This window comes from Noviherbaspirillum sp. ST9 (assembly GCF_048799745.1).
GTDB lineage: Bacteria > Pseudomonadota > Gammaproteobacteria > Burkholderiales > Burkholderiaceae_D > Noviherbaspirillum.
In genome coordinates, this window is record NZ_JBLWFR010000003.1 from 451,308 (window position 1) to 508,978 (window position 57,671).

Below are 57,671 nucleotides of genomic sequence, written 5' to 3' on the forward strand. Positions count from 1 at the left end.
GCAATTTCAATCCCAATGTCGCCATGGCCGGCAAGATCACCGTGGTCGAAGTCGAGAAGCTGGTCGAGACCGGCGAAATCGATCCGGACCAGGTCCACTTGCCGGGCATCTTCGTGCATCGCATTATCGTCAATGCGACCCCGGAGAAGCGTATCGAACAACGCACCACGCGTGCAAAGTAAGGCGGAGAACGAACATGGCATGGAATCGTGATGAAATGGCTGCACGCGCAGCAAAGGAACTGCAGGATGGCTTCTACGTGAACCTGGGTATCGGCCTGCCGACCCTGGTCGCGAACTATGTGCCCCAGGATATCGAAGTGTGGCTGCAATCCGAAAACGGCCTGCTCGGCATTGGCCCGTTCCCGACTGAGGATGAAGTCGATGCGGACCTGATCAACGCCGGCAAGCAGACGGTCACTGCGCAAAAGGGCTCTTCGTTCTTCAGCTCTGCGGATTCGTTCGCCATGATCCGCGGCGGCAAGATCAACATCGCCATTCTCGGCGCGATGCAGGTCAGCGAGAAGGGCGACCTGGCCAACTGGATGATCCCCGGCAAAATGGTCAAGGGCATGGGTGGCGCGATGGATCTCGTCGCAGGCGTCGGGCGCGTCGTCGTGCTGATGGAGCACGTTGCGAAGGCAAAGGATGGTACGACCTCGCACAAGATTCTGAAGAAGTGCGATCTGCCGCTTACTGGCGTTGGCGTCGTCAATCGCATCATCACCGACCTCGGCGTAATAGATGTAACTCCGAGCGGCCTGAAGCTGATCGAATTGGCACCCGGCGTGACCAAGGAAGAAGTGCTCGAAAAGACGGGCGCAGAGCTGGATGTGAGCGCAGTACACTGACCGCGTTTGCAAGGCAAATGAAAACGGCGCCCACAGGCGCCGTTTTTTTTCGTTCAGGCATTTAGTCCGATGCCTGGTGCAAGTACGGTTACTGGGCGACCCAGCCGCCGTCCATGTTCCATGCCACGCCGCGCACTTGGCTGGCAGCGTCGCTTGAGAAGAAGACGGCCAAGTCACCAAGCTGTTCTGGCGTGACAAACTCGCCCGACGGCTGCTTTTCAGAGAGCAGGCTTTTCTTCGCATCATCGTTTGACAGGCCTTGCTGCGACGCGCGCGCGTCTACCTGCTTCTGCACCAGCGGTGTCAATACCCAGCCAGGGCAGATCGCATTGCAGGTGACGCCGGTATGGGCAGTTTCCAGTGCCGTGACCTTGGTAAAACCGACGATGCCGTGCTTGGCCGCAACGTAAGCAGACTTCTGCGCAGAGCCGACCAGCCCGTGAACGGAGGCAACGTTAATGATGCGCCCCCAATTCTTTGCCTTCATCGAAGGAAGGGCGAGACGCGTGGTATGGAAGGCAGAGGTCAGGTTGATCGCAATGATGGCGTCCCAGCGTTCGGCCGGGAAATCCTCGATGTTGGCTACATGCTGGATGCCGGCATTGTTCACCAGGATATCAACGCCGCCGAACTTATCCGCAGCGAACTTCATCATCGCCTCGATCTCCGCCGGCTTAGACATGTCGGCATTGTGGTACGCAGTCTGTACGCCGAATTCGTCGCGCACCTTGGCTTGCAGCGCTTCAATTTCCTTGATGTCGCCAAAGCCGTTGAACACGATGTTCGCGCCTTGCGCCGCGAAGGCCCTTGCAATACCCAGGCCGATGCCGGAGGTGGAGCCTGTAACGAGTGCGGTTTTCCCTTGATGCATATTGCCTTGCATGATGTCCTCTGCGATGAAATTTGGATTTGCGACGAACCTGCCTAGGATTTTAAGCGGAACGAACAGTAAAATGTGAGAATGGCAATCGGATAACCTGATTCGCGACAAAATCCCGACAAAATGACTCAACATCGGATCAAGACGGTGCAGTGCCTGTCCCCTGCGGGATTGCACAGGATGGCCTACAAGGAATGGGGCGATCCGGCAAATTCACGCGTGCTGGTATGCGTGCACGGCGTGACGCGGGTGTCGGATGATTTTGACAACATGGCAAGTGCATTGAGCGATCAGTACCGGGTGGTGTGCCCGGATGTGGTGGGGCGCGGCCGTTCCGACTGGCTGCGGGATCCGCAGCATTACCAGGTGCCTCAGTATGTGAGCGACATGGTGACACTGCTTGCCCGCCTGGACGCGGAAACGGTGCACTGGTTCGGCACATCGATGGGGGGACTCATCGGAATGGGGCTGGCCTCGATGAAGGACAGCCCGGTGAAAAAGCTGGTGCTCAACGACGTCGGGCCGGCGTTGAATCCTTCCGCACTTGCACGCATCGGCGACTACGTTGGCAAGGATGTGCGCTTTACCACCTTTGACGAGGCAGCACGCTATATCAAGGACATCTCCTTGCCGTTCGGCCCGCACAGCGATGACGAGTGGCGCAAGCTGGCTGCAGACGTGCTGAAGCAGGACAAGGACGGCAAATGGATCCTGCACTATGATCCGGGCCTCGCAGTGCCGCTAAGGGCGACCACGCCGGAACTGTTGCAGCGTGCGGAGGCAATGCTCTGGATGGCGTATGACGCCATTGCCTGTCCCACGCTGCTGGTGCGCGGGGCCGAATCGGATTTGCTGAAACCGGAAGTGGCGCAAGCCATGACGTCCCGGGGACCAAAACCGAAGCTCGTCGACATTCCCGGCGTCGGACATGCGCCGACATTCTTTCACGCGGACCAGATCGCGCATGTCAGGAACTTCCTGCTCGGATAAACAAGGAACACGAACAAAATGGAAATCAAGCGCCTCCACGTCGGCAAGACGCTTTCTGAAGTGGCCATTCACAATGGCACGGTATACCTCGCCGGCCAGATCGCCGAGGACTTGACGCAGAACATCGAGGGCCAGACGCGTGAAGTCCTCGGACACATCGATCGCCTGCTCGCAGAAGCCGGCAGCGACAAGTCGTGCATCCTCATGTGCCAGATCTACATCGCGGACATGAAGGATTTCCCCGGCATGAACGCGGTCTGGAATGAGTGGGTTGCTGACGGCAATTCGCCGCCCCGCGCGACCGTCGAAGCGAAACTCGCCAAGCCGGAGTGGCTGGTGGAAATGGTCGTCACCGCAGCACAGAAGTAATCGTTTATGGTTTCAATCGTTGCAACGCCAAGCGAAGTAGATGTCCAATTGTGTGCCGGGTTGTCGGCGGATGACTGTGCACGCGTGCGCGACGTCCTGGCGTTCGTCGAGCCGATCTACCGTGGCAAGGTCGTCGCGACCGGGCAGGACACACTCCAGTTCGCACAAGGCGCGGCAACAACCCTGGCACTCCTGAATACGGATGCGGACACCCGCATTGCCGGTCTCCTGTTCGAATTGCCCATCGTCGATCCCAAAGCGGCGGAATCCATCGAAGCACGTTTTGGCCTCGAAATCGCGGACCTCGTCGGTGGCATCCGCCAGTTGATGCGTCTGCATGAGCAAACCTTTGGCTACCAGGACGTCGGGCGCGGGAAGAACGCATCGCAAGAGGCGGCGGACCAGCTCGAGACGTTGCGCAAGATGTTGCTGGCGATGGCGACCGACATGCGCGTGGTCCTGGTTCGCCTGGCGTCGCGCGTGACGACGCTGCGCTATTTCGCCGACGTCAAGCTGGAGACCGAGCGCACGCACCAGTACGCGCGCGAGACGCTTGATCTCTACGCGCCGCTCGCCAACCGACTGGGCGTATGGCAGCTCAAGTGGGAACTGGAAGACCTTGCATTCCGCTTCCTCGAGCCGGCGACCTACAAGCGCATCGCCAAGATGCTGGAAGAAAAGCGCTTGGAGCGGGAGGGCTTTGTGGAGGCGGCGATTGCACGCCTCAAGTCCGAGCTTGCCACAGCGGATGTCAAGGCCGAGGTGAGCGGCCGGCCGAAACACATCTACAGCATCTGGAACAAGATGCGCGGCAAATCGCTCGATTTTTCGGAGCTGTATGACGTGCGCGCCTTTCGTGTCATCGTCGATGACATTCGCGCCTGTTATGCAGTGCTCAGTCTCCTCCACAATATCTGGACACCGGTTCCGGAAGAGTTCGACGATTACATTTCACGGCCCAAGCCGAACGGCTATCAGTCATTGCACACGGTGGTCCTTGCCGAGGACGGCCGGCCGATGGAAGTGCAGATCCGCACGCACGAAATGCACCGATTCGCCGAGTACGGCGTGGCTGCGCACTGGCGATACAAGGAAACCGGCGGCTCCAGTTTCTCTGCACAGAAGTACGACGAAAAGATTGCCTGGCTCAGGCAGCTGCTGGCCTGGAAGAGCGAAGTTGCGGATGCTGTCGTCGGACAGGAGGATATGCAGCGGGAATGGGTGCAGAAGCTCAAATCCGCAGCCCTCGACGATCGGATCTACGTGCTGACGCCGCAGGCGCGGGTGATCGAATTGCCGAATGGTGCGACGCCGATTGATTTCGCCTACCACCTGCACACCAACATCGGACATCGTTGTCGCGGCGCGCGTGTCGACGGCGTGATGGTGCCGCTCAACACGCCGCTGAAGAACGGTCAGACGGTCGAAATCATCACGGCGGGCAGGAGTGCAACGAATGCCGGTCCATCGAGAGATTGGCTCGGTCCGGGATACGTCGCGAGTCCGCGCACGCGTTCCAAGGTGCGCGCCTGGTTCAATGCGATCGAGCAGGAGGAGACGCTCGCCCACGGCCGCAGCATGGTGGAAAAGACACTCCAGCGCGAAGGCAAGACGGCGATCAACCTTGAGGAACTGGCGCACAAGCTCGGCTTTTCGAAGGTGGATGAACTTTTTCTCTCCGTAGGCAAAGAGGAGTTTAGCCTCCGCAACATCGAGCATGCCCTGCATGAAGACGATGCCCAGAAGGGCGCGAAGCTGCCCGAAGACGCTGTCATCACCAACAAGAGCCGGGCGTCGAGCGTCTCGCAGGGCGCGCGCTCCGGCGTGCTTGTAGTTGGAACAGAAGGCCTTCTTACCCAGCTTGCGCGCTGCTGCAAGCCTGCGCCGCCTGACGAAATCGTCGGCTTCATCACGCGTGGTAAGGGCGTGTCTATCCATCGCGCCAACTGCAAAAACCTGGCGCAGATGCGCATAAAGGCGATGGAGCGCGTTATCCAGACAACTTGGGGTGAATCGACCAGGGATACGGTTTATCCGGTGGACATCTTCATCCTTGCCAGCGACCGGCAGGGACTGCTACGCGACATTTCGGAAATCTTCTCGCGCGAGAAAATCAATGTGATTGGCGTGAGTACGCAAAGCGCCAGGGGGGAGGCACGCATGTCCTTCACCGCGGAGATTTCGTCCACCTCCCAGCTGCAGAAAGCACTTGGCGTGATCCGCGAAGTGAACGGCGTCCTTGACGTCCAGCGGCAGTAGGTCAGCGGCCTTCGGCCATCCCTGGCATTTCCGGCTGCAAGGTGACATGGTCGATGCGATGCTTTTCGATCAGCATCGCCTTGATGCTGTTCAACACTGTCGGCCATTCCTGCATGTCGCGGATCACGAGGTGGCCGATCAGGGCGGGGTGGCCTGCAGACATTTCCCATACGTGCAGGTCGTGCACCGAAAGGACACCCTTGATCGCAGCGATATCTTCTCCTACCGCCACGTAGTCGATATCGTGCGGTACGCCTTCCATCAATACATGGTAAGCCTCCCGGAGCACGCCGATCGTCGACTTCAGGATCAGTGCGCACACTGCCAGTGACAGTAGTGGATCGATGGTCAGCCAACCGGTGAAATAAATCACCACGCCGGCGACGATCGCCGCGACGGAGCCAAGCAGGTCGCCGATCACATGCACTAGTGCGGCGCGCGTATTGACGCTCTGCTGGTCGCGTGAAAGCAGCCAGGCAACCATCAGGTTGATGACGAGGCCGATGGCGGCGACCGTGAAGACGGTCTGCCCCTGCACGGGCTCGGGAGCCGCGAAGCGCTGTACTGCTTCGATTCCGATCCAGCCGACGACAGCAAGCATTGCCAGTCCGTTGATGAATGCGGCAAGCGCTTCGGCACGGCCAAACCCGAAGGAGTGGCGCGGTGAGGGTGGGCGCGTTGCGATGTACTGCGCGAGCAGGGCGAGTCCGAGCGCCGTACTGTCTGTCACCATATGTCCTGCGTCCGAAATCAGGGCAAGCGAGTTCGACCAGAAGCCGGCGATGACCTCGATGGCAGCAAAGAACAGCGTGAGCAGCACGGCGCCAGCCAGAACTTTCGGGCTGCGTCCTTCCGCGACATGATGGTGGGACGAATCTCCGGCACGATGGGCGTGAAGGTGGCTCGAAGAGTGGGACTTGCTGTGCATGATGTGAGGAGCGGCCGGCAGCGCAGAGACGAGCGCTGCGTGTTTGTGAAATCTGGTTTCCGAGTGTACAGGATTCGATATCAATAGATAAGCAATGCGGAGCGCCACCCGAGCTCAATCTGGAAGGCCTCATGGTGAGGATGACATCAACTTTCCCGAACAAGGACTAGCGCAATCAAAAAAATGCCGCTATAATTTCGCTTCTTTAGGCTCGTAGCTCAGCTGGTTAGAGCACTACCTTGACATGGTAGGGGTCGTTGGTTCGAGTCCAATCGAGCCTACCAACGAACACAATTTGTAAGAGCGAGAAAGGCAGTCCCGGTTATGACACCGCGAACTACAACCGCAATGGTTTTAGTGCGACGCTAGTCGGGATCTTTTTCGTCATTGCAGTGGGAAAGAAACGCGGCTAGTCCGCGTTTTTTTTCGTCCGCAGTTTTTATCACTTGATCTAGCGTCAGTCACAACATCCGCTGACATGGAGGGCAAAATGGTTTCAGTCCGACTCCCCGATGGTTCCCAACGCCAATTCGATGCGCCGGTGACGGTCGCCCAAGTCGCCGCAAGTATCGGCACCGGCCTTGCAAAGGCCGCGCTGGCCGGCAAGGTGGATGGCAAGTTGGTCGATACATCCTTCCTGATCGAGCGCGATGCAGACTTGGCAATCGTCACCGACAAGGATCCGGACGGCCTTGACGTGATCCGGCACTCGACCGCGCACTTGCTCGCATATGCGGTAAAGGAATTGTTCCCCGATGCCCAGGTCACGATCGGGCCGGTGATCGATAACGGTTTCTACTACGACTTCTCGTACAAGCGCCCTTTCACGCCGGAAGACCTGCAGGCGATCGAAAAGAAAATGGCCGAGCTCGCCAAGAAGGATGAGCCGGTCACCCGCAAGGTGCTGCCGCGCGACGAGGCTGTCGCCTATTTCAAGTCGATCGGTGAGGCCTACAAGGCAGAGATCATCGAGTCCATTCCGCAGAACGAGGACGTCTCGCTGTACTCGGAAGGTAAATTTACCGACCTGTGCCGCGGTCCGCACGTCCCGTCGACCGGCAAGCTGAAGGTGTTCAAGCTGATGAAGCTGGCAGGTGCATACTGGCGCGGCGACTCCAAGAACGAGATGCTGCAGCGTGTGTACGGTACTGCCTGGGCCAAGAAGGAAGACCAGGAGGCTTATCTCCACATGCTGGAAGAGGCCGAGAAGCGCGACCATCGCAAGTTGGCAAAGCTGCTGGACTTGTTCCACTTCCAGGATGAGGCTCCCGGCCTGATTTTCTGGCATCCGAAGGGCTGGACGGTGTGGCAGCAGGTCGAGCAGTACATGCGCCGGGTCTACCAGGAAAACGGCTACCAGGAAGTGAAGGCGCCCCAGATTCTCGACCGCTCGCTATGGGAGAAGACCGGGCACTGGGAAAACTATCGCGAAAACATGTTCGTGACCGAATCGGAAAACCGCAATTACGCGCTGAAGCCGATGAATTGCCCTGGTCATGTGCAAATTTACAATTCCGACTTGCGCAGCTACCGCGACCTGCCTTTGCGTTACGGCGAGTTCGGTCAGTGCCACCGGAACGAGCCTTCGGGAGCGCTGCATGGCATCATGCGCGTACGCGGCTTTACCCAAGATGACGGCCATATCTTCTGCACCGAAAACCAGATTCAGGGCGAAGTGACCGCTTTCCACCAGCAGGCAATGCAGGTGTACAAGGATTTCGGCTTCTCCGAGATCTCGATCAAGATCGCACTTCGTCCCGATAGCCGTATCGGCTCGGACGAGACGTGGGATCGTGCCGAGGACACGCTTCGCTCGGCACTTCGCGCATGCGGTGTGACTTGGGAAGAGTTGCCGGGCGAAGGTGCGTTTTATGGTCCGAAGATCGAATATCACCTGAAGGATTCGCTGGGCCGCCCGTGGCAGGTTGGCACCATGCAGGTCGACTTCTCGATGCCGGGCCGCCTCGGTGCCGAATATGTCGCGGAAGACAACACCCGCAAGGTGCCGGTCATGCTGCACCGGGCGATTGTCGGATCGATGGAGCGTTTTGTCGGCATCTTGATCGAAAATCATGCCGGTGCACTGCCGTTATGGCTTGCGCCGGTTCAGATCGCCGTCCTGAATATCTCGGATGCGCAGGCTGATTACGCTCAAGAAGTTGCACAAAACCTGAAAAAACAAGGGTTTAGGGCGCACCTCGATTTGCGTAATGAGAAAATAACCTATAAAATACGCGAGCATTCGGTTCAGAAGCTGCCTTATATCGTCGTTATCGGCGACAAGGAGCGGGATGCGAAAACAGTGGCCGTGCGTGCGCGGGGCAACGTCGACTTGGGTGTGATGCCGGTCGATGCATTGGTAGAACGACTCAAGAATGAGGTCGACACCAAAGCCTGAAAGGGGAAATCCCGACGCGAGAGCACGGCTTAATTATTTGATTTTTAAAGGAAACTGCAATAGCTACGGACAAGTCGCATCGCATTAACGGCGAGATCAATGCGCCGGAATTGCGCCTCTCTGGGGTAAATAACGAACCGCTTGGTATCGTCAGTCTGGCTGAAGCTTTCCGCTTTGCGGAAGAGGCAAACGTGGATCTGGTGGAAATCGCACCGAACGCGACTCCGCCGGTGGCACGCCTGATGGACTATGGAAAGTTCAAGTATCAGGAGCAGAAGAAAGCCCACGAAGCCAAGCTGAAGCAGAAGGTTATCCAGGTCAAGGAAATCAAGTTCCGCCCGGGTACCGATGATGGTGACTACAACATCAAGCTGCGTAACCTGGTGAAGTTCCTGGAAGAGGGCGACAAGACCAAGATTACGTTGCGTTTCCGCGGTCGTGAAATGGCGCACCAGGACATTGGCATGCGCATGCTGGAGCGACTGAAGGCTGACCTTGAGCCGTATGGCCAGGTCGAGCAGTTTCCGAAGATGGAAGGCCGCCAGATGGTGATGGTGCTGGCGCCCAAGAAGAAGAAATAAAGAATTCGTGCGAGCGGTCCGGTAAAACGGACGGCTGGTGCAAATGGCGATGGACTCGATTCCATTGCATAACAAGTGAAAGCAGGCATCCAAGAGCAACGAAGTGTTGCCACCTGCAATCATGTTAAAAACGGAGCTGTCCGAGAGGACAGATATTGTCATGCCGAAAATGAAGACGAAGAGCAGCGCCAAGAAGCGCTTCCGCGTACGTCCGGGCGGTACCGTCAAGCGCGGTCAAGCCTTCAAGCGTCACATCCTGACCAAGAAAACCACCAAGAACAAACGCCAGCTGCGCGGTGCCGTGGACGTTCATGAGACAAACATGAACTCCATTCGCGCAATGATGCCGTTCGCTTAACCTCACATAAGGAGCTACTATGCCTCGAGTAAAACGTGGGGTTACCGCACGGGCCCGTCACAAGAAAGTCCTCGACCAAGCCAAAGGCTATCGTGGTCGTCGCAGTACCGTTTATCGCATCGCCAAGCAGGCGGTCATGCGCGCAGGCCAGTACGCCTACCGCGACCGCCGCAACAAGAAGCGCGTATTCCGCGCACTGTGGATCACCCGTATCAACGCTGCAACGCGTGAGCATGGCGTGACCTACAGCGTGTTCATGAACGGCCTCAAGAAAGCCAACATCGGTCTCGACCGCAAGGTTCTGGCAGATATGGCTGTGATGGACAAGCCGGCATTTGCCGCGATTGTCAAACAGGTGAAAGCCAACATCGCTGCTTGAGAGTTGTAAAAGCAGGTGCCGCTGCAAGGCGGCATCGCATTGAGCGGGGCAGAGGTGGCACACCTGTGCCCCGTTTCATTTTGAATCGCCGTTTTCCGATTCACGTTTTCCGATCACCTTTTTCGGGCGAAAAAGCCGCATGAATTCCCTAGAACAAATCGTCGTCCAGGCGCAGGCCGATTTTGCTGAAGCGGCAGACGCCGCCGCGCTGGAGAACGCGAAAGCCAGGTACCTTGGCAAGACAGGACAGATTACCGAGCAGATGAAGGGCCTGGGCAAGCTGGCCCCGGAAGAGCGCAAGACGCAGGGCGCCGTCATCAACGCCGCCAAGGAAAAGATCGAGGCCGCGTTGAATGCGCGCCGCGACGCGCTCGCCAATGCGCAGATGCAGGCTCGCCTGAATGCGGAAGCGATCGACGTGACGCTACCTGGACGCGGCCGCGGCAAAGGCGGCATCCACCCGGTGATGCGCAGCTGGGAGCGTGTCGAGGAGATCTTCCGCTCGATCGGCTTCGACGTGGCGGATGGCCCGGAAATCGAAACCGACTGGACCAATTTCACTGCATTGAACAGCCCGGAAAACCATCCGGCGCGCTCGATGCAGGATACGTTCTACATCGAGGGCAACGATACGCAGGGCAAGCCGCTGCTGTTGCGCACACACACGAGCCCGATGCAGGTGCGTTATGCCCGTATGAACAAGCCGCCGATCAAGGTCATCGCTCCCGGGCGTACTTACCGTGTCGATAGCGACGCGACGCACTCGCCGATGTTCCACCAGGTCGAAGGCCTCTGGATCGCCGATAACATCAGCTTCGCCGACCTGAAGGGCGTGTACCTCAATTTCGTGAAGGCCTTCTTCGAGACAGATGATCTGCAGGTGCGTTTCCGTCCGTCCTATTTCCCGTTCACCGAACCGTCGGCCGAGATCGACATCGCGTTTGGCAGCGGCCCCCTCAAGGGACGCTGGCTCGAAGTGTCGGGAGCCGGGCAGGTGCACCCGACCGTGGTGCGCAACATGGGACTCGATCCCGAGCAGTACATCGGCTTTGCGTTCGGCTCCGGCCTTGAGCGCTTGACCATGCTGCGTTACGGGATCAACGATCTCCGCCTGTTCTACGAGGGCGACCTGCGCTTCCTGAAGCAGTTCAACTAATAAACGTCAGGGTGGTGCGCGGATCAGTCCCGCCACCCGACCTCGCCGCGAAAGCGGGGAAAACGAATTCTGAAGGTTCTGACTATGCAATTCTCCGAGAGCTGGCTCCGCACCCTGGTTGATCCGAAAATGACTTCGGATGAGTTGTCGCATCTGCTGACGATGTCCGGTCTGGAAGTGGAAGAGGTCGAGCCGGTCGCGCCGCCGTTCACCAACGTCGTTGTCGCCAAGGTCATCGAAATCGCGAAGCATCCCAACGCCGACCGCCTCAATGTTTGCCAGGTCGATGCCGGTACCGGCACGCTGCTGAACATCGTTTGCGGCGCCCCGAACGTTCGCCCAGGCATGAAAGTGCCATGCGCGATGGCCGGCGCCAAACTGCCGCCGGGCGAGGACGGCAAGCCGTTCGAGATCAAGGTGGGCAAGCTGCGTGGTGTCGAATCGCAGGGCATGCTGTGTTCCGCGCGCGAGCTCAAATTGTCCGAGGACCACGGCGGCCTGCTCGAATTGCCGGATGACGCGCCGGTGGGACAGAACTTCCGCGACTACTACCAGCTGAACGATCTCCGGTTCACGATCAAGCTCACGCCCAACAAGGCAGACTGCTTGTCCGTGCTTGGTGTCGCGCGTGAGGTATCAGCGCTGACGGGCACGCCGTTAAAGGCGCCAACCTACAAGGCGGTGACGGTCAACACGGATGAAAAGTTGCCGGTCAAGGTGTCGGCACCTGACCTGTGCGGCCGCTTCTCGGGGCGTGTCATTCGCGGACTGAATGCGAAAGCGGAGACGCCCGATTGGATGAAGCGCCGGCTGGAGCGCAGCGGACAGCGTCCGATTTCCGCGCTGGTCGACATCTCGAACTATGTAATGCTCGAACTGGGCCGTCCCAGCCACGTGTTCGACCTGAACAAGATCCATGGCAGCCTTGATATCCGCTGGGGCAAGCCCGGTGAATCGCTCAAGCTGCTGAATGGGAACACGATCGAAGTCGACAGCTGGGTCGGCGTGATTGCCGATGACAGGGAGATCGAATCGCTGGCCGGCATTATGGGCGGCGATTCCACGGCTGTTTCGCTGGAGACCACGAACATCTATCTCGAGGCCGCGTTCTGGTGGCCGCAGGCGATACAGGGGCGCGCACGCCGTTATAACTTCTCGACCGACGCGGCCCATCGCTTCGAGCGTGGTGTCGATTACGCGACGACCGTCGATCACATCGAACGCATTACTGCATTGATCGTGGAGATCTGCGGCGGCAAGGATACCGTCGTTGGCCCGGTTGACGACCACGTCGTCAATCTACCGCAACGCAAGCCGGTTTCCGTCCGTGCCGCACGTGCGGTCAAGGTGATCGGCGTGCCCATCAGCGACGAGCAGATCGCGGACATCTTCAAGCGACTTGACCTCGAGTTTACCCAGGAATCCGGCCTGTTCACCGTCACGCCGCCATCCTATCGTTTCGATATCGAGATCGAGGAAGACCTGATCGAGGAAATCGCGCGCGTCTACGGCTTCGAGAACATTCCTGCCTTGCCGCCGGTGGCGCCGAATACGATGCGAATTGCGCCGGAAAATTCGCGTTCCCTGTTTGCTGTGCGTCGCCAACTGGCGGATGCGGACTATCAGGAAGTGGTGAATTTCAGCTTCGTCGAAGAGGGCTGGGAAGCAGATTTCGCTGGCAACGAGAATCCGATCCGTCTTCAGAATCCGATTGCAAGCCAGATGAGCGTCATGCGCTCGTCGCTGGTCGGCAGTCTGGTGGCAAATGTGCGATACAACTTGAATCGCAAGTTGAACCGCGTGCGTCTGTTCGAAGTCGGCGCCGTCTTCCTGCGTAATACGTCGACGCAGGATGGGCCGCTGGCTGTGGCGGGCTACGACCAGCCAAAGCGTGTCGCCGCGATTGCCTATGGTCCCGCCGTGGACGAGCAGTGGGGTGCGCCGTCGCGCAACGTCGACTATTTCGATATCAAGGCGGACCTCGAGGCTCTCTTTGCACCGCAGGCATTGACGTTCGTAAAGGCGGAAAATGCCGCGCTGCATCCCGGGCGCTCGGCCAATATTCTGATCGACGGTCGTGTTATCGGATTCATCGGTGAGCTCCATCCACGGTGGCAGCAGAAATACGATCTTCCGCTTGCACCCGTCGTGTTTGAGGTGGATGCGTCAATGCTGCAGCAACGCGAAATTCCGTCTTACCAGGAGATTTCCAAGTTCCCGGCAGTGACACGGGACATCGCTGTTGTTGTCAAACAGGAGCTTCCGATGCAGGCCCTGATGGATACTTTCCTTGCTGAGCGGCAATCCAATCCTGCCTGTGCTATCATGCAAGCCATTGTTTTATTTGATGAATATCGCGGCAAGGGACTGGAAAATGACGAAAAAAGTCTTGCTTTCCGTTTTACCTTGCAAGATACTCAAAATACCCTGCAAGACGACAAAGTGGACGCTGCAATGACGGCATTCATCGCGTCAGTCGAGAATAAGCATGGCGCCAAGCTGCGCAATTGAACGTTGCACTACGTCGAGCAGTGATAACTACTATGAATGACGTGAACTCAGCCGAACTTCAATCCGTTTTGGCGGCCGACCTTAGTCGGGCTGTGCAGGAGTCGCAGGCACGCACGCAAGCTGAAAAAGACTTGCCGACCCTGACGAAGGCAGAACTGGCTGAACTCCTCTTTGAGCAGGTCGGCCTGAACAAGCGCGAGGCGAAGGACATGGTCGAAACCTTTTTCGACGAAATCCGCAATGCCCTCGAGCGTGGTGAATCGGTGAAGCTTTCAGGCTTCGGCAACTTCCAGTTGCGCGACAAGCCGCAGCGTCCCGGACGCAATCCCAAGACCGGTGAGGAAATCCCGATCACCGCGCGCCGAGTAGTAACCTTCCATGCGAGCCAGAAGCTCAAGAGCATGGTGGAGACGGCCAGAAGCAAACCGCTTGCCCGCGTGGCGTGAGTTGAGCCATGAACGATCGCTCGAGCAAATCCGAGGCTGTCGTATTGCCGCCAATTCCGGCGAAGCGTTATTTCACCATTGGCGAAGTCAGTGAGCTGTGCGGCGTCAAGCCGCACGTGCTGCGCTACTGGGAGCAGGAGTTCACGCAGCTCAAACCGGTCAAGCGCCGAGGCAATCGCCGTTACTACCAGCACCATGAAGTCCTGCTGATACGCCGCATCCGCGAGCTGTTGTACGAACAGGGCTTCACGATCAGTGGGGCGCGCAACAAGCTCGACAGCCGCATGGTGAATGGCAACGGGAATGCCGGTGCGAATGGCGCCGAAGACCTCACTGCGGGGCTGCCGCCTCTGGAAATCAACACGGTGGCGATCCGCAACGAGCTGTCCGAAATCTTGAATCTGCTGAAGCGATAGAACAAATCGCGCTGCATATGAAACCGCCTTCGGGCGGTTTTTTTCATTCATGGTGCGGCGTCAAATATCGCCTGAATCAAACTTGCTTCTCTTTCCACAAATCGGCAGCGGTGAACGTGATTTCGAAAGAGCATCTATAATCGGCCACATTCGGCACCTTGAGTACGCATGCATGTTCGCGTGGCCGGTCTTCACATGGAGATGAAATGAAAACGTCTGTCGCTTCATCCTGGGATGTGGACAGCATCCTGCGGGTAGGCATGCAGTCGTTGCTCGATTTGTTCGACGACTCATGCGAGGGCACACTGGCAGTCGATGACCAGGGGCGCATTGCATGGATCAACGACAAGTATGTTGCCTTCCTCGGACTGAAGGGCGCGGACGATGCGCTTGGCAAGATGGTCGAGGAAGTCATCCCGAACAGCCGCATGCGCGAAGTCGTGCAGAACGGCAAACCGATTCTCCTCGACATCATGATGATTCGCGATCAGCCGCTGGTCGTGATGCGGATTCCGCTCAAGGATGAAGCCGGCAAGATTGTCGGCGCACTCGGCTTTGCGTTGTATGACCGCCTGCAGCGCCTCAAGCCTTTAGTCTCCAAGTTCGCCGAGCTGCAATGGGCACTGGCCAATACCAAGAAGGAACTGGCCCAGCTGCGCCACACCAAGTATTCCATTTCCAGCTTCGTCGGCGTGAGTCCGGTATCGCTGGAGTTGAAGCACCGTGCGCGTCGCGCGGCGCAACTCGATACCACGGTGCTGCTGCTTGGCGAAACAGGCAGCGGCAAGGAGTTGCTCGCACACGGTATCCATGCTGCTTCCGGGCGCGCTGGCAAGCCCTTTGTCGGCATCAATATTGCCGCTGTGCCTGAATCGCTTCTCGAAGCCGAATTCTTCGGTGTTGCGCCGGGTGCCTATACCGGCGCGGATCGAAAGGGACGCGACGGCAAGTTCAAGATTGCCGATGGTGGTACTTTGTTCCTCGACGAAGTAGGGGACATGCCGCTGCAGGTGCAGGCGAAGTTGCTGCGCGTGCTGCAGGAGCAGGAAATCGAGCCGCTCGGTTCGAACACCATCATCAAGGTCGACGTGCGCGTGATCGCTGCAACGAGCCACGATCTCAAACAGCTCGTCGCCGACGGCAAGTTTCGCTCGGACCTGTATTACCGTTTGAACGTACTGCCCATCGTGCTGCCTCCATTGCGTGAACGGTTGGGCGACCTGGATGCGCTGTGCGAGCACCTGCTCGAACAGATTGCGACACGTACCGGCATGCCGCAGCGTGAGCTGACGCCGGACGCGCGTGCGTTTCTTGCGTCCTACAGCTGGCCCGGCAATGTGCGCGAGCTGCGCAATGCCTTGGAGCAGGCAGGGATGCTGACGGACAGCATCAGCCTCACTGCGGAAGATTTTGCGACGATCCTTCCCACTGATGCAGTAATGCATCGTCCTGCGGAGACTTCAGCAGAGAGCAATTTGGCCCAGCCTGTCCGGCCGCTCGCGGAAGCAGTATCCGAACTGGAAAAGAACCTGATCAAGTCCGCATTGGACAGCACCGGCGGCAACAAGGCGCAGGCGGCCCGATTGCTCGCCATTTCGCGTGCGACGCTCTATCAGAAGATCGTCGATTTCGGATTGGTGTCTGATTAGTAGACACCTGTTCAAATTGCATACGCTCCGTAAACCCGTTATTTTTCAACGACATATCCTGATATAACGTAAAAGTGTCTGAAACTCAGACACTTTTATCCCCGCAACTCCCTCCCTTCCCGTTGTTCTTCCTACTACTGTTTTCGATTTTCATATAGAAATCAACTACTTATCGTTGTTGGCATGACAATTGCCATATGTGGCTATCGCTGATGATGGCCGCACGGAATCCGCTGCAGCCTTCGTTGGACAGAATAACGATATGGAGACAACGTGCGGCTTACCAACAAGGTCGCCCTGATCACGGGCGCAAGCAGGGGCATCGGCAAGGCCACAGCACTCAAGTTCGCGAGAGAAGGCGCACGCGTCGTGGTGTGCGACCTGGACGATGCCGTCGCCGAAACGGTCGCGGAGATCCGCATCCAGGGCGGTAGCGCGATCGGCTTCAAGGTGGACGTCACCAAATCCGAAAGCATCGAAGCAATGGTGAGCGGTGCGCTCGCCACCTTTGGCCACATCGACGTGCTGGTCAACAACGCGGGCGTCGTCGCCGACGCACAACTCAAGAAGATGACCGACGAGCAGTTCGACAAGGTCATCGACGTCAATCTCAAGGGTACCTACAACTGCACGAAGGCGGTCGTGGATAACATGATCGAGCGCAAGGCCGGTGTCGTCCTCAACGCGTCGTCGATTGTCGGCATCTATGGCAACTTCGGGCAGACCAATTACGCGGCAAGCAAGTTCGGCGTGATCGGCATGGCAAAGACCTGGGCGCGCGAGCTCGGCAAGCATGGCATTCGCGTCAATGCAGTCTGCCCCGGCTTCATCGAAACCTCCATCCTCAAATCCATGCCCGAGAAGGTCATCCGTTCGCTCGAGGAACGCGTGCCGCTCGGCCGCCTTGGCAAGCCCGACGAGATCGCCAACACCTTTGCCTTCCTCGCCTCCGACGAGGCGAGCTATATCAACGGTGCCGTCATCGAGGTATGCGGAGGAATGACCCTGTAAGGCAGTTCGGCAACAGTTGTGTGGTACCCGGTTCCATAAAAAAGCAGTGAGCCCCCGGCAGAGACAGCCGGAATAACTTCAAGGAGCGAGACAACATGGCAACACGCAGGACGATCGGTTTGACAGCAGTGATGACGGGTGTGCTGGCCGCATGCGGCGGTGGCGGCGACGGAGGTTCCTCCACGGCCCTCGGCGCGGCAAACGTATCCCCGAGCTTCCTCAAGGGGAGCATCTCCAGCAAGACCTATGACGGCAACAGCGACGACCTGCTGACCGCCGGACTAGGGGCCGCCGGCATCGCAAGCGCAACACTTCCGGCGGTCAGCGCCACGCCGACCGCAGCCGAGCTGCGCCGTCTCGCGATTCATCAGAACTACCGCGCGCTGGTCGACACGACGGCCAACGGCGGGTTCGGCACGCTCTACGGCCCGACCGTCGCCATTGCCGGCACCACCGCGTCGGCCACCGGCAAGATCGCAGGCAAGGAATACATCGCCTATGCGGACGACGGCAGCGGCGCACAGAACGTGACGATGATGGTGCAGGTGCCCGACACCTTCAATCCGTCCAAGCCTTGCATCGTCACGGCGACGTCGTCCGGATCTCGCGGTATTTACGGTGCAATCGGCACCTCCGGCGAATGGGGCCTCAAGCGCGGCTGCGCAGTCGCGTACACCGACAAGGGCAGCGGCAACGGCTTCCATGACCTGCAGACCAACAAGGTTGCCCTGATCGACGGCACGACGGCAGATGCCGCTGCTGCAGGCACGCTCGCACTGTTCAAGGCCAACATTACCGATGCAGCGCGCACCGCTTACAACGCGCTCTTCCCGAACCGCGTCGCCTACAAGCACGCGCACTCCCAGCAGAACCCGGACAAGGACTGGGGCAAGAACACGCTGCAGGCAGTCGAGTTCGCGTTCTACGTGTTAAACGACCTGCATGGTTCCGCTGTAGGTAACAGCGCCACCAAGCTGCGTTCCATCGTTCCGTCCAACACCCTCGTGATCGCATCCAGCGTCTCCAACGGCGCAGGCGCAGCGTTGCTGGCCGCCGAGCAGGATACCGAAGGCTTGATCGACGCGGTCGTTGTCGCCGAACCGCAGGTTCAGCCGAAGGCAACGCCGGCCCTGAGCATTCGCCGCGGATCGACGACGGTCTCGACGATCGGCAAGCCGATGATCGATTACATTACCTTTGCCAACGTCTACCAGCCATGCGCGGCGCTCGCTGTCAGCAACAGTGCATTTGCCGCGTCCTTGCCGGTTGCGAACATGGAGGCACGTTGCACTGGCCTGGCGAACAAGAACCTGATAACCGGTACGACGACCGCGGAGCGTGCGGCAGATGCGCTCGCAAAGATGCGGGCGTATGGTTACGAGCCTGACACCGACATCCTGCACCTGACGCACTACCGCTTCGCAGTACCAGCGGTGGCAACAACCTATGCCTATGCATACGGCCGCTTCAGCGTCACCGATAACCTGTGCGGCTTGAGCTTCGCCAACACGGATGCTAGCGGCAACGTAATAGCGCAACCGGCGACGCAGAACCTGCTATTCGGCACAGGCAACGGCATCCCGCCGAGTTCCGGCATCAACATCGTCTACAACGATGCGGTCGGCGGGCCGAAGCTGGATCGCCTCGCGGTGTCGCCGTCGACAGGCCTCGCCGACATGGCGCTCGACTCTGCCTTGTGCCTGCGTTCACTTGCAACGGGTACCGATGCCGTTACCGGCGCTGCATTGACCGGTGACATGCTGGCCAAGTCCCAACGCATGCAGCAAGGCGTGGCAGAAGCCCAGGCGAACGGCAACGTCGGCAGCCGCCCGACCATCATCGTGACCGGTCGCAGCGATACGCTGATGCAGGTTAACCAGGCTGCCCGCGCCTACTTCGGCAAGATGAACGTGAACAATGCCGCAGCCAACGCACGTTATATCGAAGTCACCAATGCCAATCACTTCGATGCCTTCCTCGGGTCCATCCCGGGCTACGACACGGCGCTGGTGCCGCTGCACTATTACCTCAACCAGGCGCTTGACCTGATGTGGTCCCACCTGAACAACAGCACGGCTCTGCCGGGCAGCCAGGTGGTTCGCACCACACCGCGTGGCGGCGTGGCAGGCGCAGCACCGGCGATCACTGCGGCCAACGTGCCGGCGATTGCCGCGACGCCGGCAGCGGGCAATGCCATTACGTTCGCCAACAACACTTTGACGGTGGCGGACTGATCGAACCCCAGCCGCGCGCGACAACCGACGAACCCCGGTCGCGCGCGGTGGAGGGGTAGTGCCGGATAGACGCATTACCGCACTTGCGCGCAAGCGCAGGTGCACCAAGCAAAGCAGCATCACTGGAGAAATTGGATGACAAGCGAAGTCATACTTGAAACGCGAAACCTGACCAAAGGTTTCAAGGGATTCATCGCGGTGAACGACGTCAACTTCAAGGTCAAGCGTGGTTCGATCCATGCGCTGATCGGCCCCAACGGGGCAGGGAAGACGACGTTCTTCAACCTGCTGACGAAATTCCTGACGCCGACGTCGGGCTCGATCCTGTACAACGGCAACGACATCACCGCACTGAAGCCGGAACAGATCGCGCATCGCGGCGTGATTCGCTCGTTCCAGATTTCCGCGGTGTTCCCGCACCTGACCGTGCTGGAGAACGTGCGCATCGGCCTGCAGCGCGCGCTCGGCACGTCTTTCCATTTCTGGAAGAGCGAGCAGACGCTGAATTCGCTGAACCGCCGTGCCATCGAGCTGTTGGCGGAAGTGGACCTGGAAAGCTTTGCCAACACGATGACGGTGGACCTGCCGTACGGTCGGAAGCGCGCACTCGAAATCGCCACGACGCTGGCGATGGACCCAGAGCTGATGCTGCTCGACGAGCCGACCCAGGGCATGGGCCACGAAGACGTGCATCGCGTCACCGAACTGATCAAGAAGGTCTCCGCGGGCCGCACTATCCTCATGGTGGAACACAACATGAGCGTGGTCTCCGGCATCTGCGACAAGATTTCGGTCCTGCAGCGCGGGTCGCTGCTGGCGGAAGGAACCTACGAAGAAGTCTCGAGAAACCCGCAGGTGATGGAAGCCTACATGGGCACCACCTCCGGCGAACTGGAAGGAGCGCATTGATGGCAACACCGGCACTTGAAATCAGGAACCTCAAGGCCTGGTACGGCGAGTCGCACATCCTGCACGACGTCAACCTGGAAGTGAAACCGGGCGAAGTCGTCACGCTGCTGGGCCGTAACGGCGCCGGCCGCACGACGACCCTGCGCGCGATCATGGGCTTGACCGGCACGCGCAGCGGATCGATCAAGGTCAACGGCACCGAGTCGATCGGCATGACCACCCACAAGGTGGCGCACCTCGGCATCGGTTACTGCCCGGAAGAGCGCGGCATCTTCTCGTCGCTGTCGACCGAAGAAAACCTCATGCTGCCGCCCCTGGTGTCGAAATCCAACAAGGGCATGTCGGTCGAGGAAATCTACGAGATGTTCCCCAACCTTGCCGAACGCAAGTCCAGCCAGGGCACGCGCCTGTCCGGCGGCGAACAGCAGATGCTGGCCGTCGCGCGCATCCTGCGCACCGGCGCCAAGCTGCTGCTGCTCGATGAAATTTCCGAAGGCCTCGCGCCCGTCATCGTGCAGGCACTGGCCCGCATGATCACGATGCTCAAGGCCAAGGGCTACACCATCGTGATGGTGGAACAGAATTTCCGCTTCGCCGCACCGCTGGCGGATCGGTTTTACGTGATGGAGCATGGTCAGATCGTCGAGACCTTTGCTGCATCCGAGCTGGAGTCGAAGATGCCTGTTCTGAACGAACTGCTGGGTGTCTGAGAGAGAACGAAGTAACACTACCTAAAACAGAGGAGCAAAGATGGAAATCAAAGCAAAAGTGATGACTCTCGCCGTCGCAGCAGCGTTCGCCGGCATCGCCGGTACGGCCCAGGCCCAGATCTCGGGTGACGTCATCAAGATCGGCCTGATCACTGACATGTCCGGCGTGTACGCCGACGTCGACGGCCCGGCAGGCGCTGAAGCCGTCAAGATGGCGATCGCCGACCTCGGCGGCGCGATCAACGGCAAGAAGGTCGAGTTCCTCGTCGCCGACCACCAGAACAAGGCCGACATCGCTGCATCCAAGGCACGCGAATGGTTCGACCAGCAGGGCGTCGACATGCTGATCGGCGGCACCAACTCCGGCGCCAACCTGGCCATGGCCAAGGTCGCTGCGGAAAAGAAGAAGGTGTTCTTCTCGGTCGGTGCAGGCACCGCCCGCCTGACCAATGAAGACTGCACCCCGTACACCGTGCACTACGCCTACGACACCATCGCGCTGGCACGCGGCACCGGCGGCGCCATCGTGAAGCAGGGCGGCAAGGACTGGTACTTCCTGACCGCTGACTATGCGTTCGGCGCATCGCTCGAGAAGGATACTGCCGACGTGGTCAAGGCCAGCGGCGGCAACGTCAAGGGCGCGGTCAAGCATCCGCTGTCCGCTTCGGACTTCTCGTCCTTCCTGCTGCAGGCACAATCCTCCAAGGCGCAGATCCTCGGCCTGGCCAACGCCGGCGGCGACACGATCAACGCGATCAAGGCGGCCAACGAGTTCGGTGTCCAGAAGTCCATGAAGCTGGCCGGCCTGCTCATGTTCATCACCGACATCCACTCGCTCGGCCTGAACCTGACCCAGGGCATGTACCTGACCGACGGCTGGTACTGGGACCAGAATGCCGACAGCCGCGCATGGTCGAAGAAGTTCTTCGACAAGATCAAGCGCATGCCGACCATGCTGCACGCGGCCGACTACTCGGTCACCTACCAGTACCTGAACGCGGTGAAGGCAACCGGATCGGATGACGGCGACAAGGTGATGGCGCAGCTGAAGAAGACCAAGATCAACGACATGTTCGCCAAGAACGGCGTGATCCGCCCCGACGGCCGTATGGTGCACGACATGTACCTGATGGAAGTGAAGAAGCCGGGCGAGTCCAAGTATCCGTGGGACTACTACAAGGTGGCGCAGACCATCCCGGGCGACCAGGCCTACGCGACGAAGGCCGAATCGAAGTGCTCCCTCTGGAAGTAGAGCGGCTTTCGGGCCAGCGCAAGCGGCCAATCTCGGGTCTGCGGTGCTCTGCGTACTCACGTACGCGTCCGCTCCTCGACCCGACCTTGGCTCCCTTGCGCAGCCCCGCAAGCCACTCTTATGAGTGAGGTGGAGCGGACAAGTCCGCTCCACCTGGAAAGCTCCCGCTACCCAAGCCGCACGCGCTGTGGCGTTTAACTGCAAAGTGTTATGGAAATCTTTGGCATTCCTCTGCAAGCAATGTTGAGCCAGCTCTTGCTTGGCCTCGTGAACGGGTCGTTCTACGCGATGCTGTCGCTCGGCCTCGCGGTCATCTTCGGCCTGCTCAACGTCATCAACTTCGCTCACGGCGCGTTGTACATGATGGGCGCGTTCCTGGCCTGGATGGGCTTGAACTATATCGGCCTCAATTACTGGGTGATGCTGATCGCCGCACCGATCCTGGTCGGCATCTTCGGCATCGTCATTGAAAAAACCATGCTGCGCTGGCTGTACAAGCTCGACCACCTGTACGGCCTGCTGCTGACCTTCGGTATCACGCTGATGCTGGAAGGCCTGTTCCGCTCCTTCTATGGCGTGTCCGGCCAGCCGTACTCGGTGCCCGATGCGCTGATGGGTGCGACCAACCTCGGCTTCATGATCCTGCCGAACTACCGTGCATGGGTCGTTGTCGCCTCCATCATCGTCTGCCTTGCCACCTGGTTCGTGATCGAAAAGACCAAGCTGGGCGCTTACCTGCGCGCCGGCACGGAAAATCCGAAGCTGGTGGAAGCCTTCGGCATCAATGTCCCGCTGATGGTGACGATGACCTACGGCTTCGGCGTGGCGCTCGCGGCGTTTGCCGGCGTGCTCGCCGCACCGGTGATCCAGGTGTCGCCGCTGATGGGTTCCAACCTGATCATCGTCGTGTTCGCGGTGGTGGTGATCGGCGGCATGGGCTCGATCATGGGTTCGATCATCACCGGCCTGGGCCTGGGCGTGATCGAGGGCCTGACCCGCGTGTTCTATCCGGAGCTGTCGGCCACCGTGGTGTTCATCATCATGGCCATCGTGCTGATGCTGCGTCCGGCCGGCCTGTTCGGCAAAGAGAAATAAAAGGAGCAATAGGATGAATAAGAAAGTCGGATACGCCATTGCACTTGCAGCGGCACTGGTGGCACCGTTTGTGGTTTATCCGGTGTTCCTGATGAAGGTGTTGTGCTTTGCCTTGTTTGCGTGCGCATTCAACCTGCTGATCGGTTTCACCGGACTGCTGTCCTTCGGCCATGCCGCGTTCTTTGGCGGGGCAGGGTACATCGCGGGCCATACGATCAAGGTGATGGGCTGGCCGTTTGAACTGGGCCTGATCGCAGGTGTTGCCGTCGCCGCCGTCATCGGCCTGGTGATGGGCGGCCTGGCGATTCGCCGCCAGGGCATCTACTTCACCATGATCACGCTGGCGCTGGCGCAGATGCTGTTCTTCGTCTTCCTGCAAGCGCCGTTCACCGGCGGCGAGGACGGCCTGCAAGGTGTGCCGCGCGGCAAGCTGCTCGGCATGATCGACCTGGCCAGCGACATGACGCTGTACTACGTCGTGCTGGGCATCTGCATTGGCGGTTTTGCCCTGATCGTGCGCACCGTGCATTCGCCCTTCGGCCAGGTGCTGAAGGCGGTGAAGGAAAACGAGCCGCGCGCCATCTCCCTCGGCTACGACACCGACAAGTACAAGCTGCTGGCCTTCGTGCTGTCCGGCGCGCTCGCCGGCCTTGCCGGTGCCACCAAGACTGTCGTGCTCGGCTTTGAAACGCTGACCGACGTGCACTGGAGCATGTCCGGCCTGGTCGTGCTGATGACGCTTGTGGGCGGCCTCGGCACGCTGGCTGGTCCTATCGTCGGTGCCATCGTGATCATCGCGCTGGAAAACAAGCTCGGTGAACTCGGCGAGCTGATCGCCTCGATCTCGGGCATCGAATGGTTCCGCACCCTTGGCGAATCGGTAACCATCGTGACCGGTTTCATCTTCATCGTCTGCGTGCTGGCTTTCCGTCGCGGCATCGTCGGAGAGTTGGTGGAATTCGCCAAAAAAAAGCGTAAGCCGGCGCCTGTCGCAAGCCCGGCTCCCGTGATGAAAACCGTGGAGGGATAACACCATGAAACCACTTGCCTGGTTGAGGTTGGCAGCAGGATGTTTGGGAGCATCTTTCGCCATCGGCACCATGGCGGCTGATGACATCGTCATCGGGCAAGTGGCCCCCCTGTCCGGCGTCCTCGCGGATACCGGAAAGGACATGGTGCTGGGCGTCAAGGTGTACTTCGACTCGGTCAACGACAAGGGCGGGGTGCATGGCAAGAAGATCGCCCATGTCGTCAAGGACGACGGCTACAAGGTGGATGAGACCGTCCGTCTCACCCAGGAAGTGATCGAGAAAGACGGCGCGGTGGCGCTGATCGGTTTTGCCGGCACGGGCAACGTCGGCGAGCTGCTCAAGCAGAAGGTGCTGGAAAAGGCAGGCATCGCGCTGGTGGCACCGTACACTGGCGGCGAAATCCTGCGGTCGCCGTTCAACCCGTACATCTTCCACATCCGCGCGGGGTATGCGGACGAAGCGGAAGGCATCGTCAACCAGTTGGTGGCGCTTAACATGAAGCGCATCGGCGTGATGTACCAGGACGATCCCTTCGGCAAGGCAGGGCTCGCCGGGGTGGAGGCGGCGTTGAAGAAGCGCGGGCTCGAGCTCGTCGGCACGGGTGCCTACGAGAAGAACACCGATAACGTCGCTGATGCGGTGCAGGCGATCGCCAAGGCAAATCCGCAGGCAGTGGTCATGATCTCGGTGAACAAGAGCACGGCCGCATTTAGCAAGCAGATCCGCTCGGTGTCGACAGTCGCGCAGCTAGTGAATATTTCCGTCGTAAATCCGAAGGAAATCGTGCGCATGATCGGCCCCGAGAATGCGCGTGGCATTGGCATTGCGCAGGTCATGCCGTATCCGTATTCGCCAATGACGTCGATCGTGAAGGAGTACCAGCAGGCGATGAAGAAGTATGCACCGGGCATGGAGATGTCGTACACCAGCTTCGAAGAATTCGTGGGCGCGAAGGTGCTGGTGGAAGGTTTGCGCAGGGCAGGGCCCAACCCGAGCAGGGAAAAGGTGGTGAAGGCGCTGGAGTCGCTTAACGCCTATGACGTCGGCGGCTTCACCCTGCATTTCTCGCCGACCAGCCGCGTCGGCTCGCGTTTCGTCGAGATTACCGTGATCGGCAAGGATGGGCGCCTGTTGCGTTGAAAGGAATTGCCGGCGGAGCGAATGAAAAGAAAAACGCTCCGCCCTACGTCGCAAGACGGGCAAACCGTTGTTGTTCCCCAGCAGTTTAGGGTTACGTTCGCGTAACCCTTTTTTTTGCGTGTCACATTCCGGACGGGTAAGTCTCCGGGACTTCCCCATCATGATGGTCGACGGCGCGTTCGAGCGGTCGCACTGCCCGGGTTTCGTCGATATGAATGACCGCATCAAACTGCCGCGACAGGCTTGCATGGAAGTAGTGGCTGACTCGCTCGGATTCGGGAAGGTAGACCACGCCGATGGCACGCTCAAGTCGCTGTTCGACGAAGAGGTCATGGAGTCGCGGATTGTCGCGCAAGGGAACGATAAAACGCGCCAGTTCGGCATCATGGAATATGCGTTCGTAGCTGTCGGGGTGGGACGGGCGAACTGTCTTTGTTTCTGCCGGCGCGTCCCAGTCAGATGCCGCAGTTACCGTGCCCGTATGCGTGGTGAAACCGAGCAGGAACGATTCCTTTTCTCCGTAGTGCTCGCGTACCAGTTGACCCAGGTTGAGCTGGCCGTGTTCGCCCATTTCGGTGGCGCGCGCATCGCCGAGATGGGAGTTGTGCGCCCACACCACGAGCTTCGGACGCCGCCCCTTCTTCTCGATGATATGCCCGCGCAAGGCCTCCAGCGTTTCCGCCATGTGCCGGTCGCGCAGGTTCCAGGACTCGTTTCTGCCTTGGAACATGGCGCGGTAATACGCCTCTGCATTTTGTGCCACGCGCGCATTCTGCTGTGCAAAGAAGAGCTCGTCCTCACTGCCATGGTCGCTGGCTTCAATGAGTCGCTGGGCATCGGTCGTCATTTCCACCAGCTGGCGGATCACTTCATCCTCGCAATCCTTGCGCATGCCAAAGCTCGCCGCATAACCGTAGCGCTGCGGGTCGTCAGCAAGATGGTCGAAGCAGGCGTACCGCGAGCGCGCCCGTCGGGCGGCTTCCGCATCGACCTGTGAAAGGTAGCGGACCACTGCGTCCATGGAGCCGCGCAGGCTGTAGAGGTCCAAGCCGAAGAAGCCGACCTTGTCCTGTTCATCGGCGCACTGCATGTTGTGCATGCGTAGCCAGCTCAACAACTCGACGATATCGGTGTTGCGCCACATCCATTGCGGGAAGCGTTCGAATCCGCCAAGCGCGCTGTCCGCGGTCGTCTCGGTCGCCGTCGGACTTGCCTGGATGAAGCGGCTGGCGCGCAACGCGTCCGGCCAGTCGGCTTCAACGGCAATCGCGTCAAAGCCTTTCTCCGATATCAAGCGCTTGATGATTTCCGCGCGAATCCGATAGAACTCGTGGGTGCCGTGGGTGGCCTCTCCCAGCAGGACGATGGATGCGTCGCCGATGTGGCGGACGATTCGGTCAATGCTGCCGTCCGCGTCGAGGACCTGCGCATCCTGCCTGAGTGCCGAGATGATAGGACGTGTCGACATGGCTGCTCCTCTGCCTATTCCATTTCGGCCACGCTGGGTGCTGATAGTTCCGGTGGGGACGGAACTTGGTTGGCAGATCGACACTCAAGCATAGACAAAACAATTGACCATAAAGGAGAGCAAGATGCAGAGAATTTCCGATGTCATGACGCGTGACGTGATGAGCGTGTCGCCACAGGAAACCATTCGCCGCGCGGCGCAGATGATGGATGAACTGAACGTGGGGGCCTTGCCGGTGTGCGACGGCCAGAAACTGGTGGGCATGGTGACGGATCGGGACATTACCGTGCGTGGCGTCGCCGCAGGGCAGTCACCGGATACGGCCCACGTCGAGGACGTCATGAGCGGTTCGGTCCACTGGTGCTTTGATGACCAGACGGTCGATGAAGTGATGCAGCAGATGGGCGACACTCAGATCAGGCGCGTGCCGGTCGTGGATCACGATACGAAGGAGCTGATCGGCATCGTGTCGCTCGGGGACCTGGCGACGAAACATTCGGCGCAGGTGGACCGGACGCTGGAAGAAATCTCGTCGCCATCGCAGCCGGACAGGCCGCATTGAACTCCTGAGCAGTCTCTGCAAAATTGGTGGGCAACCTCTTTCCCAGACTCCTGGCTCGCCGTCGCAGTTGCTCACTTCTGCGTGTCGGTGCCGAACCCGGCATCGACCTACGAACGTTTGCATGCCCATTTGAACGACATGGAAGCGGGCGTTGTTTCATTATTAATATTAAGTATTTGTCAATGTCGGAAATCCTATATTGAAGGCTGAAGTGGTAGAACTTAGTCTGTGTTGTCTTTCTGCTAATCGCTCGACTGTTGCGAAGAACGATTTCCCGAATTCATCACAGGGTCTGTCCTCCCACACAAATGAATACAAAACTGCTTATCAATGGTGTTGCAGAAACCGGGGAGGGGCGTCACGTCGAGGTTGTCAACCCTGCAACCGGCGAAGTCATCACAAGCGTAGCGTCAGCATCCGGGTTGCAGCTGGAAAAGGCAGTTGCAGCGGCGGACCGCGCGTTTCGAGAATGGCGGGGGAGCACGGTACAAGAACGAGCAAAAGTATTGCTCACCCTGGCTGACGTCGTCGATTTGCGCCGGGAGGAATTGGCGCGGATCGAATCGCTCAACACGGGAAAGCCATTGCACCTGGTAATGCAGGACGAAATGCCTGCGATATCCGACTGCTTTCGCTATTTTGCGGGAGCAAGTCGGTGCATGACTGGACTGGCGACAGGCGAATACATTCCTGGCACAACGAGCATGATCCGCCGGGATCCCATCGGCGTCATCGCACAGATCTCCCCCTGGAATTACCCGTTGATGATGGCCGTCTGGAAGATCGCGCCTGCCATCGCGGCCGGGAATACGGTTGTCTTCAAGCCTTCCGAATATACGCCGCTAAGTGTGCTCGCACTTGTCGACGCTTTTGCGGAGCTCCTGCCGCCTGGTGTATTGAACATCGTTGCAGGCACCGGGGGCGGCGTCGGAAGCCAGCTCGTGCAACATCCTCGCATTAAAAAAGTCTCTCTTACGGGATCAATCGCCAGCGGCCAAAGCGTCTTGCGTGCTGCCAGCGCCAACATCATCCAAACACATCTCGAACTCGGCGGTAAAGCGCCTGTAATCGTATTCGATGATGCCGATATTGGTGCGGCTGTTGCCGCTGTCCGGGCATATGGGTTCTACAACGCAGGGCAGGATTGCACCGCCGCATGCCGCATCTACGCGCATGAGAACGTCTACGATGCCTTCCTCCAGTCGTTGATCGATGCCGTCGGCACGCTGCGTATCGGTTCCCCTCTCGACAGCAGTACCGAGCTCGGACCAGTCATTTCGAAATTGCACAGAGAACGTATTCACGGCTATGTCCAGCGAGCGCGGAGCACCAGCCATCTCAAGGTGGCTGTCGGTGGCGCCTTCGCGGAAGGCCCGGGATTTTTCTATGCCCCGACCGTCATTGCGCACGCACGGGAAAGCGACGAGGTTATCCAGGAAGAAGTCTTCGGTCCGGTGGTATCCGTTTCACGCTTCGGTACTGCTGAACAAGTGCTCGACTGGGTGAATGCCTCGAATTACGGACTTGCCTCTTCAGTCTGGACGCGGGACACCGGCCGCGCCATGCAATTCGCCGCGCAACTGCAGTACGGCGTCACCTGGATTAACGGCTACTTCCTCTACGCGAATGAGATGCCGCACGGGGGAGTCAGGATGTCCGGTTATGGCAAGGACTTGTCCGTGTATGCGCTGGAGGATTACACCGTAGTACGCCACGTCGCCATCAAACACTAGTGCGAAGTTCAACCGGATTTCGGAGCGAGACGGCCGTCGGCCGATCCGACTCTCCCAACAATTTCTATATCCATGACTAATTCGGAATCGGATCAATCCGTCAAGATTGTCAACTTCTCCCCGCGGGATGACGTATCAATCCGCTTGTTTGTCTTCTCTCATGCGGGAGGCAGCGCGACCGCGTACCGGGATTGGGCACCGCAGCTCCCCGCAACGGTGGAAGTCATGGCCATATCGCTTCCCGGACGAGGTTCAACATTGCATCTGCCCGCGATTGCCGAATGGAAGAAACTGGTAACGCAAGCAGCGAATGCGATCGAACCGTATCTCGACGGTACGCCATTCAGCTTGTTCGGCCATAGTTTCGGCGCCTTGTTTGCCTATGAAGTCGTCAGGGAGCTGCTCCGGCGGAAGTTGCCTCCGCCTGCCTGTCTATTTGTATCGGCGCATGGCGCTCCCCAGTTGCAATCCGCAAGGCAGGCGCGAATTCCAGCCACGCATCAACTATCTGACGCTGCATTTCTCGACGCCGCGAAACGCTGGGGTTTCCTGGAGGAGGCGCTCCTTGCTGATCCGGATCTCGTCAAGGTCATGCTTCCCGCATTGCGCGCCGACTTGACTCTCGACGAAACGTATCACTTCGACCCTGTGGCAGCGGAAATCCCGCTGCCGCTGGTGGTCTACGGAGGCTCCTCGGATGACAGCGTTGCGCATGAAGAGCTGAGCGCATGGCATGAATTGGCGACAGATGCGCAGACGCGAAGCAAGTGTCGCACCCGCATGTTCGACGGCGGACATTTTTATTCAATCACGCATCAGGCCGAGGTGTTGCGCGACATCCAGGAGACCCTGGAGCAATTGCTCGATGAATTTCCCTTGTCCGTCATCCGCACCCAACAAGGGAAACATTCGCATGCAGAAGCATCCGGATCCGCTGGCGCATTGGTGCATGAAATGTTCGATGCGCAGGTGAAAAAGAATCCCGACAGCGTCGCAATCGTCGATGGCGATACGGTGCTCACCTACCGCGAGGTCGGCGAGCGGGCCGATTTGCTGGCGCGCGCTCTACAGCAGTCAGGACTTCGGGCTGGCGACATCACGGGCATTCTCCTGCCACATTGCGCGAGCTATGCGATTGCAATGCTGGCGATTCTCAAGGCAGGCGGAGCAGTCGCCTTGTTGGAGACAAACTGGTCGCCGGCGTTCCTGGAAGAGTTTGTCGAAGCCTCGTCAATCGCGATCATCGTTACTGATCCAATCCTGGCCGCCGTATTTGAACAAAGCCTGGAAAGCGAGGGCGTCCAACACTTCATCTTCTCTTCCAATGGACTCGATGAGCTCGAGCAAACTGCCGGCTCTCTGCCTCCGCTCGTCGCCGCGGACCGCTTGCCAAGTGATGTGGCAATGGTTTCCATGACCAGTGGTTCTACAGGAAAACCCAAGGCTGTTCTTACGACCCATCGCGGATGCGCGTTCTGCTTCGAAGCGCGCTTCTCCCTATATCCGTATCTCGACAATGAGCGGGAAGCTGTCAATGTTTTTTTTGCGTGGGAATGTTTGCGACCGCTTCTGCAGGGCATTCCTCTGTACGTGATTCCCGACGATGTGATCTTCGATCCGCCGCGATTGATTCGCTATCTGGACGAACATCGGATTACTCGACTGATCACCACGCCCTCCCTGCTTGAGCAGACGGTTCAGCATCCATCGACAGGGCGAACCCTGGGCGAGCGCCTGAGTAGCCTCAAGTACTGGTTTCTTACGGGTGAGGTCGTGCATCGCCACCTGGTGGAGAAAGCGGCAGAGGCGTTACCCGGTTCCGTTGAACTGGTCAATATGTACAGCACGTGGGAATGCCTCGACGTCTCCTATGCCAATCTGTTGAGTGGTCCGCCTGCCGGTCGCCGCCCCGCTCTTGCCTATCCCGGCTCCCTGCTCGGTCTGGCCGGCAAAGTCATCCCGGGCGTCGATTTGTATGTTCTGGACGATGCGCTGCATCCGGTGCCGCAGGGGGTGGCGGGCTATGTCTACGTTGCCGGGCCCGGCGTTGCGGCGGGCTATCTCAACGATGACGACAAGACCAGAGAACGTTTCATCTCCATTCCAGCCCGCCTCGCATCGACGCGTAGCGGCGAAACCGCTCCCGTCATGTACTTTACGGGAGATCGTGGACGAATCCATCGTGATGGACAGGTTGAACTATTGGGGCGCGCCGATGCCACCGTAAAGCTGCGCGGCTTCAAAGTCTCCTTGCATCAGGTAGAACACGGCATCGCGCAACTCGAGAGCGTCAAGACATGTGCAGTCCTTCCCGTGAAGGATGACGCGAGCAGACAATCGATTGGTTTGGTTGCGTACGTCGTCGGGACCAACGGCAAACCAAGCGATGATGCGCTCTCAGCGATGCGCAACGAGGTCAAGGCGCTTCTTCCGCACTATGCGGTACCGGCGTACTGGGTCGGCTTGGATGAATTACCGTTACGCAAAGGCGAGTCCAGGAAACTCGATATTCATGCATTGCCGAAGCCTGGAATCGTCAGGGCCGCTCCCGTTGGAACGCGCGGAGATCACTTCGACGCAATCGGAAAAATCGACCGTACGGTGATCAACACGTGGAAGCAGATCCTGAATTCCGAAGATGCGTCATTACAAGATAACTTCTTTGACGTGGGCGGCAACTCATTGCTTGCTGCCGCACTTGCAGGGGAACTGTCAACGCGCTACGGCCTGAAAGTCAACGTCATCGATCTCTACCAGCACAGCACCTTGGCTGGATTGATCGAGTTTTGCGGCGGGGGAAAGCGGGAGAAGGGGATTTCCCTGCCCGAGTCGCCGAGCCTGGACAGACAGCGTGATACAGCGCCGTCCGGACAGCTTGCCATCGTAGGGATGGCGTGCCGCCTACCCGGTGCAAAGAATATCGACGAATTCTGGCAGAACCTCACGTCAGGACGAGACAGTCTGCGCACGTTCAGCAGGGACGAGCTCGCATCGAGAGGCGTCCCCGACGAGGTACTCGATCACCCGCAGTGGGTCCCGGTAGGGCAGGTGGTCGACGACGCCGACAAGTTCGATGCCTATTTCTGGGGAATCGGTGCGCACGAAGCCACATTGATGGATCCCCAGCAACGTGTCTTCCTGGAGACGGCCTGGACTGCGATGGAACATGCCGGTTACGCCCCGCGCAGCAATCAATACAGGCAGCGTATTGGCGTATTTGCGGCGTGTGGAATTGACGGATACCTGGTTCACCATCTAAACGGCGGCGGCCTCAAGACGCCGCTCGATCCCGGGCGGCTGATGCTCACCGAAATCGGCAATGAGAAAGACTACATTGCAACGCGCGTGGCGTATCAGCTCGATCTTGGCGGCCCCGCCATGACGGTAACGAGTGCGTGCAGCAGCGCACTGGTTGCAGTCGCCCAGGCTGCCCAGTCGATACTGACCGGCCAGTGCGATATGGCGATTGCCGGCGGCGCCAGTCTTACATTTCCGAACTTCGGCTATTGCTATACAGACGGTCTGGTCGGCAGCAAGGACGGCAGAGTCCGCCCGCTCGACGACGGCGCAAGCGGCACTCTCTTCGGCGACGGGATCGGTGCTGTGGTCCTGAAACGACGAGAGGATGCGGAAGCCGACGGCGATACCATATGGGCGCTATTGACGGGTGTTGGCGTGACCAACGACGGCAGGCAAAAGGCCGGCTATACCGCGCCGAATGCGGTCGCCCAACGGAACTGCATTACGACAGCGATGAACATGGCCGGCGTACGCGCAGAACAAATGTCCTACGTAGAGTGCCACGCGACGGCCACGCACGTCGGCGATGCGATCGAGTTGCAGGGATTGACTGAGGCGTATTCGCTCGCCCAAGGTGAGAGTGCGAATTATGCGCAGTCCATTGCGATTGGAAGTGTCAAGGGCAATATCGGTCATGCGAACTGCGCCGCCGGCATCACCGGCCTGATCAAGACCGCTCTGATGCTGAAGCATCGGACGCTTGTTCCCACAGTGCACTTTGAAACACTCAACCCCAAGCTTCATCCTTACGTAGGGGGGAGCACGCCTTTCTTTGTGCATCAGGGTACTGGAACGTGGAATGTCGCGAATCCTGACCTCCAATTCCCTCGTCGTGCCGGCGTCTCAAGCTTTGGCATCGGGGGAACAAATGCGCACGCCGTACTGGAAGAATGGACTGTCACGCGTCCTGCAGAACCAGCCGGCGGTAATAGCGAGACAACCGAAAGCTTCCAGCGGCAATGGCATTTGCTGACGCTCTCGGCAAAGACGAGAAGCGCCTTGCTGGAAAACGTCCGGCAGTTGCGGGGATACCTGACCCAACAGAAAGAAGAAATCGACGCGGGGAATGCGGCCTATACGCTGCATGTAGGCAGAGAGGTATTTCCTTACCGGGCAACGGCTTTGGCCAGGGACGGGATGCATGCGGCAGAACAGTTGCAAGACTTGATCGGCCGTCTCTCCCAAACAGAACAACTCTTGCCGAAAACGACATCAACGAATGCCAGCGTTGTCTTTTGTTTCAGCGGGCAGGGAAGTCAGTATCCGGCGATGGCCAGAGGGCTATATCTCAGTCCCGATCTGCCAGTCTTTCGTCAGCAGTTCGACAAAGTTTGTGACTTGTTCTTGCCGCTACTGGGCTTCAATCCACGCGAAGCGGTGTTTTCAAACGAGCTCGAACTGTTCAATCGGCCGACGGTCATCCAGCCGGGCCTGTTCGCATTGGAGTATGCGCTTGCCCAAGCGCTCATGGGATTCGGCATCCAGCCGACTGCGGTTGCAGGTCATTCAATCGGTGAATATGTTGCTGCAGTCATCGCTGGAGTGCTGACACTTTCGGACGCAATCAAGCTGGTCGCGGTGCGGTCTGCGGCGACCGAGGAAATTGTGGAGAACACCAATGAAGGCCCGGGAGCGATGCTCAGCGCGAATCTGTCCGAAGAGGTGGCGCGCGCGCTGATAACCGATCGGGCGGATGTCTGGATCGGTGTATGCAATGCGCCAGACACGACGGTATTCTCCGGTTCGCTAGCGGCCATTGAATCGCTCCACCACGCGTTGAGGGAGCAATCCATCCGATGCGCTCGGTTGCATGTCACGCATGCGTTTCACAGCGGCCTGATGCGCCCGGTTGCCGACGCCATTAACGCGTGTATGCGTTCGATCACGATGAACATGCCCGTCATTCCGATGACATCCAATGTATCCGGCGGCTGGTTCGATGAGGACATGTTGCGGCCCACGTATTGGGGCGAGCACATGGCAGGAACGGTCAAATGGGTCGATAACGCCGCATCGCTGCTGCAATGGAAGCCTGATGCCATCCTGGAGATCGGGCCAGGGAATACGCTCTGCAACCTGGTGGAAAAAAGTCGGCGCGCGTTACGGGAAAACAATGCGGCAGCTTCTGATCTGGAGTACCGGCCGCAATTGATCTCATTCATTCGCGGCGCTTCGGTGGACGATGCGGATGATGGACAGGTCTTTACAGATGCGCTCGGCCGATGCTGGGCTGCGGGCATCTCCATCGATTGGAATGCGTATCACAAGCACGAGGTAACGCGGACAGGCGCGCCGCTGCAAAGAATTCCTCTGCCTGCCTATTGCTTCGACAAGACCAGTTTCTGGCTGAATCCCGAAAATTCCATCTACGTGGATATCAAGCAGGAGCCGCCCTACAGGGAAATGCCAAATCAGCGACACGTAGGCGCATGGCGATCTGACCAGGCTGCATCAATGCGGCTAGTCCGTTATGGCGTCGAAAATAAAGCCGATGCGAGCGTCGTGTTGTACTGCTTCCCATTTGCAGGCGGCTCGTCCCGCAACTTCGAGAAATGGGCCCGGCTCGCGCCATCGTGGCTGGACGTCGTGGCCGTCGAACTGCCTGGGCGCAATGGGCGTGGCGGCGAGCGCGTGAATGCGAGCGATAAGGAAGATGCACTCGAACTTGCCGAGATCGGCAAGGCGATTATCCTCGATGCTCAGGGTAAAGCGCTCTCCCTATGTGGCATGAGTTACGGCGCATTGCTTGCAACGGAACTCGCATTCGGACCACTGCGCGACGCGTTACTGCGGGGACAAATAATGAACCTGCACGTCGTCGGTCGCGACGCCGTCAACATCGATGGCCTGGCCGACGACGATCATCCAGCAGAGATGAATATCGAAGAATTCATAGTCGCTCCGCCGGAAGTGCGAAAAAGCCGCGAGTGGGAAGAGTATTTCCTGCCGCTATTGAAAGGCGATTTGAATGGCGATGCGCGAGCTGCTTCAAGAATAAAAAAGCATTGGCGGGATGATGCGGCAGAAAACAGTAAGATCCGGATCAATGGAATCCATGTTCATTACGGAGATGTCGACAGGTCATTTGACCCGTTGTCGATCCAGGCATGGTATCGCCTTGTGGGAGCGGATACCGGATCAGCGCATCGGTACACTGGCGGGCATGATTTCATGCTCAATTGCGGCGGTGAAATCTTCCTACACATTGTCGAATCGCTGATCCCGCTGGCATATCCGCCGGCGCCCCCATCGACATGCCAAAGCCAAGCAGGCACCCGTACGGAGCGCGCATCGATCTTTACGAATGCTTGGACGCGCCTTCCCAGCCAGGGCGCCGGCACGAACGTCAATGAAGTTTCAAGCGTGCTTCGGTTGTCCGACGCCAGAGTTCCGCTTGATGCCGACGATTTCGAAGCAATGTCGACATCCGATGGATTGTGGATTGTCGTCGAACGCCGAGAGGTGTTCGAGTCTGCGTTCGAAACGGCCCAGTGCGCGGCATTCATTGATCTGGCCCGGCAATGCAGCGAGGCCAATGCCACAGGAAGAATCGTGCTGGTGATGCCTGCGTCGGCACAGGGAGCATTGATCGCCGGTGCGTCCAAGGCCATCTCTCATGAATATCCGGATCTGCGGTTTGCGCGACTGTTCCTGGAGACGGAGATCCACCAGGCCGTGTCCGGTCTTATGGATGAAGGACGCCAAATCGAGATCGTGCGTTCTTGCCTGACCACATCCGAGCACGCTGCCGAGAATGACATGTGGTGTCGTCGCGAACGAGACGGCATCGCGGTGTATGGGCAGCGCCTTCTTCCCCTGCAGTATGCCGATCCCGGAGCACAACTCCCAGGCTGGACGCGAGGGGAGGGCGCTTTTCTCATCTCCGGCGGAACTGGCGGGATAGGCGGGGCGTTGATCGACTGGCTGGTCGACGTCAAACAAGTGTCTCCTCAACGAATCGTTCTTCTCAGCCGAAATCCACAGGTTCACCCGCGAGGCGTGACCGTCATTCCGGTTGATATTTGCGACCCGGACGCCTTGCGGCGTAATTCACAGTTGCAGTTGATCCGTACTGTCGCCGGTGTCTTTCATCTTGCCGGTTCGCTCGACGACGGGGTGGCGCTCAATATGAGTGCGGAGCGTCTGGAGAAGGTGGTTGCGCCCAAGGCGAGTATCTTCAACTTGATGCAACTGGCCGTCGAGCGAAAGTGGCCGCTGCAATGGATAACGGCGTTCTCGTCCACGAGTTCGTTATTCGGCTACCCCGGGCAAAGCAATTATTGTGCGGCTAACGCGATTCTGGATCATTTGGCGATATGGCAAGACGCAACGTTGCCCGTCCTGACAGTCAACTGGGGGCCGTGGGCGGAAGCCGGCATGTCGAAACAAGGCACCAAAGCGTTTTCGAAGTCGCTCGCCGAAGGAGACATCCCGATGAAGACGCAAGATGCGCTCGATGGCCTTGATCGCGTTTTGAACGCGTTTCACAACGATCTTCCTCATCCCGGGCATCACTTCACCATTTGCAATACGCGGTGGGAGCAGTCCCTTTGGCGTCAACATCCGATGCTGTCGCGGATTCCAGCGGATGTTGAGAGACGACACGATTCTCGCCGAATCGAAGCCGATGTATCGATGGATGAAACGACGGCGGCATCGACACGTTCCAGAGGCAGCATGGGTTCAAATGAAACGCATGATGGAGCCACAAGTGATGTCAGGACGTTTCTCTCGGGGTTCGTCAGCGCTTGGTCTCCGCATGACGACTTGACGTCGTTGGGTTTGGATTCATTGGACCTTGTGCAGATCCGCAACGGATTCAATCGGACTTTCAACGCCGATGTGCCGCTTTCAACGTTCTTTGCGCCGAACATGACGCTTGAGAATTTGGAAAGAACGCTGGCGACTTCTGTACCTGGCAGCAAAAACAATAAACAAGGAAAATGACGATGACGCAGTCTTATTGGTGGCAGCGGGAAGACCTCTGTTATCGCAAGGGAAAATTGACCTACTGTGACAAGGACGTCGAGACATTGGCAGACGCCCTCGAGACGCCCCTGTATCTCTATAGTGCCGCGCGAATCAAAAGGAATTTGACTTCACTTCACGACGCACTGAACTACAACGATGTCCGCCACACCATCTACTACGCGATGAAGGCGAATCGTTTCGCACCGCTTCTGACGTATCTCAAGGTAACCGGATTATGCGGCATCGATGCCTGTTCGCCTGCTGAAGTAAAGCTTGCCCTATCGTGCGGATTCAGCCAGCGAGAGATCTCTTATACAGCAACGTCCATGTCGGATCAGGATGCCGATCTGTTGGCGCAGTGGCCCGATGTGCTTGTTAATTGTGACAGCATCAGCGCCATCCGAAAGATTGGAAAGCGTTGTTCCGGAAGATCGATCGGCTTGCGCATCAATCCTGCGCGCGGGGTTGGATATCACAACCTGAGCGTACTGCAATACAGCGGGAAGAAAGCCACGAAATTTGGCATATATCGTGAACACTTCGAAGAGGCACTGCATGTCGCACGAGAGTGCGAGCTTGCAGTCAATCGCATCCACTTCCATACCGGATGCGGCTATCTGAACGATCAGTTATACCAGCTTGAAGAGATTTTTGAGGCTGCCACGTGGTTCACGGCACGCATTCCCGAGCTGCACCAGGTCAATTTGGGCGGAGGGCTTGGCGTGCCGCATACCGAGACCGACGCACAACTTGATCTGCGAACGTGGGGAAGATTGGTTCAGAAGTACTTCGGCAGCCACCATGTCGCGATCGAACCTGGTGACTACATCGTAAAAGACAGCGGCTTGCTGTTGCTCGAAATCGCCAGCGTCGAACGCAAGCAGGATACTTTGTTCGTCGGCGTCAATGGAGGCTTCAATCTCGCTATCGAACCTGCTTTCTATCAACGTCCCAAGGAAGCGGTGCTATGCAAACAGCCCGGGAGCACAGAGAAGATCGAAACCACCATTGCCGGAAATATCAATGAGGCCCTTGATATATGGGCAGAACGTATTCCATTTCCCCGATGCGAAGAAGGCCAGAGAATCGCCTTTCTCAACGCTGGAGGTTATGCCTCTTCAATGAGTTCGAATCATTGTTTGAGAGGGCAATTTTCCGAATATCTGTTGATTGACAGAGAGTAGCAGTTCCTTTCCCACCCTGTTGCGACGAGCGCGCGCTGTCCATTTGCGGACGGCGATGGGACGTCTCGCGCTCTGAATTGTGCAAACCTGACCTTTAGGAAAAAATGAAGACGAACGTTTTCTATGACAACGACGCAAATGTGGCTCACCTGGCCAACGAGACAGTTGCGGTATTAGGCTACGGAATCCAGGGAACCGCATTTGCGGCCAACCTGCGTGACAGTGGCGTCAACGTAGTGGTGGGGAATATTCAGGACGAAAATTTCAGACGTGCCTGCGAGGATGGCTTTGAGGTCTTCTCCATTGCCGAAGCCGTCAAGCGGTCACGCATCGTACTGTTCCTGATTCCCGATCAGGCGCAAAAGGCGGTCTACGAGAACGATATTGCGCCCAACCTCCATGCCGGGCACATGGTGGTATTTGCGCACGGCTATGCCATTCGCTATCGGAAGATTGTTCCGCAAGAGAATATCGACGTTGCCCTGCTTGCCCCGCGCATGTACGGAAAAACCATCCGTACCTATTTCACCGAAGGCGGGGGCGCACCTGCATTTTTCGACGTGGTGCAGGATCGTTCCGGCCGCGCCAGAGATAGGATTCTGGCAGTCGCCAAAGCGGTCGGCTTTACGCGTTCCGGATTGATGCATATCTCGGTAGCGGAGGAAACCGAACTGGATCTATTCCAGGAACAGTTTCTGTTTCCAGCCCTGATTGACTTCTTCGAGACGACATTCCAATTCCTCTGCGAACACGGCTTCGACCCGGTGGCATCGCTGATGGAACTGTACGCATCCGGCGAGACGGGGGAAACCATTCTGGATGCCGCGAGACTTGGTTTGCTTGAAGTGATTGAGCAGCAAGGTTCGCCTACATGCCAGTTCGGGATCCAGCAGAACCGCGGCAAGATCTTGTCGCGCGACGCTATCCGGCAATCGGCAGCGAAGGTGCTGAGCGAGATACAAGGCGATGACTTCGCGCAGCGACTGGATGCGGAAGCGCAATCGGGGTACGGACAATTGCGCGCATACAGACAGCAGACATCTGATTCCCCGCTCACCCGCGCCCATAACAAACTGCGCGAGCAACTGCGCTTCCATCGCGTTTGAGATCCGGGAGGCTGAATGCTGTTCGAAAAATGCATGCTGGATGAAAGTGGCTACGTGCCGATTAACGTACGCAACCGCAAGTTTCTGGCGGGGTCCCGCAGCACCTGCTTTCCCGTGTCCATTCCTTCGGCGGAAGGAATGGTGAACGCAATGCGCCTCGTTGCCCCTGAACGGGAAGAGACGGAAATCGCGCACGCCTGCCGGGAAATGATCGATTCTCATTTGCCGGCGCGCGGGGCGATTTTGTTGCGTGGCCTGCCATTGGAAACCACGCGCGATTTCAATCATTTCCTCGAGCTGCTGGATTACCCACCGTTCGGTTACGAGGGCGGGATTGCAGTGCGCAATCGCACCGACAAGCTGGTTTACGAGGCAAGCCAGGAGCATGCGGATATTACGATGACGCCGCATAACGAGATGGCCTATCTCAAGCGCTTTCCACGGAAGATATTCTTTTTTTGCGAAGCCGCGGCGCCCGATGGCGGGGAAGTGCCGATCAATGATGTCAGGCTGACGGCGCAAATGTTGAAGCCGGAATTATTAAGCGAATTCAGAGCGAAGGGCATTCGTTATACCCGGCGCCTGCACGAAGGTAACTCAAGTGCAGAAATCGGATGGCGGCAGACCTTCCAGGTAGAGGACAGGGGAACTCTCGAAGCGATCCTTTTACGTGCGGGTTACGAATTCGCCTGGGGACGGAACGGCGACCTGCGCTACAGCTATTGCAACCCTGCCTTTGTCAGGCATCCCGATACAGGTGAAGAGCTTTGGTTCAATCAAGTGACCGAATTGCACGGCTCCTATTGGCAGGAACATCCACTGTTCGAACAGTTGAATCTTGAATTGGCCGACTGTCCGGCCAACACCACATATGGCGATGGCACACCGATTCCCACAGAGGTCATCGAGCATATCCGAGGTGCGATATGGCAGACCTCGAGAGGCGTAAGGATGCAGGTAGGGGATGTGCTGGTGTTGGACAACGTCACCGTCCAGCATGGCCGCATGTCTTACCACGGGTTCCGTCGGCATGCCGTCAGTTTGACCGATTAGCGGTTTGACTGAGGCGTCTTCCCAACACTACCAAGAAGAACAGGATACTGACATGAAAATGCATGAGCGTCGATCATCTGATGACATCGCTGATTCCGCCGCTGCGGGACCGATTGCAAGCGATTCGGCGGGGCAGAGTTTTCCAAACCCCATTCCAAGCTTTGCATTCAATCCGCTCGACAGCTGGACACTGGCCTTCCAACGCGGTTTGCTCAACGCCGACTTCGCCCAGAAGACGGTTTATGAGGTCGGCGTGGGAACGGGAGCCAATGTCGCCTTCTTGCTCAAGGAGTGCGGAGCCGCGAAAGTCTATGGAAGCGACGTTGATTCGCGCCTGAGCACCGTTGCGCAAGAGTTGGTGAGCTTTCGCATTCCGGAGAAAGCGCATTATTTTATTCCGCTGCACGGAAGCATCAGCCTGATCAACTCACCGGAAGCAAGCACTGCTGCCTGTGCATCCGATGCAATCATCGCGTGTATTCCGCAGGCGGTCGACACGGATGACCATGCTGTCGCGTCCTTCATGGAAGCCCATTATCCTTTAGCAAAGAGTAAGCCCGAATCCAGGCAGGCAGACTATCAGGCGCACTATTATCCCTTCGAGCAATTCCGGCATTATCAATTCAATCGCTTCGGCCTCGGGCTCAACGAGGCGCTCCTGGACAGCATCCGGCGACAGGCGCCGCAGGCGGACATCATTGTGAATTTGAGCGGAAGAGCGGGCAAGCAACGTTTGCTCGACATGTTCCGATCGTATCGCTACGAGCCGACCGTACTGCACAAGGCCATCGTCCCACAGTGCAGTAAGACCAGTATTGCCTACTATGCTGCGCTGGAGACGCACCTGGAGCAGGAAGGCCTGTCTCTGGAAAGCGAGTTTTTCATGGATAGCGACGGAGTCCAGCCGATCAGTGCAAGAGAGGCTGAACGGTTAAGGACAACGGAACCGTCGGCCACCTTGTATCACAGTCTCTATGTGATGCGAGCAAGGCCGGAAGCCATTCCTTCGGGAGATGGCAATTGAACGGGATCATTGCAATATTCAGCTTTTTTCTGATCGGCGCCGTATTAAAAAAATCAGGACGGATACCGGAAGGTTTTTCCCAGAGCCTGATTTCGTTCATCGTCAACGTCTCGTTACCGGCGTTGACCTTGAAGGTCATCCATGATCTGAGCCTGGACTCATCCCTGCTTTTTCCGATGGTCGTGCCGCTCGTCGTTTTCGCCATGTCGGTGATACTGATGCTGACGCTCACGCGAATCATTCCGATGGCACGCGAGACAGTCGGTTGTCTCATTCTCTTGTGCGGTATCGGGAACACATCGATCATCGGTATTCCGGTGATCGACGTTTTTTTCGGGTTCGACGGTTACGGTGCGGCGCTGGTCGTCGACCAGTCCAATTTTCTCGTCATGTGCATCGCGGGCATCATTACTGCGGGCATATTCGGATCCGCGTCTTCTGATCCGAAGTCAATTCTCAAGCGCATTGCAACTTACCCATCCATACAAGCGATGCTGCTCGCTGTGATGTTGAAACCGTTCGAGTTTCCTGCGTGGCTCGGCGACCTATTGCTCGTATTGGGAAAAACGCTGACTCCACTAGCGATTATTGCCTTGGGCGCGTCATTCAAAATGGAGTTAAAGAAGGAAGTATTGGGCCCGTTTTTTCTTGGGGTGGCAATCAAGCTCATCGTGATTCCAATGTTCATTATCGGCATGTTTTACAACTGGGTACCGATCGGAAACATCGCGAGCAAGGTGGCGATCATTCAGTCGGGCATGCCGCCGATGATTCTGGCAGGTCTTATCGCTGCGGATAACAAAATGAATCCTCCCTTGGCTTTGAGCCTCGTCGCATTAAGCATTCCGCTTTCCTTTTTGACGCTTTTCTTCTGGAACCGGATTCTTGGCTTGTTGCTTTAAATCGTTAATCGTTAGATTGGATGAAGTGTTCATGGACTGGAAGGATTTGATCGGCAAGGACATGAGGCATGTCCTGCATCCCTGGGCTGACTTGTCGACTTTGCATACGGCAGAGCCAATGCTTGTTGAGCGTGCGCACGGCTATCATGTCTTCGACGCGCAGGGAAACCGTTACGTGGACGGTATCGGAGGAATGTGGTGCATGACGGTCGGGTATGGTCGCCGCGAGTTGGCGGAGGCCATGCTTGAGCAGTCCCTCAAGATGCCTTATTACACGCCGTTCGGCGCGATGACGAATGCACCGGCTTGCACCTTGGCTGCCGAGCTGGCGTCACTTGCGCCGGGCGATTTGAATCGCGTTCATTTCACGACATGCGGATCTACCGCGGTTGAATCTGCGCTGCGATTTGCGCATTACTACTTCCAGGTAACCGGCAGGCCGCAGAAGAAGCATATTATCAGCCGGACAGATGCCTATCACGGAAGCACTTATCTGGCCGCATCCGTATGCGGAAAGGCCGTGGACAAGACGTACTTTCAATTTGAGGAAAGGCTGGTCCACCATGTGAGCTCGCCCAATCCTTATTACCGTTCGGAGGAAATCAGTCTCGCCGAGTTTTGCGACCGAAAGGTGAACGAACTAGAGGAAATGATTCTCAGGCTTGGGCCGCAGAACGTCGCTTGTTTTATCAGCGAACCGATATTGGCGTCGGGCGGCGTCATTGTTCCGCCGGACGGATATCACCGTCGGACTCTGGAAACCTGTCGCAAATATGATGTCCTGTACATTTCTGACGAAGTCGTTACCGGCTTCGGGCGACTGGGCCATTTCTTTTCGTCGCTGGATCGATTTTCTGTCGTTCCGGATATTCTGATAACGGCTAAAGGGCTGACGTCGGGCTATCAGCCTCTAGGGGCAGCGATTATTTCTGATCGTCTGATTACCGAGATCAGCGGTGCGAATGCTCCCGACGCTCCGACATTCACCAACGGGCTTACTTATTCAGGCCATCCGGTTGCCTGCGCGGTAGCCAGTCGAAACATCCAGCTGATGAAAGAAGAAAAGATCTGCGAACATGTACGCAAGATCGGCCCTTATTTCATGGAGCAATTACAGACGTTGCGCGAATACCCTATTGTCGCTGAAGTCCGTGGCGATCACCTCATGGCTTGCGTCGAATGCCGCGTCAGCAGGCACAAGGGGCCGGCAACGAACGCCGACATCGTGCTGGCGCAAAAGGTGGACGATGTTTGCTACCAGATGGGCGTGCTCGTAAGACCCTATGAAAATCTCTGCATATTGTCTCCGCCGCTCATCATTGATCAAGAGGGCATAGATCGAATTGTTGAGGTAATGCGGCGTGCTATCTTGGCTGCAATGAAGGAAATGGGAAAACCGTGTTGAGTAGTTGCCCAATCGAGCCGGAATGTTTTTACGCTCGCAATTTTCCAGGAAGCGTCTCAATGCGATTGTCCCCTTCATGAGGGCCGACGGGCGGACGATCGAAGGTTTCTCTCCGTCCGCCCAATCCTCCCTTGAGGGAGGTGATTGAACCATCGATGAAAACAAAAAACCACCCGAAGGTGGTTTTTCATAAGTCTTTGATTCTATTGGTCGGGGCGAGAAGATTCGAACTTCCGACCCCTTGCACCCCATCTCATTATTTTAGCGTCCCGTAGCGTCCAAGAAAATCCAGGATTTTATAAAAATCAATTCAAAAACAATGAGTTGCATATTTTTGTTGTCTGTTGCCGTCCCGCGCCGTACACTGAAATCCGCGAAAAAGTTCTTACCAATTTCTTACCAAATCTGCCCGGTGGACCGCCGCGGCAGGCGGACCAGAAAGGGCGGATCGGATGGCAGCACAAAAGCTGACGGCAACCAAGATCGAGAAATACAAGCCGACCAAGGCCGATGAAAGCCTGAGCGACGGCAACGGCCTGTCATTACGGTACAGGGTGGGGACCGCGGGGCGCGCATCCCGCATCTGGATGTATGCATACAAGGCGGACGGCAAGTCCGTCTACCTGACCCTCGGTGATTATCTCGCGGGCTTGCCTGAATTCGACATTGCGGTCTACGGACTCACCCCCGGCGCGCGGCTGACCTTGGAGACGGCGCGCAAGATTGCGCAGGAATTGACCGACTGGCGCAAGCGCAAGCTGGACCCGAAGCAGCACCTGGCGGCAGAACAAGAACGGCGTGCGGTAGAAGCGCAGCGTGCTGCTCAGGAAGAAGCCGCGCGTCGGAAACAGGCGGAAATCGATAATCTGACCGTGAACGACCTGTTCGACGCCTGGCTGCAGGACGGTGTACGGCGTCATGACGGTAACGCCGAACTGAAGCGTTCCTTCGGCGCTGATGTATTGCCTCAGATCGGGAAGAAGGCGGTGCGGCACATTACTGAGCACGACGCGCGGGCGGTGCTGCGGGCCATGGTCGCACGCGGCGTGAACCGCGCGGCGGTGGTGATGCGCAACAACCTGACGCAAATGTTTGCGTGGGCCGAGAAGCGCCAGCCGTGGCGTACGTTGCTCGTTGACGGCAATCCGATGGACTTGATCGAGATCGAGAAGATCGTTAGCCTGGACTATGATCTGCATAACGAACGTGCGCGCGTGTTGTCCGCGGCGGAAATCCGCGAGCTGCATGCGATTCTCGAACAGGCGCAGGCCGACTATGATGCCGCGCCGAACAAGCGGATTGCGTTGCAGCCGTTGGAGCCGCCGGTGCAGTGCGCGCTCTGGATCATGCTGGCAACGTTATGTCGTGTCGGTGAGCTGTTGAAGACGCGCTGGGAGCATATCGACTTCGAGGCCGGTATCTGGCGGATCCCGCGGCCCAACGTCAAGGGCAAGACGCAGGAACTCGTCGTGTCCCTGTCCCCATTCGCGCACGCACAGTTCAAGCGTTTGCACGCCATTACGGGTGGTTCGGACTGGTGTTTTCCTTCTCGCCTCGGAGAAGGGCACGTGAACGAGAAAGCGATCAGCAAGCAGGTTGGTGATCGCCAGGCGATGTTCAAGCGTGGCAAGGACGGCGCAGCAGCCAAGCCATTGAAACACCGGCGCCACGATAACTCGCTCGTCCTGTCCAATGGGAAGAACGGCGCGTGGACGCCGCACGACTTGCGTCGCACCGGGGCGACGCTGATGCAGAGCCTGGCAGTGCAGCCGGATATCATTGATCGCTGCCAGAACCATGTGATCGCGGGGAGCAAGGTGCGGCGGCATTACCTGCATCACGACTACGCGCAGGAAAAGCGCGAAGCCTGGAATGTACTTGGGCAGCATCTGGCGAAGCTGTTGGCGCGTGACGATAACGTCGTCGCGTTGCCGCGTCGCGCATGATGTCGACATTTTTCTGAAATGAAAAACCTGCGCCCGGCCTGAACGCTATTCGCGGTGCTTGCTCGACAAAGTGCTTGTACGCATTCTCTTTTTTCTGCGAATATTGTCCAGAGTAATCCCGTTTCGCCCATGAGCGGCCGGTTGTCCTCCTCGTCGTAACTGCGTGATAGCAGTCGGCACGTCCTCGCTACCTGGCTTTCCATCGTCTGTCAGCCGCGTTCGCTCATTCTGAGCGTAGCGGCCCCCAAAGTGTTTCCTTTTTTCAATAGGAGTCCCTATGGCAGACCGAAAGGCCAACCCATTTCTCGCTTACCCCCGTGCGTTGCAACTGCTGACGTCCCGCTTGACCACGACTCCGTATGAGCTTGCCGCATGGGTGTTCTTGGGGCCGGAGCAGGGTGGTTTGGCCGCGTATCGCGACGTTGCCGAGCTTGATACGCCGTCGCGTTTTCAATTTAGCACTTTCGACACCGGAAGCGACTACCTGGCAGCATTGGCCGCGTGTTGGTTCCGGGAGGATGACGTGCTGAATTTTGTGCCCGTTGACCGCTTCCTGAGTGGTGCCGCATTGGTGGCACGCTGGCAGCCACAGTTGGGGGCGCAGGCAGCGGCATTTGTGCAAGCGAAGATTGCCGAGTCGCGGTTGCTCGACATGCACCCGGTGACTGGACTTACGCGCGGCACGTTTCCTGCCGACGAAGCGCTTCCGCCCATCGCTGACGCACTTTTCGTGCTGACGCACGTGGAGAAAATCGAGCAAGAGGATTTTCAGATTGACTCCCCCGGCGTCCAGGTGCAGCAAAGTGCGGCCCCTTTGCTTAATACGCCCGAGTGGCACAAGCAGAACGCACGCGCAGCTGCTGAAGCCCTGCATAACCGGCCGGGCGGCAGCCGGGCAAAGCGCGATGAGATCCGTGCGATTTGGGCCTCAGGTCGTTACCGTACCCGTGACGAATGCGCGGAGCAGGAGTGCGCGGCCTTGGGAATGGGATTTTCTACGGCGCGAAAAGCACTGATGAATACACCGACCCCTCTGCTCCCTGACCGCTGCTAAGCAGCGGCTAGCAGCTGCTTAGCAGACCGTCTTCTGCGCGGGGGAGCCCTCCGACACCATTCAAGCCATGTTCAACAACAGCCCAGGAGGCTCAAACATGGCTAATTCGATCCTGCGTATTCCCGTCGTTCTGCGCATGCGCGGCCGCTCTCGCAGCGCGCATTACCTGGACATCCAGCTCGGCCTGTTCCCCCACCCCGTAAAAATCGGTCCCCGCGCATCCGGCCACCCGGAAAACGAAGTCACCGCAGTTAATGCCGCGCGCATCGCCGGCAAGAGCACGGACGAAATCCGTGCGCTGGTCGCGTATCTGGAATCCGCGCGCGGCAACCTGGAATAAGGCGCGCTGCGATGACTCCACTGCTGACATTTTCCGGTTGCGCATCCGGTGAAACCGACAAAACCGACAAAACCGATGAAGTCGACGAACTCCATGAAATCGATGGAACGTCCCTTGAGATCGAAAAAGGGCCGGTTGCAATTACCAATGAAGAGTTTCTTGCAGCGATCTTCGGCAATCTGAGCGGCACTGCCCGTCCGGTTGTCACCACCATCAAGGGTAATCCCCAAAAGACCAAGGCCTGGCGTTGCGACGTGTACGTTCCGGGAAAAACCGCGATCGGCACGCCGGGGCAGAACCACTATTTCACCATGTCGACCTTCAACCCCGGCAAGGACGGCATCTATCGCCGCAAAAAGGATCACTTTGAAGCGATCTACGGCGTCATGCTCGACGACGTCGGTACGAAGGCGAAGGGCCGCGATGTACTCGAAGCACTGCCGCCTTCGTACACGATTGAGACGAGTCCGGGGAATTATCAGGTCGGTTATCTGTTTGCAGCGCCGGTCCTTGACAAGTCTACGGTGGAAGCTCTGGTCAATGGCTTGATTGATGGCGGACTGTGCGACCCCGGCGCCGGCGGTCCGGTGACACGCAACGGGCGCCTGCCGGTCGCAGTCAACGGCAAGTATGACCCGCCCTTTGCATGCCGACTTGTCGAATGGCATCCCGAACGCAAGTATTCGCTCGATGAAATCGAGGTCGGCCTGGGATTGGACATCGCCGTTCCCGTTGCGGGCCAGCCGGCTAAAGACGCGCGTGCGATCAAAAAGCGCGAAGGCGGCGAGAATGCCGACTGCGACTACCAAGTTGTGACGCCGCGTGCGCAGGAAAACGCGGTCATCGCAGCGTTGCGTCAGCGCGGGCTCTACAAGTCGCCTCTCGGATCAGGCAAACACGACATTACCTGTCCCTGGGCTCATGAGCATACGGACAGCGTCGACTCCGGCACTGCCTATTGGGAGCCGGACAGCCGTTACATGCTGGGCGGATTCAAGTGCCATCATGGCCACTGTGCAGGTCGTCGTATCGGCGCTCTCCTTGCCGAACTGGATGTCTCACGGGTCAGCGCAAAGAACAAACCGACTATCTGGGTTTCTGCCGGCGAAATTAACCGTATTGTCGATGCGGCTGAATCTCTGCTGGCCGAGTCCGGCCGCTTTTACCAACGCGGCAATCTCTTGGTATCGGTATCGACCGATCCTGGTACGAACGAGACCGTGATCAAGGCGGCGAGCGCGCAAGCACTCATGCGCGCCTTGGATGGGTCGGCGACCTGGATGCGTTTTGACAAACGTGCCTCAGACTGGCTCGTGTGTGATCCGCCTGCACTGTATGTCAGCGTGCTGCATGGCGCGACACAGTATCCGCACATGCCTGTGCTGAACGGCATTGCGCGCCAGCCCTATCTGCGCATGGATGGATCGATGATGGTGCAGGCGGGTTATGACCCGGGTTCTGGCTTCTTCGGTGCGTTCGATGAACGTGATTTTGCGATTTCTAACGCCCCGACACGCGAGGATGCCGTTGCGGCGCTTGAGGTAATCCTCAACCTGTTGAATGAATTCGCCTTTGCCACTAACGAGGACCGCGCGGCAGCGGTTTCTGCCATTCTGACTGCGACCGTGCGTCCCTCGCTTCCGCAGGCACCAATGTTTCACTTTAAGGCGCCGCAGATCGCTAGCGGAAAGAGCTACCTCAGTGCGTTGGTCGCCGCATTTGCCACGCCGATGTCTGTCTCAGCGGCGTCCTTCCCTCACAACGACGAAGAATGCCGGAAGCTGTTGCTTTCGGTATTGATGGAAGGAGCAGCCGTCGTGTGTTTTGACAATCTGACTTCCGACCTTCACGCCTATAAGAGCCTTTGCAGTGTATTGACTGAGGCGAACATTACTGACCGCATCCTTGGCGTGAACAAATCGGCCACGGTTGGCACCCGCGCACTGTTTCTCTCGTCCGGAAATAATGTTGGTCCCGTTCAGGATATGACCCGTCGCTGCATCACGGTCAATCTCGATCCTCGCTGTGAGACCCCTGCGGCACGTACCTTTCACGGCTCTCCTGTTCGCGACGTCCGCGAGCGTCGCGGCCATTTCGTCTCATTGGCGCTGACCATTATCCGCGCATACATCGTCGCCGGAAGCCCGAAAACGTCGTGCAAGCAGCTGGCGAGCTACGAAGTATGGTCGGACACCGTACGCCAGGCGTTGCTCTGGCTGGGAATGCCCGACCCGGCCACGTCGCTGTTCGCAGCTATCGGCGCTGACCCGGATCGCGAGCAGTTGGGGCGCGTTCTCGGCGCATGGCATGAACTTTTCGGACAAACGCCCAAGATGGTGCGAGACGTCGTCGACGCAATCTCCACGCTCCTGCCGGGTCCGGCCGGCGATTTGAAAGAAGCGATCGACGATGTGTTGGACGGCGACGGCAAGATCAACCGTCGCCGCCTTGGGAAATGGTTGGCACGTCACCAGGGGCGCATCGTCGCCGGCCTCCGGTTGGAAAAGGTCGAGAGTCGCCGCAACGCAGACGTGTGGCGCGTCGTGTCGGTTTCGTCGGTTTAGTCGGTTTCTATCCCAAAGCGGAACAAATTGTCAGGTGGCGAGTGCGCGGCACCGGCAATGTGATGCATGTACCGGGCACTTCTCACGCAAATGAGCCAATTTTTCCATCCTAATATAAGGTGATTTCATGAACACTAAAGAATTTGAACAGCGGTTCCCGGACATGTATTCCGCCGCCCGGAAGGTGAACCGCTACCTGATGGACGACTATACCCGTCCGAATCCTGCAGTGCTTTACGTTTCGAAGAACGACGCTGTCAAGATGCTCAGTGATCGTTATCGTACGGCACATCGTATGTCGCGTGCTCAATTGGAAGAAAAGCTGAATTACCGCGCAGCGATGGAAATGGAAAAGAAGAAAGTGGCGCTCTTCTGTTACCTCTGCGTGGTCGGAGATGACGGCGAGTATGACGAGCCGGTGTTCTCGCAACCTCAGGCATATCTCGGCCATCAGCACGCGCCCGAGTTTGCCTACGGCTCGCACTACCAGGTCGAACTCGCGAAAGACGAATGGGTTCGTGCGTGGCGCGGTTCGTTCTAAAGTAATAATCGCTGCGCTTCCGAATGCCAACGTCATTCACGGAGCGCAGCGATACTTTTTCTGCTAGTGGGAGAAGATATACCGGGGAGAGCCCAAGCTATTTACCTTTTGTTTTTCCTGCCCAACTGTCGAATAGGTGAGATCCGGGCACCATATTTGATGGCTCAACGATTTCAAAGGGATTTCGAAAAAAATGGGCGGGTTCGGTTCAGGCCGTCGGCCACGTGGAAAGAAGCAACTAGTTGAGGCGGCGCTAAAGTTAGACATTCACGCAATCAGGCGATCCATGCTCAACGCTCGATCGCCTCTTTGTTCGATCGTTTGGATTCGGGATGCGGCGTTAGTATCAGGCATCATTGTTCTGCTACCGGAACAACTGATCGTTCAGGTCGGCGCGCAGGTTTTGGCCGCCCAGGTCGTCTACAAAAATTCCCGTTTTGGAGGGATTTCAGCCTCCTGCATATGCACCTCGTGCGCGCGAAGATGCAATACCCTTTACGTGGCCAGCAACCGGCTTGAATGTCGTCGGTGTGCAGGCTTAGTCTACGAAAGTCAGTATAAAAACGCGGCCGACCGCGCATTGTATAAGGCGAATAAAATTATGGCGCGCCTCGGTGCCAGCCCCGATCAAGCGATGTTCATGAGGCCGGCAAGGATGTGGCGTAAGACATATCTTCGCCGTCTGCAGCGATTTGCGGATGCGCAGCGGTTAGCGCTCAGCTTACCGATTCCCCCAGCTCCCGGCACCGGCTAGCTGGAAGTAATAATCCCTCGATCGTTCTGCGTTTTACGAAAGTGTGATCGTGCGGGGTAACGGTCAGATATTGTTGAACGGTCGCCATTGTTTCGACTGATGCCTTGCCTGGCACGAAACGATTGATTTATGCGGATTGTTCGGAAAACTACTCTTAAACTGAGCGCGTTGATGACGACTCAGAAGAGTGAGCGCGCGGCGACCGACACAATCATGCCCCTCCCCGCTACGACTCGATATTGTGGGAAATGGACAGGGGGGGGAGGGCGAAAGGGGGGGCAGATCAACAACGTTCCATAGATTCGTCCGTCAAATTTTTTGCGCACGCGCTAGAAGAAATTTCTGCCGCTTTTTCCAAAGCTTAATTTTTAGAATAAGTAGTCTTTTTGGGATACACCCATTGCATTGCCGTCTTTTAATCCGCTACGGACTTCAGTAGCGCGTCCCCACGACGCTCATGGATATCTTGCAGAAAATGTTCGAAATCGATTGGAATACCCATGGTCAGTCGCGGCCGCTCGATTACATACCGGGAGGCTGAGCCACGATGGCGGGCAGATTGCAGAAGCGTCTGGTTGGTGTGCCGGGCAGCAAAATTGCGATCTAGAATGCCACGTCGTCATCACCTGGGGGTAACCCATGAGACGACAGTATATGCCCCACCTCCGTGTGCGTAATCCAATTTGACGTAGGCGAAACATCTGGCTCGGAGCTTGAAGTAAACGCTGGGCCAACAAATATCAATGGCTGCTCCCGATGCACGTCCCATAGCGACCAATGGACAAGGCACTGGCCGAAGTGCCGCAGTATGTGCACTATCACCGCTTTTATCGGCCCTAATACTCGTAGAACTATTACGCAATCAACTTCAGCGCTGAGTTCAGCGCGTTGAGCTTAACCGTCGCAGAGGACCCAAACCATACGCGATTCAAGCGAACGCTCCCGTCCTCGGGCGTTCGACTGGGACGATAGTCCTCATAATGGGTAATTGCATTGTATGCTGCCCACACTGTACCCCTGACGCTATTGCCTTGTAGGTCGGGTGCCTCCTCTAAGAGTCGATCAATATGTCGCCATTTTTCTGGCCGCGTGCCGGTTTTCTTTTGGGCTTCGCTCCTCGGATAGACCGCCTCGAGAAATGTGTCAAGTCTGTTACGGTGTAACGCGGTGTGCGCCATCTGCTTAAAAACTTTGCCACACTGCTCGTAGAGCTGGTGCGCCGTCCGCATGATATTGCCGATTTCGGCCAGACGTTCGGGCATGGCTTTGCTATGCCGAACGCGGTACGCGGCCTGTCCGTCTTGGTGCGCAAGCATCAACGTATTTTGGCAAACGACCCGGATGGCTGTGAATTTGACGGTAACAGAACCTTTGCCGTCATGGCGATTGGAGAGCAGCAAGTAGCGCATACAGATGTCACCTGGGACAATCTCCATGACTTCTGGCAACTTGGCAAGCGTCCAAATACATTCACCCTCACCCAGCGCGCCAGCCGTCTCGAAGCACGCCATACTCTCACCCACGACCGGATCGAAGAACGCGAACGCATCGGCGTTCTGAAGCGGAGTATAGTATTTGCTAACCGCGCCGAGCAACGTCTCGCTTTCATTTGCTTCGTCGCGCGGAAGGCGCACGATCTCATAGCGTGAGTAGCGGCCCTTTCGATCTTTTCTCGCCCCGCGGGCCGGCCGCGCTTCCACTTTCCAATTCAGACCGGACGCAGTGATCATCTCTTCAGCGGTCGCCCGCTCGGGAATCTCGCTGCCCATTCCATGCCAAGGCCGCTCACCGTAATACGCCATCGAGTTGATATTGTGAGCCATTTTGTTCTTCAATATGTTGCGACAATTTTAATTTTTCATTGCCCGTATATCATGCTGAATGTCCATTCTCAGTGTTTGCGATGGCGCAGTTTCAACGCACGTTTCCCATTCCTATTTTTCTTTGGAAACGGTTTGTTGGCTTAATTGGCTTTTTAAATGAATGCCGAAGGCGGTTGCCGGTAATGCGGTGGAAGACGCCTGGTTGGCTTGAAAAGGTGGGGCTAGCGCCTTTTGATTTGAGACTGCTAAAAGAAATGCTTCCGCCGGTACCTGCAGCGACGGTTCGCGTTAGCAAAGATATTCACAATCGCAGAGATGGCGTATTGGAAATTGATGTTGGGCGAGTCACCGAAGTGAAAAACTGGAATCGCAAATTAAGGAAGCCGATCTGAATCGATTCATTGTTGCTTCTGGCGTCTCTGCCGCAACGCAGTCGCACCTTCAGTACGTTCTTGCCTCGTTTGTGCAACCCGACACGTGAGGAGTCATCGTCACCGCTTGCGCTGGCAACCCAACCTCGCTCGTAATCGCGGCAAGCCAAAGGGAATGCATTGGCGCACCTTCTGGTGATTGAAGGCTGAGCATAATGTCATCGTCGGCGTATCGCAGGCGGCGATGGTGGAACGACTCGGGCTTATCGAGCGAGTCTCGCCGGAGTTCATGAACGGCCGAGTCTGTCCTCAAAACGGAAAAGTCGGCGCTGACCGAGCGCGCCAGCGCCGGCGCGGCGCAGTCACTCGCTGCGCCACTACTCCGTCTCAAACCCCTGACTCATAAACTTCAGCGTCCGCGCGTTTTCGGTCACAGTTCGAACCACATTGTCCGGGGTGCCTTCCGGTATCTGTGCCTCGATTTCGATAGTGACCGTTACATTAGCGCTAACCAGTCCAGTCAGATGAGAAATAACTTCCTCGGCAATTTTGCTGGCATCGCGGCCCACTCGGGTAGCGTCGAGCGTTGCGGTGCCGTGGAAGCGCTTGGGTTTCGTCGCAGGCTGCTGCGTCCCTGTAATTCCGCCCGTGCCAGCGCAATCGCCGGTGCCGCTGTCATTTCCTCCATCGGTACCAGAGCCTCTGCCCGTACCTGTCGGTTCTGGTTCCTGGCGCTCGGCGTCGATCTGCTTGCTCGCCACCTCTGGCTTCACTACCAAGCCCGACGAATACGCATCCGTCAGCATTACCATCGTGCCACCGCGCAAACCCTTGTAACGGCCGGCGACCTCGTCGTAGCTGTCGGCAAAGCCAAAGCTGTCCTGTGACCACGTGAGCAGATTCACGCCGTCGTTGATGGATTGCAGCAGAACCGACGAATCCTTGAGGCGCGGTAAGTATGGATAGCGCGCAAAATCCTCCACCAGCTGCTTCACCGGGACATAGTCACCTCGCCACAATGGAATTTTGTCGAGTTCCATCTTCAGACGTGTCGGCGCGAAGCTCGTGAGGTACAACTCGTCGGTGCGTAGCTTCTTGCTGGCGCGGGTGGCGAGCGGGTCAGTGCCAGACAGGCGCAGGGCTTCCCAGGTAACGGTAGCCTGTGGGGTATTCTGCACTGGCACTAACAGCCACTGATACGTTTCCGGCAAGCGCGCGGTCGCCGTGCTGTCAGCAGCAGCCATCTGTTGCTCAACCTGCTTCTTCTGGTGCGAGGTGAGTCCCAGTTGCGCCTCGTCGGTTAAGATTGACTGCCACGCCAGATACTTCCGTGCTGACTCATCGAGGTCTTGTAGGCGAGTCTTGTCCGCTGCCAGAAACACTAGCGTGTTACGGAAGAGGCGCGGCGTGTTGCCCCGGTTTTCCAAGATGGCCTTGGCCGCTAGTTCGGCTAGGTTGCCAGCTTCCTTGGTGTACGGATGCGCGGTGCCAAGCACCACCAAGCGTGCGTCGAGATCGTCCGGCACGTCAGATCCACTTCCCGGCATCGGGTGGATGCGGTTAAAGTCGCCGGTGGTCACCAAATCCTTTTTTAGACGCCGTTCCAGTTCAGCTACCACCTTGTCCGGCTCGCGCTTTAACTGCTCGGCGCGGTCTTCCGCCAGCTTCGTCACCGTCGGCTGAGTCGAATACCAGTAGTGGGGGCCATCGGCATAGAGGTAGGTGCCTTTACTGGCCATGCGACGCAAAGCATCGCCAAACACTGCGGGTGATTCGCCGGGCATTACGCAGCCCAGTTTTACGCGCCGATCCTCAATACCCTTGTGGGCGGCGGCCGTGGTTGGTGCCGAGCCCATGTAGATTGCCCGCGCCACACGACGGCAAGCCGAAAACTTGCCGAGGTTGGGCAGTTCGCTATCCAGCTTAAGCGGCAGCGAGTTGGGGCCATCGACATCCTTCTCGATCACAGGTACCCAGTTGTCGGACAGGTAGCGTGTCAGTTCGGATTGCACGCGCGGATCGTCAATGGCGATGTTGGCCGGAAGGATGAGTGGATTGCGGTCGCCCTTTTCCCACAGGCTGTGAATCACCGCTGCCATCAGGCGCAGCACGCCTCGCGTACGCTGGAATTTCACCAGCGTGCTCCAATCGGTATAGAGGCGGTCGAAGATTTCTGGGTGGATCGGGTAGGCGGCCTTGATACGCTGCTCGTATTCGGCATCGCGTGTTTCGGGAGGAAACTCGGCTTGCTGCGTGCGGTAGAAGTCAGCAAAGGTACGCGCCACCACGTCACGCTGCTTGAACTGCTCGGGGTCGACCAAGGGCTGGAACAGTCGCCGGCGAACAATCTCGAAGCCTTCCTCGGCACTTGCTGGACGCCACGATGATTCCACCCGGCCCACCACGTTTTGCAGGCGGTCCAGCGCCTCGCGGCCTCGCGTGCCGCCCACTTCTATGTCATCGGCGTGCGTGTGCGGTGAGCCGGAAGTGTCTGAAGCAGGCAGGCTGATCACCAGCAGGCAGTTCTTCGCCAGCTTGGCCGATTCAGTCAACACTTGGGCGAAGGTGAATTGCGTCTCGAAGCCGCCAGCCGGGAGGTCGCTCTGGTCATGCAGTTGGCGCGCATAGGCGACCCACTCATCTACCAGAATCATGCATGGGCCGTAGTCATTGAACAGTTCGCGCAGCACGTCGCCGGGGCTGGTGGCTCTCTCATCGTCGGCGGCCAGACGAGCATAGGCTTTCTTGCCGCCCAATTGATACGCCAGTTCGCCCCACAAAGTGCGCACCACCGTGCCATCAGCCTTGACAGAGGGGTTGCCTGGAGAGATCTTGTTGCCCACCAGGACTACGCGATTCGCCTTGGGCACTGTTGTCGCGCCAGCAGCCGACAGCACTGTGTCAATCCCCGCTAGTTCGGTTGGCGCAATGCCGGAAAACAGGTGATACAGCGCCAGCATCGAGTGTGTCTTGCCGCCACCGAAGTTGGTCTGCAACTGCACCACAGGGTCACCACCGCCGACGGTGAGGCGTCGCACCGCGCTGATTAGCATTTCCTTCAAGCTTTCCGTCAGGTAGGTACGACGGAAAAACTCAACCGGGTTGCGGTATTCGTCGGTGCCTTCTCCCAGATGGACCTGCCACAGGTCGGCAGCGAATTCAGCCTGCTGGTAGCGGCCGCTAGCGACGTCTTCGTGTGGCATCACCACTTCTCGCCAAGGCTTTAAACTTCCGGTCACACCGCTTTCAATAGCGGTGCTGGATGACTTGCGCTTCTCGCCACGTGCCTGCTCGTCAAAACGTACACGCAGTAGCTCCATCTTGGCCCTTTCCACTTCATCGGCCTGCGGTGCGGAAATGGATGTCAGCAGCCGCCCAGTAGAATCGAGTGCGCGGTAGGCGTCATCGCTGGAGAAGGGCTCCTGATGCGCCCACTTGTTGCGCCAATCGCGAATTTCCGACACCAAGCTGCGGTCGGAAAAACCCAGCGTCTTGCGGAATACTTCGTTCCACGTCTCCCACATTAGCTTCAGCAGCGCCGCCACATCCCACTCGGCAATGCCTTTTTTCGCAAGAATTGGGTCATCGACGAACCCCCTTACCCTCTGCATTGACAGCGCATTCGCTGCTATCGCAGCCTTTACCTCGCGCTCGACAAAGGGCGCAAGGCCCATCTTCAGTTGTTCCAGCGCCTTACCGACGCGTTCATGATTGGTGATGGCCATGGAGCTTATTCCTGATCGAAAAGGTCGTCGGTGCCAGACTTGACGGCAGACGCAGATTGATTAACCACGTCGCGCGCCAGGCGGGTAATTTCCGGCCAGCTTTGAACCAGTGCGTTGTAGGCCATCGCCTCGCTTGCGCGCTTCTTGCGCTCGCACAGTGTGTACAGGCGGTAACAGAGCTCGCGGGCGATTTCGGCCTGACCACCAAGCTTGGCAACCAGCGCCGCCGCCGCACTTTCGCCGCCGGCTTCGAGCACGCGGATCAATTGATGCACCATTTCCCAGATAGTGAG

The 57,671-nt window shown here is 57.9% G+C and carries 43 protein-coding genes and 1 tRNA gene (2 of these 44 cut by a window edge); 38 read left to right on the top strand and 6 right to left on the bottom strand.

The annotated features are described in order from the left end of the window. Nucleotides 1–182: the final stretch of a CoA transferase subunit A gene (locus ACNOHI_RS08535; protein ID WP_088710349.1), read on the top strand. The gene continues 517 nt to the left of window position 1, outside the view; 182 of the gene's 699 nt are visible here — the last part of the coding sequence; its start codon lies off the left edge, out of view; its stop codon occupies nucleotides 180–182. Between the two features lie 14 nt (nucleotides 183–196). Continuing rightward, nucleotides 197–850, top strand: a complete 654-nt coding sequence (locus tag ACNOHI_RS08540; RefSeq protein ID WP_420474240.1) for a 3-oxoacid CoA-transferase subunit B — start codon at nucleotides 197–199, stop codon at nucleotides 848–850. Nucleotides 851–938: 88 nt separating this feature from the next. Here ACNOHI_RS08540 and ACNOHI_RS08545 read toward each other — a convergent pair whose 3' ends face one another. Beyond that, nucleotides 939–1,733, bottom strand: coding sequence for a 3-hydroxybutyrate dehydrogenase (locus ACNOHI_RS08545; protein ID WP_420474241.1), 795 nt, complete (start codon nucleotides 1,731–1,733; stop codon nucleotides 939–941). Nucleotides 1,734–1,853: 120 nt separating this feature from the next. Between ACNOHI_RS08545 and ACNOHI_RS08550 the strand changes: the two genes are divergently transcribed. From ACNOHI_RS08550 to ACNOHI_RS08560, 3 genes are read left to right on the top strand one after another with little or no spacing between them, the layout of a single operon-like run. Then, entirely contained in the window at nucleotides 1,854–2,720 is an 867-nt protein-coding gene (locus tag ACNOHI_RS08550; protein WP_420474242.1) for an alpha/beta fold hydrolase, read from the top strand. Nucleotides 2,721–2,738: 18 nt separating this feature from the next. Beyond that, nucleotides 2,739–3,089 (top strand): RidA family protein, encoded by a 351-nt coding sequence (locus ACNOHI_RS08555; RefSeq protein WP_420474243.1) that lies wholly within the window; start codon nucleotides 2,739–2,741, stop codon nucleotides 3,087–3,089. A gap of 6 nt (nucleotides 3,090–3,095) precedes the next feature. Continuing rightward, on the top strand, nucleotides 3,096–5,348 hold the full coding sequence (locus ACNOHI_RS08560; RefSeq protein WP_420474244.1) for a RelA/SpoT family protein: 2,253 nt from the start codon (nucleotides 3,096–3,098) through the stop codon (nucleotides 5,346–5,348). Between the two features lies 1 nt (nucleotide 5,349). Here the strand turns inward: ACNOHI_RS08560 and ACNOHI_RS08565 are convergent, their stop codons facing one another. After that, nucleotides 5,350–6,276, bottom strand: a complete 927-nt coding sequence (locus ACNOHI_RS08565; protein WP_420474245.1) for a cation diffusion facilitator family transporter — start codon at nucleotides 6,274–6,276, stop codon at nucleotides 5,350–5,352. Nucleotides 6,277–6,483: 207 nt separating this feature from the next. Between ACNOHI_RS08565 and ACNOHI_RS08570 the strand changes: the two genes are divergently transcribed. The 18 genes from ACNOHI_RS08570 to ACNOHI_RS08655 all read left to right on the top strand — a co-directional run bounded on the left by ACNOHI_RS08570 (nucleotide 6,484) and on the right by ACNOHI_RS08655 (nucleotide 25,552). Then, nucleotides 6,484–6,560: transfer RNA gene (locus ACNOHI_RS08570), tRNA-Val, on the top strand. Between the two features lie 206 nt (nucleotides 6,561–6,766). Further along, entirely contained in the window at nucleotides 6,767–8,674 is a 1,908-nt protein-coding gene (gene thrS, locus ACNOHI_RS08575) for a threonine--tRNA ligase (protein ID WP_420474246.1), read from the top strand. A 59-nt stretch (nucleotides 8,675–8,733) separates the two neighbouring features. Next, entirely contained in the window at nucleotides 8,734–9,255 is a 522-nt protein-coding gene (infC, locus tag ACNOHI_RS08580; RefSeq protein ID WP_420474358.1) for a translation initiation factor IF-3, read from the top strand. Nucleotides 9,256–9,415: 160 nt separating this feature from the next. Continuing rightward, nucleotides 9,416–9,613, top strand: a complete 198-nt coding sequence (gene rpmI / locus ACNOHI_RS08585; protein WP_132259957.1) for a 50S ribosomal protein L35 — start codon at nucleotides 9,416–9,418, stop codon at nucleotides 9,611–9,613. A 19-nt stretch (nucleotides 9,614–9,632) separates the two neighbouring features. Continuing rightward, nucleotides 9,633–9,992 (top strand): 50S ribosomal protein L20, encoded by a 360-nt coding sequence (gene rplT, locus ACNOHI_RS08590; protein WP_420474247.1) that lies wholly within the window; start codon nucleotides 9,633–9,635, stop codon nucleotides 9,990–9,992. Nucleotides 9,993–10,131: 139 nt separating this feature from the next. Further along, on the top strand, nucleotides 10,132–11,148 hold the full coding sequence (gene pheS, locus ACNOHI_RS08595; protein ID WP_420474248.1) for a phenylalanine--tRNA ligase subunit alpha: 1,017 nt from the start codon (nucleotides 10,132–10,134) through the stop codon (nucleotides 11,146–11,148). A gap of 84 nt (nucleotides 11,149–11,232) precedes the next feature. Continuing rightward, the gene (gene pheT, locus ACNOHI_RS08600) at nucleotides 11,233–13,659 is read left to right on the top strand and encodes a phenylalanine--tRNA ligase subunit beta (protein ID WP_420474249.1); all 2,427 of its coding nucleotides are present in this window, start codon (nucleotides 11,233–11,235) and stop codon (nucleotides 13,657–13,659) included. Nucleotides 13,660–13,691: 32 nt separating this feature from the next. Next, a complete protein-coding gene (locus tag ACNOHI_RS08605) occupies nucleotides 13,692–14,105 on the top strand; it encodes an integration host factor subunit alpha (protein WP_088710788.1) in 414 nt (137 codons plus the stop codon). Nucleotides 14,106–14,113: 8 nt separating this feature from the next. Beyond that, nucleotides 14,114–14,521 (top strand): MerR family transcriptional regulator, encoded by a 408-nt coding sequence (locus ACNOHI_RS08610; protein ID WP_420474250.1) that lies wholly within the window; start codon nucleotides 14,114–14,116, stop codon nucleotides 14,519–14,521. Nucleotides 14,522–14,727: 206 nt separating this feature from the next. Continuing rightward, nucleotides 14,728–16,170 carry a sigma-54 interaction domain-containing protein gene (locus ACNOHI_RS08615; RefSeq protein ID WP_420474251.1) on the top strand — a complete coding sequence of 481 codons (1,443 nt, stop codon included), beginning with the start codon at nucleotides 14,728–14,730 and terminating at the stop codon, nucleotides 16,168–16,170. Between the two features lie 273 nt (nucleotides 16,171–16,443). Continuing rightward, complete coding sequence (gene fabG / locus ACNOHI_RS08620) at nucleotides 16,444–17,181, top strand: 3-oxoacyl-[acyl-carrier-protein] reductase (protein ID WP_420474252.1); 738 nt, start codon at nucleotides 16,444–16,446, stop codon at nucleotides 17,179–17,181. Between the two features lie 95 nt (nucleotides 17,182–17,276). Further along, a complete protein-coding gene (locus tag ACNOHI_RS08625; protein WP_420474253.1) occupies nucleotides 17,277–19,415 on the top strand; it encodes a 3-hydroxybutyrate oligomer hydrolase family protein in 2,139 nt (712 codons plus the stop codon). A gap of 135 nt (nucleotides 19,416–19,550) precedes the next feature. Then, nucleotides 19,551–20,324, top strand: coding sequence for an ABC transporter ATP-binding protein (locus ACNOHI_RS08630; RefSeq protein WP_420474254.1), 774 nt, complete (start codon nucleotides 19,551–19,553; stop codon nucleotides 20,322–20,324). After that, nucleotides 20,324–21,034, top strand: a complete 711-nt coding sequence (locus ACNOHI_RS08635) for an ABC transporter ATP-binding protein (RefSeq protein WP_420474255.1) — start codon at nucleotides 20,324–20,326, stop codon at nucleotides 21,032–21,034. The genes ACNOHI_RS08630 and ACNOHI_RS08635 overlap by 1 nt, the downstream gene beginning before the upstream one ends. Nucleotides 21,035–21,074: 40 nt before the next feature. Next, nucleotides 21,075–22,286 carry an ABC transporter substrate-binding protein gene (locus tag ACNOHI_RS08640; protein ID WP_420474256.1) on the top strand — a complete coding sequence of 404 codons (1,212 nt, stop codon included), beginning with the start codon at nucleotides 21,075–21,077 and terminating at the stop codon, nucleotides 22,284–22,286. A 210-nt stretch (nucleotides 22,287–22,496) separates the two neighbouring features. Then, the gene (locus ACNOHI_RS08645) at nucleotides 22,497–23,381 is read left to right on the top strand and encodes a branched-chain amino acid ABC transporter permease (RefSeq protein WP_420474257.1); all 885 of its coding nucleotides are present in this window, start codon (nucleotides 22,497–22,499) and stop codon (nucleotides 23,379–23,381) included. Nucleotides 23,382–23,394: 13 nt separating this feature from the next. Further along, a complete protein-coding gene (locus ACNOHI_RS08650) occupies nucleotides 23,395–24,411 on the top strand; it encodes a branched-chain amino acid ABC transporter permease (protein ID WP_420474258.1) in 1,017 nt (338 codons plus the stop codon). A 43-nt stretch (nucleotides 24,412–24,454) separates the two neighbouring features. Then, nucleotides 24,455–25,552, top strand: coding sequence for an ABC transporter substrate-binding protein (locus ACNOHI_RS08655; RefSeq protein ID WP_420474259.1), 1,098 nt, complete (start codon nucleotides 24,455–24,457; stop codon nucleotides 25,550–25,552). A 121-nt stretch (nucleotides 25,553–25,673) separates the two neighbouring features. On the opposite strand, the gene ACNOHI_RS08660 is transcribed toward ACNOHI_RS08655, so the two are convergent. After that, nucleotides 25,674–27,020, bottom strand: coding sequence for an erythromycin esterase family protein (locus ACNOHI_RS08660; RefSeq protein ID WP_420474260.1), 1,347 nt, complete (start codon nucleotides 27,018–27,020; stop codon nucleotides 25,674–25,676). A gap of 124 nt (nucleotides 27,021–27,144) precedes the next feature. Between ACNOHI_RS08660 and ACNOHI_RS08665 the strand changes: the two genes are divergently transcribed. The 14 genes from ACNOHI_RS08665 to ACNOHI_RS08730 all read left to right on the top strand — a co-directional run bounded on the left by ACNOHI_RS08665 (nucleotide 27,145) and on the right by ACNOHI_RS08730 (nucleotide 50,705). After that, nucleotides 27,145–27,582 (top strand): CBS domain-containing protein, encoded by a 438-nt coding sequence (locus ACNOHI_RS08665; protein ID WP_420474261.1) that lies wholly within the window; start codon nucleotides 27,145–27,147, stop codon nucleotides 27,580–27,582. Nucleotides 27,583–27,902: 320 nt separating this feature from the next. Beyond that, the gene (locus ACNOHI_RS08670; RefSeq protein WP_420474359.1) at nucleotides 27,903–29,315 is read left to right on the top strand and encodes a gamma-aminobutyraldehyde dehydrogenase; all 1,413 of its coding nucleotides are present in this window, start codon (nucleotides 27,903–27,905) and stop codon (nucleotides 29,313–29,315) included. 72 nt (nucleotides 29,316–29,387) lie between these two features. Continuing rightward, nucleotides 29,388–37,562, top strand: a complete 8,175-nt coding sequence (locus ACNOHI_RS08675; protein ID WP_420474262.1) for an alpha/beta fold hydrolase — start codon at nucleotides 29,388–29,390, stop codon at nucleotides 37,560–37,562. 2 nt (nucleotides 37,563–37,564) lie between these two features. Beyond that, entirely contained in the window at nucleotides 37,565–38,770 is a 1,206-nt protein-coding gene (locus ACNOHI_RS08680; protein WP_420474263.1) for a diaminopimelate decarboxylase, read from the top strand. Nucleotides 38,771–38,874: 104 nt separating this feature from the next. After that, nucleotides 38,875–39,876 carry a ketol-acid reductoisomerase gene (gene ilvC / locus ACNOHI_RS08685; RefSeq protein ID WP_420474264.1) on the top strand — a complete coding sequence of 334 codons (1,002 nt, stop codon included), beginning with the start codon at nucleotides 38,875–38,877 and terminating at the stop codon, nucleotides 39,874–39,876. A 15-nt stretch (nucleotides 39,877–39,891) separates the two neighbouring features. Then, entirely contained in the window at nucleotides 39,892–40,929 is a 1,038-nt protein-coding gene (locus ACNOHI_RS08690) for a TauD/TfdA family dioxygenase (protein WP_420474265.1), read from the top strand. Between the two features lie 52 nt (nucleotides 40,930–40,981). Continuing rightward, nucleotides 40,982–41,953, top strand: coding sequence for a hypothetical protein (locus tag ACNOHI_RS08695; RefSeq protein ID WP_420474266.1), 972 nt, complete (start codon nucleotides 40,982–40,984; stop codon nucleotides 41,951–41,953). After that, entirely contained in the window at nucleotides 41,950–42,855 is a 906-nt protein-coding gene (locus ACNOHI_RS08700; RefSeq protein ID WP_420474267.1) for an AEC family transporter, read from the top strand. Before ACNOHI_RS08695 ends, ACNOHI_RS08700 begins: the two co-directional genes overlap by 4 nt. 31 nt (nucleotides 42,856–42,886) lie before the next feature. Further along, nucleotides 42,887–44,260: an aminotransferase gene (locus ACNOHI_RS08705; RefSeq protein WP_420474268.1), complete on the top strand. Its 1,374-nt coding sequence runs from the start codon at nucleotides 42,887–42,889 to the stop codon at nucleotides 44,258–44,260. 452 nt (nucleotides 44,261–44,712) lie between these two features. Next, nucleotides 44,713–46,206, top strand: coding sequence for a tyrosine-type recombinase/integrase (locus ACNOHI_RS08710; RefSeq protein ID WP_420474269.1), 1,494 nt, complete (start codon nucleotides 44,713–44,715; stop codon nucleotides 46,204–46,206). Nucleotides 46,207–46,483: 277 nt separating this feature from the next. Continuing rightward, nucleotides 46,484–47,260 (top strand): hypothetical protein, encoded by a 777-nt coding sequence (locus ACNOHI_RS08715; protein ID WP_420474270.1) that lies wholly within the window; start codon nucleotides 46,484–46,486, stop codon nucleotides 47,258–47,260. Nucleotides 47,261–47,357: 97 nt separating this feature from the next. After that, nucleotides 47,358–47,600, top strand: a complete 243-nt coding sequence (locus ACNOHI_RS08720; protein ID WP_420474271.1) for a helix-turn-helix transcriptional regulator — start codon at nucleotides 47,358–47,360, stop codon at nucleotides 47,598–47,600. 11 nt (nucleotides 47,601–47,611) lie between these two features. Continuing rightward, complete coding sequence (locus tag ACNOHI_RS08725) at nucleotides 47,612–50,164, top strand: hypothetical protein (RefSeq protein ID WP_420474272.1); 2,553 nt, start codon at nucleotides 47,612–47,614, stop codon at nucleotides 50,162–50,164. 127 nt (nucleotides 50,165–50,291) lie between these two features. Further along, complete coding sequence (locus tag ACNOHI_RS08730) at nucleotides 50,292–50,705, top strand: hypothetical protein (RefSeq protein WP_420474273.1); 414 nt, start codon at nucleotides 50,292–50,294, stop codon at nucleotides 50,703–50,705. 1,608 nt (nucleotides 50,706–52,313) lie between these two features. On the opposite strand, the gene ACNOHI_RS08735 is transcribed toward ACNOHI_RS08730, so the two are convergent. Continuing rightward, nucleotides 52,314–53,282 (bottom strand): DUF932 domain-containing protein, encoded by a 969-nt coding sequence (locus tag ACNOHI_RS08735; RefSeq protein ID WP_420474274.1) that lies wholly within the window; start codon nucleotides 53,280–53,282, stop codon nucleotides 52,314–52,316. 80 nt (nucleotides 53,283–53,362) lie between these two features. Here ACNOHI_RS08735 and ACNOHI_RS08740 point away from each other — a divergent pair, with 80 nt between their 5' ends. Beyond that, on the top strand, nucleotides 53,363–53,674 hold the full coding sequence (locus ACNOHI_RS08740) for a hypothetical protein (protein WP_420474275.1): 312 nt from the start codon (nucleotides 53,363–53,365) through the stop codon (nucleotides 53,672–53,674). A gap of 356 nt (nucleotides 53,675–54,030) precedes the next feature. On the opposite strand, the gene ACNOHI_RS08745 is transcribed toward ACNOHI_RS08740, so the two are convergent. Together ACNOHI_RS08745 and ACNOHI_RS08750 are read right to left on the bottom strand one after the other, a co-directional pair. Further along, nucleotides 54,031–57,378 carry a Swt1 family HEPN domain-containing protein gene (locus ACNOHI_RS08745; protein ID WP_420474276.1) on the bottom strand — a complete coding sequence of 1,116 codons (3,348 nt, stop codon included), beginning with the start codon at nucleotides 57,376–57,378 and terminating at the stop codon, nucleotides 54,031–54,033. 5 nt (nucleotides 57,379–57,383) lie between these two features. After that, a protein-coding gene (locus ACNOHI_RS08750; protein ID WP_420474277.1) for a DUF1156 domain-containing protein crosses the window boundary here: on the bottom strand, nucleotides 57,384–57,671 show its 3' end. It continues 2,613 nt past the right edge of the window; only the last 288 of its 2,901 coding nucleotides appear in the window; the start codon falls outside the window, past its right edge — the gene reads right to left on this strand; its stop codon occupies nucleotides 57,384–57,386.

Coding starts and splice junctions, on each gene's coding strand:
- ACNOHI_RS08710 (WP_420474269.1), top strand. CDS start 44,713: ATGGCAGCACAAAAGCTGACGGCAACCAAGATCGAGAAATACAAGCCG.
- ACNOHI_RS08680 (WP_420474263.1), top strand. CDS start 37,565: ATGACGCAGTCTTATTGGTGGCAGCGGGAAGACCTCTGTTATCGCAAG.
- ACNOHI_RS08545 (WP_420474241.1), bottom strand. CDS start 1,733: ATGCAAGGCAATATGCATCAAGGGAAAACCGCACTCGTTACAGGCTCC.
- ACNOHI_RS08675 (WP_420474262.1), top strand. CDS start 29,388: ATGACTAATTCGGAATCGGATCAATCCGTCAAGATTGTCAACTTCTCC.
- ACNOHI_RS08550 (WP_420474242.1), top strand. CDS start 1,854: ATGACTCAACATCGGATCAAGACGGTGCAGTGCCTGTCCCCTGCGGGA.
- ACNOHI_RS08610 (WP_420474250.1), top strand. CDS start 14,114: ATGAACGATCGCTCGAGCAAATCCGAGGCTGTCGTATTGCCGCCAATT.
- ACNOHI_RS08695 (WP_420474266.1), top strand. CDS start 40,982: ATGAAAATGCATGAGCGTCGATCATCTGATGACATCGCTGATTCCGCC.
- ACNOHI_RS08605 (WP_088710788.1), top strand. CDS start 13,692: ATGAATGACGTGAACTCAGCCGAACTTCAATCCGTTTTGGCGGCCGAC.
- ACNOHI_RS08630 (WP_420474254.1), top strand. CDS start 19,551: ATGACAAGCGAAGTCATACTTGAAACGCGAAACCTGACCAAAGGTTTC.
- ACNOHI_RS08730 (WP_420474273.1), top strand. CDS start 50,292: ATGAACACTAAAGAATTTGAACAGCGGTTCCCGGACATGTATTCCGCC.
- pheS (WP_420474248.1), top strand. CDS start 10,132: ATGAATTCCCTAGAACAAATCGTCGTCCAGGCGCAGGCCGATTTTGCT.
- ACNOHI_RS08645 (WP_420474257.1), top strand. CDS start 22,497: ATGGAAATCTTTGGCATTCCTCTGCAAGCAATGTTGAGCCAGCTCTTG.
- ACNOHI_RS08720 (WP_420474271.1), top strand. CDS start 47,358: ATGGCTAATTCGATCCTGCGTATTCCCGTCGTTCTGCGCATGCGCGGC.
- ACNOHI_RS08625 (WP_420474253.1), top strand. CDS start 17,277: ATGGCAACACGCAGGACGATCGGTTTGACAGCAGTGATGACGGGTGTG.
- ACNOHI_RS08705 (WP_420474268.1), top strand. CDS start 42,887: ATGGACTGGAAGGATTTGATCGGCAAGGACATGAGGCATGTCCTGCAT.
- ACNOHI_RS08540 (WP_420474240.1), top strand. CDS start 197: ATGGCATGGAATCGTGATGAAATGGCTGCACGCGCAGCAAAGGAACTG.
- ACNOHI_RS08635 (WP_420474255.1), top strand. CDS start 20,324: ATGGCAACACCGGCACTTGAAATCAGGAACCTCAAGGCCTGGTACGGC.
- rpmI (WP_132259957.1), top strand. CDS start 9,416: ATGCCGAAAATGAAGACGAAGAGCAGCGCCAAGAAGCGCTTCCGCGTA.
- ACNOHI_RS08555 (WP_420474243.1), top strand. CDS start 2,739: ATGGAAATCAAGCGCCTCCACGTCGGCAAGACGCTTTCTGAAGTGGCC.
- ACNOHI_RS08650 (WP_420474258.1), top strand. CDS start 23,395: ATGAATAAGAAAGTCGGATACGCCATTGCACTTGCAGCGGCACTGGTG.
- ACNOHI_RS08740 (WP_420474275.1), top strand. CDS start 53,363: ATGGCGCAGTTTCAACGCACGTTTCCCATTCCTATTTTTCTTTGGAAA.
- ilvC (WP_420474264.1), top strand. CDS start 38,875: ATGAAGACGAACGTTTTCTATGACAACGACGCAAATGTGGCTCACCTG.
- ACNOHI_RS08640 (WP_420474256.1), top strand. CDS start 21,075: ATGGAAATCAAAGCAAAAGTGATGACTCTCGCCGTCGCAGCAGCGTTC.
- ACNOHI_RS08745 (WP_420474276.1), bottom strand. CDS start 57,378: ATGGCCATCACCAATCATGAACGCGTCGGTAAGGCGCTGGAACAACTG.
- ACNOHI_RS08665 (WP_420474261.1), top strand. CDS start 27,145: ATGCAGAGAATTTCCGATGTCATGACGCGTGACGTGATGAGCGTGTCG.
- pheT (WP_420474249.1), top strand. CDS start 11,233: ATGCAATTCTCCGAGAGCTGGCTCCGCACCCTGGTTGATCCGAAAATG.
- ACNOHI_RS08690 (WP_420474265.1), top strand. CDS start 39,892: ATGCTGTTCGAAAAATGCATGCTGGATGAAAGTGGCTACGTGCCGATT.
- ACNOHI_RS08615 (WP_420474251.1), top strand. CDS start 14,728: ATGAAAACGTCTGTCGCTTCATCCTGGGATGTGGACAGCATCCTGCGG.
- ACNOHI_RS08660 (WP_420474260.1), bottom strand. CDS start 27,020: ATGTCGACACGTCCTATCATCTCGGCACTCAGGCAGGATGCGCAGGTC.
- ACNOHI_RS08725 (WP_420474272.1), top strand. CDS start 47,612: ATGACTCCACTGCTGACATTTTCCGGTTGCGCATCCGGTGAAACCGAC.
- ACNOHI_RS08565 (WP_420474245.1), bottom strand. CDS start 6,276: ATGCACAGCAAGTCCCACTCTTCGAGCCACCTTCACGCCCATCGTGCC.
- ACNOHI_RS08560 (WP_420474244.1), top strand. CDS start 3,096: ATGGTTTCAATCGTTGCAACGCCAAGCGAAGTAGATGTCCAATTGTGT.
- ACNOHI_RS08715 (WP_420474270.1), top strand. CDS start 46,484: ATGGCAGACCGAAAGGCCAACCCATTTCTCGCTTACCCCCGTGCGTTG.
- rplT (WP_420474247.1), top strand. CDS start 9,633: ATGCCTCGAGTAAAACGTGGGGTTACCGCACGGGCCCGTCACAAGAAA.
- ACNOHI_RS08735 (WP_420474274.1), bottom strand. CDS start 53,282: ATGGCTCACAATATCAACTCGATGGCGTATTACGGTGAGCGGCCTTGG.
- thrS (WP_420474246.1), top strand. CDS start 6,767: ATGGTTTCAGTCCGACTCCCCGATGGTTCCCAACGCCAATTCGATGCG.